38 protein-coding genes (2 of these 38 cut by a window edge) are annotated in these 57,671 nt (G+C 67.3%); 13 read left to right on the plus strand and 25 right to left on the minus strand.

Annotated features, from left to right (window positions below; translation table 11 throughout):
• The 5 genes from CFB34_RS18370 to CFB34_RS18390 all read right to left on the minus strand — a co-directional run.
• Window positions 1-264: the 5' end (the start) of an outer membrane lipoprotein-sorting protein gene (locus CFB34_RS18370; RefSeq protein ID WP_089439601.1), read on the minus strand. It extends 576 nt beyond the left edge of the window; 264 of the gene's 840 nt are visible here — the first part of the coding sequence; it begins with the start codon at window positions 262-264; the stop codon falls past the left edge of the window.
• Window positions 265-327: 63 nt separating this feature from the next.
• On the minus strand, window positions 328-831 hold the full coding sequence (locus tag CFB34_RS18375; RefSeq protein ID WP_089439600.1) for a hypothetical protein: 504 nt from the start codon (window positions 829-831) through the stop codon (window positions 328-330).
• Window positions 828-9,701: a choice-of-anchor Q domain-containing protein gene (locus tag CFB34_RS18380; protein WP_242808681.1), complete on the minus strand. Its 8,874-nt coding sequence runs from the start codon at window positions 9,699-9,701 to the stop codon at window positions 828-830. Before CFB34_RS18380 ends, CFB34_RS18375 begins: the two co-directional genes overlap by 4 nt.
• A gap of 17 nt (window positions 9,702-9,718) precedes the next feature.
• Window positions 9,719-11,368: a multicopper oxidase family protein gene (locus CFB34_RS18385; protein WP_089439599.1), complete on the minus strand. Its 1,650-nt coding sequence runs from the start codon at window positions 11,366-11,368 to the stop codon at window positions 9,719-9,721.
• Between the two features lie 68 nt (window positions 11,369-11,436).
• On the minus strand, window positions 11,437-13,020 hold the full coding sequence (locus CFB34_RS18390) for a multicopper oxidase family protein (protein WP_089439598.1): 1,584 nt from the start codon (window positions 13,018-13,020) through the stop codon (window positions 11,437-11,439).
• A 765-nt stretch (window positions 13,021-13,785) separates the two neighbouring features.
• Here CFB34_RS18390 and CFB34_RS18395 point away from each other — a divergent pair.
• The 5 genes from CFB34_RS18395 (at window position 13,786) to CFB34_RS18415 (ending at window position 23,154) form a co-directional block, all read left to right on the plus strand.
• Window positions 13,786-14,610: an IclR family transcriptional regulator gene (locus CFB34_RS18395; protein WP_089439597.1), complete on the plus strand. Its 825-nt coding sequence runs from the start codon at window positions 13,786-13,788 to the stop codon at window positions 14,608-14,610.
• A 254-nt stretch (window positions 14,611-14,864) separates the two neighbouring features.
• Window positions 14,865-16,226 carry an MdtA/MuxA family multidrug efflux RND transporter periplasmic adaptor subunit gene (locus CFB34_RS18400; RefSeq protein ID WP_089439596.1) on the plus strand — a complete coding sequence of 454 codons (1,362 nt, stop codon included), beginning with the start codon at window positions 14,865-14,867 and terminating at the stop codon, window positions 16,224-16,226.
• 15 nt (window positions 16,227-16,241) lie between these two features.
• Entirely contained in the window at window positions 16,242-19,355 is a 3,114-nt protein-coding gene (locus CFB34_RS18405; RefSeq protein ID WP_089439595.1) for an MdtB/MuxB family multidrug efflux RND transporter permease subunit, read from the plus strand.
• A gap of 3 nt (window positions 19,356-19,358) precedes the next feature.
• Window positions 19,359-22,667, plus strand: a complete 3,309-nt coding sequence (locus tag CFB34_RS18410; protein WP_089439594.1) for an efflux RND transporter permease subunit — start codon at window positions 19,359-19,361, stop codon at window positions 22,665-22,667.
• Between the two features lie 103 nt (window positions 22,668-22,770).
• Window positions 22,771-23,154, plus strand: coding sequence for a VOC family protein (locus CFB34_RS18415; RefSeq protein WP_089439593.1), 384 nt, complete (start codon window positions 22,771-22,773; stop codon window positions 23,152-23,154).
• A gap of 79 nt (window positions 23,155-23,233) precedes the next feature.
• Here CFB34_RS18415 and CFB34_RS18420 read toward each other — a convergent pair whose 3' ends face one another.
• Window positions 23,234-24,754: an NYN domain-containing protein gene (locus CFB34_RS18420; protein WP_089439592.1), complete on the minus strand. Its 1,521-nt coding sequence runs from the start codon at window positions 24,752-24,754 to the stop codon at window positions 23,234-23,236.
• A 267-nt stretch (window positions 24,755-25,021) separates the two neighbouring features.
• Between CFB34_RS18420 and CFB34_RS18425 the strand changes: the two genes are divergently transcribed.
• Window positions 25,022-25,651 (plus strand): NAD(P)H-binding protein, encoded by a 630-nt coding sequence (locus CFB34_RS18425; RefSeq protein ID WP_089439591.1) that lies wholly within the window; start codon window positions 25,022-25,024, stop codon window positions 25,649-25,651.
• Window positions 25,652-25,731: 80 nt separating this feature from the next.
• Here the strand turns inward: CFB34_RS18425 and CFB34_RS18430 are convergent, their stop codons facing one another.
• Window positions 25,732-26,283, minus strand: coding sequence for a peroxiredoxin (locus tag CFB34_RS18430; protein ID WP_089439590.1), 552 nt, complete (start codon window positions 26,281-26,283; stop codon window positions 25,732-25,734).
• A gap of 278 nt (window positions 26,284-26,561) precedes the next feature.
• Between CFB34_RS18430 and cdpA the strand changes: the two genes are divergently transcribed.
• Window positions 26,562-28,304 (plus strand): sensor domain-containing phosphodiesterase, encoded by a 1,743-nt coding sequence (gene cdpA, locus CFB34_RS18435; RefSeq protein ID WP_218828635.1) that lies wholly within the window; start codon window positions 26,562-26,564, stop codon window positions 28,302-28,304.
• Window positions 28,305-28,331: 27 nt separating this feature from the next.
• Window positions 28,332-29,831: an HDOD domain-containing protein gene (locus CFB34_RS18440; protein WP_089439588.1), complete on the plus strand. Its 1,500-nt coding sequence runs from the start codon at window positions 28,332-28,334 to the stop codon at window positions 29,829-29,831.
• A gap of 123 nt (window positions 29,832-29,954) precedes the next feature.
• On the opposite strand, the gene CFB34_RS18445 is transcribed toward CFB34_RS18440, so the two are convergent.
• The 16 genes from CFB34_RS18445 to hpnI form a co-directional block, all read right to left on the minus strand.
• Window positions 29,955-30,749: an ABC transporter substrate-binding protein gene (locus CFB34_RS18445; protein WP_043182082.1), complete on the minus strand. Its 795-nt coding sequence runs from the start codon at window positions 30,747-30,749 to the stop codon at window positions 29,955-29,957.
• A 355-nt stretch (window positions 30,750-31,104) separates the two neighbouring features.
• On the minus strand, window positions 31,105-32,160 hold the full coding sequence (gene astE, locus CFB34_RS18450; RefSeq protein WP_089439587.1) for a succinylglutamate desuccinylase: 1,056 nt from the start codon (window positions 32,158-32,160) through the stop codon (window positions 31,105-31,107).
• A complete protein-coding gene (astB, locus tag CFB34_RS18455; RefSeq protein WP_089439586.1) occupies window positions 32,144-33,484 on the minus strand; it encodes an N-succinylarginine dihydrolase in 1,341 nt (446 codons plus the stop codon). The genes astE and astB overlap by 17 nt, the downstream gene beginning before the upstream one ends.
• A 14-nt stretch (window positions 33,485-33,498) precedes the next feature.
• Window positions 33,499-34,962: a succinylglutamate-semialdehyde dehydrogenase gene (gene astD / locus CFB34_RS18460; RefSeq protein ID WP_089439585.1), complete on the minus strand. Its 1,464-nt coding sequence runs from the start codon at window positions 34,960-34,962 to the stop codon at window positions 33,499-33,501.
• A 7-nt stretch (window positions 34,963-34,969) separates the two neighbouring features.
• The gene (gene astA, locus CFB34_RS18465) at window positions 34,970-36,001 is read right to left on the minus strand and encodes an arginine N-succinyltransferase (protein WP_089439584.1); all 1,032 of its coding nucleotides are present in this window, start codon (window positions 35,999-36,001) and stop codon (window positions 34,970-34,972) included.
• Complete coding sequence (gene aruF / locus CFB34_RS18470; protein ID WP_089439583.1) at window positions 35,998-37,050, minus strand: arginine/ornithine succinyltransferase subunit alpha; 1,053 nt, start codon at window positions 37,048-37,050, stop codon at window positions 35,998-36,000. The genes astA and aruF overlap by 4 nt, the downstream gene beginning before the upstream one ends.
• A 30-nt stretch (window positions 37,051-37,080) precedes the next feature.
• Window positions 37,081-38,313: an aspartate aminotransferase family protein gene (locus CFB34_RS18475; RefSeq protein WP_089439582.1), complete on the minus strand. Its 1,233-nt coding sequence runs from the start codon at window positions 38,311-38,313 to the stop codon at window positions 37,081-37,083.
• Between the two features lie 1,035 nt (window positions 38,314-39,348).
• The gene (locus CFB34_RS18480; protein WP_089439581.1) at window positions 39,349-40,392 is read right to left on the minus strand and encodes a GlxA family transcriptional regulator; all 1,044 of its coding nucleotides are present in this window, start codon (window positions 40,390-40,392) and stop codon (window positions 39,349-39,351) included.
• A 22-nt stretch (window positions 40,393-40,414) separates the two neighbouring features.
• Window positions 40,415-41,215 carry an ABC transporter ATP-binding protein gene (locus CFB34_RS18485; protein ID WP_039348269.1) on the minus strand — a complete coding sequence of 267 codons (801 nt, stop codon included), beginning with the start codon at window positions 41,213-41,215 and terminating at the stop codon, window positions 40,415-40,417.
• A gap of 20 nt (window positions 41,216-41,235) precedes the next feature.
• On the minus strand, window positions 41,236-41,949 hold the full coding sequence (locus tag CFB34_RS18490) for an ABC transporter permease (protein ID WP_011351456.1): 714 nt from the start codon (window positions 41,947-41,949) through the stop codon (window positions 41,236-41,238).
• Complete coding sequence (hisQ, locus tag CFB34_RS18495) at window positions 41,946-42,635, minus strand: histidine ABC transporter permease HisQ (protein WP_089439580.1); 690 nt, start codon at window positions 42,633-42,635, stop codon at window positions 41,946-41,948. Before hisQ ends, CFB34_RS18490 begins: the two co-directional genes overlap by 4 nt.
• A 276-nt stretch (window positions 42,636-42,911) precedes the next feature.
• Window positions 42,912-43,469, minus strand: a complete 558-nt coding sequence (locus CFB34_RS18500) for a hypothetical protein (RefSeq protein ID WP_011351454.1) — start codon at window positions 43,467-43,469, stop codon at window positions 42,912-42,914.
• 87 nt (window positions 43,470-43,556) lie between these two features.
• On the minus strand, window positions 43,557-44,606 hold the full coding sequence (locus tag CFB34_RS18505; protein ID WP_089439579.1) for a lysylphosphatidylglycerol synthase domain-containing protein: 1,050 nt from the start codon (window positions 44,604-44,606) through the stop codon (window positions 43,557-43,559).
• On the minus strand, window positions 44,603-45,487 hold the full coding sequence (gene hpnK, locus CFB34_RS18510; protein WP_089439578.1) for a hopanoid biosynthesis-associated protein HpnK: 885 nt from the start codon (window positions 45,485-45,487) through the stop codon (window positions 44,603-44,605). The genes CFB34_RS18505 and hpnK overlap by 4 nt, the downstream gene beginning before the upstream one ends.
• Before the next feature lie 3 nt (window positions 45,488-45,490).
• Window positions 45,491-46,933, minus strand: coding sequence for a hopanoid biosynthesis associated radical SAM protein HpnJ (gene hpnJ / locus CFB34_RS18515; RefSeq protein WP_306426902.1), 1,443 nt, complete (start codon window positions 46,931-46,933; stop codon window positions 45,491-45,493).
• Window positions 46,934-47,069: 136 nt separating this feature from the next.
• Window positions 47,070-48,245, minus strand: coding sequence for a bacteriohopanetetrol glucosamine biosynthesis glycosyltransferase HpnI (gene hpnI, locus CFB34_RS18520; RefSeq protein ID WP_089439576.1), 1,176 nt, complete (start codon window positions 48,243-48,245; stop codon window positions 47,070-47,072).
• Between the two features lie 641 nt (window positions 48,246-48,886).
• On the opposite strand from hpnI, the gene CFB34_RS18525 reads away from it, so the two are divergent.
• On the plus strand, window positions 48,887-49,885 hold the full coding sequence (locus CFB34_RS18525; protein WP_089425872.1) for an LLM class flavin-dependent oxidoreductase: 999 nt from the start codon (window positions 48,887-48,889) through the stop codon (window positions 49,883-49,885).
• 36 nt (window positions 49,886-49,921) lie between these two features.
• Here CFB34_RS18525 and CFB34_RS18530 read toward each other — a convergent pair whose 3' ends face one another.
• On the minus strand, window positions 49,922-50,983 hold the full coding sequence (locus tag CFB34_RS18530; protein ID WP_089439575.1) for an alpha/beta hydrolase: 1,062 nt from the start codon (window positions 50,981-50,983) through the stop codon (window positions 49,922-49,924).
• 173 nt (window positions 50,984-51,156) lie between these two features.
• On the opposite strand from CFB34_RS18530, the gene pdxY reads away from it, so the two are divergent.
• The 3 genes from pdxY (at window position 51,157) to CFB34_RS18545 (ending at window position 55,967) form a co-directional block, all read left to right on the plus strand.
• Entirely contained in the window at window positions 51,157-52,017 is an 861-nt protein-coding gene (pdxY, locus tag CFB34_RS18535; protein ID WP_039348286.1) for a pyridoxal kinase PdxY, read from the plus strand.
• 280 nt (window positions 52,018-52,297) lie between these two features.
• Entirely contained in the window at window positions 52,298-54,454 is a 2,157-nt protein-coding gene (locus CFB34_RS18540; protein WP_089439574.1) for a phospholipase C, phosphocholine-specific, read from the plus strand.
• A 364-nt stretch (window positions 54,455-54,818) separates the two neighbouring features.
• Entirely contained in the window at window positions 54,819-55,967 is a 1,149-nt protein-coding gene (locus CFB34_RS18545; protein ID WP_089439573.1) for a branched-chain amino acid ABC transporter substrate-binding protein, read from the plus strand.
• Between the two features lie 137 nt (window positions 55,968-56,104).
• Here CFB34_RS18545 and CFB34_RS18550 read toward each other — a convergent pair whose 3' ends face one another.
• Window positions 56,105-56,854: a FadR/GntR family transcriptional regulator gene (locus CFB34_RS18550; RefSeq protein WP_069247513.1), complete on the minus strand. Its 750-nt coding sequence runs from the start codon at window positions 56,852-56,854 to the stop codon at window positions 56,105-56,107.
• 358 nt (window positions 56,855-57,212) lie between these two features.
• On the opposite strand from CFB34_RS18550, the gene gudD reads away from it, so the two are divergent.
• Window positions 57,213-57,671: the start of a glucarate dehydratase gene (gudD, locus tag CFB34_RS18555; RefSeq protein WP_089440371.1), read on the plus strand. Its footprint extends 894 nt past the window's final position; only the first 459 of its 1,353 coding nucleotides appear in the window; it begins with the start codon at window positions 57,213-57,215; its stop codon lies off the right edge, out of view.

A 57,671-nucleotide genomic window follows, 5' to 3' on the forward strand; every position in this document is an offset into this window, starting at 1 on the left:
CAACGTCAGCGTGAACGGCAGCCTGACGTTCTTCGTGCCGCCCGCATCGAGCTGCCCCGTCATCCTGATCGACGACACCGCCCGCCACGCCTGCAGCCCGCCACGGGCCGCCGCATTGCGCTCGGCGATCTGCGCCGCATCCATGTGCGACGCCGACGCCTCCTGCGCATTCCCCGCCGCCGAGGCCGCGGATGCGACCTGGCCGCAAGTCAACAAGCCGGCGGCACACGCCGCCGAAATCGACTTGAAAAGAAACCGGTTCATGACTGCTCTCCCCGCATGCAGGCCGCCCGTTGCCGATGCGCGGCGGCATGCGCATGTATGTGATTACTCGACCACCAGCCCGTCGATGTGCAGCGAATCGATCAGGATGCTGACCCGTTCGCCGCGCTTGATCGGCCCTCCCTTGTTGGAAAACACCATCCAGTATTCGCGTCCGGTCTCGAGCTGACCGGTCTGCCGCAGCGCGCCGATCTGGTCCATCACCGGAATCACGAGCATTGCGTGGCTCGTTTCGCCGTACAGATAGACGGTCGCTTTCGTGTCGCCGAGCAGCCGCGCCTTGTCGGGATCGGTCACGCGGTAGCTGAAACGGATCAGGTTGCCGGACGCGGTGCTGCGCACGTGCAAGTTGTCGATGCCCTTCGCCATCTGGTAGTAGGCCTTCGCCTGCCGCGGCAGGCTCACCGGCAGGTACGGCGAGTGCCGGATGGCCCCGGGTCCGGCCGGCGCATCCTGCCCGGCCGCGGCCGGCTGAGGCCGGACCGCGGCGAGGCAGGCAGCGCCCGCGAGCAGCAGCATCGATGCCGCACGGACGGCCGCCCGTTTCATTGCATCGCTCCCGTGAGCGGCGCGGGTAGCGCCTGCGCCGGGGTCGGCGCCGGTAGCCGCACGGGCGGCTGCGCGCGTGTCTGCGCCGGCAACTGCCCGGGCGTCTGCGTGCGGGCGCGCGGCGGCGTCCGGGCCGGGGCCTGCAGCAGCGCAGCCGATTGCGGCCGCGCCAGCGCCGGAGACTGAGCCAACGCGCCGGCCGGCAGCGGCCGGGTCGCCGGCGGAGCCAGCCGCGCCCCTGCCAGCGGCCGCCTCAGCGCCGGCGCCTTGATCGGCGGCAGCGGCACGTTACGGCTGAAGATGGCCGGGATTCCGCCGATCCCCGGGATGCCGCCGATGCCCGGGATGCCTCCACCGCCCGGGATGCCACCGACACCCGGAATTCCACCGCCGCCCGGGATGCCACCACCGCCCGGGATGCCGCCGCCGCCCGGGATGCCACCGACACCCGGAATTCCACCGCCGCCCGGGATGCCACCGCCGCCCGGAATACCGCCGACACCCGGGATGCCACCGCCGCCCGGAATTCCGCCGCCTCCGGGGATCAGCGCGGCCAGGCCGGTCGGCTGGCTCCCCAATGCGAGCGGGTCGATCGGCGTACCGCCGCCGAGCAGCCCGCCGAGCAGGCCAGGCGCGACGTACTCGACCGCGCCGATGTCGTAGCCGTTGGCTTGCGGCCGCGGCGTGCCGAAGATGTCGTGATTCGGCGCGCCGTTCGCGGTGGCCGCCCCGATCGCCGGCGACGTGCCCTTGATCGAGTAGTTGCCCATCATCACGTTGTAGCCGGCACTGCCCGGCTGGAGCGCCTCGTTGGACAGCGACAGCGGCCCGTACGACATGTTGATCCACTGGTTGCCTTCATCGGGCGTGGCCGACGGCATCAGCCCGAACAACGGGTTCGGCAACACCGCGTCGGCGATCCCGGGCGGTACGGCAAAGCCGTTCCCGCCGGCTTCCGGCGGCACCCGCGAGCCGTTGCAGTACTGGCTGGTCGTCTGCGGGTCCGCTGCCTTGTTGGTCGCGTCGTAGCCGGCCGTGCTGGTCATGATCGAGTACTGCGGGTTCATGGTCAGCCCGGACTGGTGATTGGCCGGCCCGGTGTCGCCGTACGCGCCGATGTCCCAGTAGAACGGCGGGGTCGCGCCGCCCGTTACGCAGAAGCCTGTCGATTGCCCCTTCTGGTTCAGCACCGGGTTCAGCGTGACCGCGTTCTGCAAGCCGGGTATGTTCGGGTTCGGCTGCGCACTCACCGAGATGTAGAACGAGCGGTTTTGCCAGAACAGGTTGTTGCTCAGCACCGGATTCGAGAACTTCGTGCAGTTCGGCGCGTTCGCGGGACAGGTGACTTGCCCCGTGAAACCCGCGGGCGGAACGAACGCCGCCATCAGGTTCTGCGTATGCGTCGTCGTCTCCAGCCCGGCCGGCTGCTGCGTCGATGTCTCGATGAAACTCGTGCAGGTCGAGTCCGCGCTGGTCGTGCTGCTCGTGCATCCCGGCGGCGCCACGTTCGACTGCGACGCGGCCGGCGTATTGAAGAGCACGCCCGCCGACGCCGTCGCATCGTTCGCGATCACCGTGTTGTTGATGAAGCTGACGCGCACCGCATCCTGCAGCGACACGCCGCCGCCCGACCAGCCGGCCACGTTGTTCGCGATGATGTTGTTGATCACGCGCACCTGGTACCAGTTGTTCGGATTGCCGAGATTGCGTTGCACGTCCGTGCCGTTGACGTTCTGCAGCCGCAGGCCGCCGCCCTTCCCGCTTTCCGCCGTGTTGCCCATGATCAGGTTGCCGTCGATCACGAGATTCGGGCCGATGCCGTCGGACAGCTGCGGCGCGCAATCGACGTCGACGGTCGAGTTCTCGCAGAACGTGCCGTCGGGCGGCACCCCCTGCGCGATGATCCCGCCGCCATACGTCGGCAACGTCGGGTTGTTGCTCTGGTTGAACAACACCACGTTGTGCGACAGGTCGCCGTTGTAGCTGAACCCGAAGTGCGAGACGCCGCCGCCGTCGCCGCTGCTCATGTTGCCGCAGACCCAGTTGTAGTTGAAGCGGTAGTAGTCGGCGCCCGAGCACAGCGTCACGCCGCCGGCCGAGGATGGCGTGGTCGAGTTGATCTCGTCGCCATACGACGCGTTTGCCGTGACGGCGTTGTGGTGAACGTTGACGAACGTGTTGTACATGAACGGCAACTGCGTCACGCCGTCCGCGGCGATGTTGCCGTCCGGCACTTCCACCTGGCCGACCGTGATGCCGCCCGACAGCGTGCCGGCATTCCCGGTCACGCGGTTGTTCGATACCTCCGTGTAATGGTTCCAGCCGTGCAGGAAGATCCCGCCGCCGCCCTGCGAGCTGTTGGTGACCGTGACCCCGTCGATGCGCGACGGGTTGCACAGGAAGTTGCCGTAGTTCGGGTTGTTCGGGTCCGTCGTGCAGTCGTGCGCCGTGAGCATCGTGCAGATGCCGTTCGCGGTGCAGTTCGTGCTCGGCTGCACCCCCTTGGCCAGCACCGTGATGCCCGCGCCTTCATACGCGCCCAGCAGCGACGGCTCGATCAGCAGCTCGCCCAGGTTGCCGTTCTGATTGCTGTCCCAGCCGACGGTCGGCTCGAACGGAATCGGATCCACGTGCCCCTGCATCTGCACCGGGCACTGGTAGGTGCCTGACGGATCGTACGGGTTGTTGGTCGACGAGATCGGCTTCGTCGGGTCGTACGTGGCCGAAATCACCCCGCCGTTCAGCGACGTGCCGAACAGGCACGCGATCAGCCTGCGCCACGGATCGAGCTTGCCGGACGGATGCGTATTCGCATTGATCGTCACCGACGCGGCACCCACGCCTTGCAGCCGCACCGGCTTCCACATCACCAGCATCTCGTTGTACGTGCCCGGACCGACGACGATCATGTCGCCCGCGCTCGCATTGTTGATCGCCGTCTGGAGCGCATTGCTCGCGCCGTTCTCGCCGCTCACGTAGGTCGGCGCCTTGCCGCCGATCGTCACCGTGACCGCATCGATCGACCGCTTGCCGTTGCCGGCCGTGATTACGAGCTCGCCGCACTGCGTCGCGGGTGCGCCCATCTGCTGGATCGTGCAGGTCGACGGCACCTTCAGCGACGGGAGCGACGGAAGGCTCAGGTCGGGCGCAAGCACCACGATCTTCGAGTCGCTCCACGACACGACCGTCGCATTGACGCCCGCGATCGTGACCGAGCCGGTGCCCTGCGTCGCGCCGAAGCCGTAGTGGCGCGTGATGAACTTCTGGTTGAACGGCGCCGTGGTCTGGCTCGGTCCGGTATACGCGTGGTTCACCACCTGCTGGTCGCCCAGCGCGTTGATCGTCAGTTGCTTGCCGGGCGCGCTGACCCACGGGCCCGCGCCGGCGCCGATCGCATCGCCGGTCACGCTCGAGATCGCCGGCGTCGCATCCGGATACGCGCAGTCGGGCTGGTTATAGCCGTCCGCGAAGGACTGCACCGGCACCACCGGCGTATCCATGTACTGCGTCTGTCCGGGCATGAACGGAATCTCGTAACAGAACTGGCTGTATGCCGGGTTGTACAGCGGATCGGCAATCGTCTTGCCGGGGTGCTGCGGATCGGGGATCGGGCCCGGATCGTTCATGCACGCGACCATCATCGTCGGCGCATACCCGGTCGGGTTCGGGGGGTTCACTTCCCAGGTCGAGAACGTCAGCCCGTTGTAGATGCCCCATTGGTCCGTATAGGTGCGCGAGGTTTCGTTGCCGGAGAAATCCTTGAACGAGATCGGCACGTTCGGCACGGCGAACTTCTCGCCGAACTGCGGCGAATACGGGTCGAACTCCGACGAGAAGTCGTCGAGCATGAAGCCCGTGTAGTGCGCCGCGACGTGCGTCGAGCTGAAAATCCAGAACTTCGCGAGCACCGATTCCTCGTCGGTCAGCATCACCTCCTTGCGATCGCACAGATGCCGCGATGCACCCGCGAACGGCGCGACTTCCTTCGATCCCGGGAACAGGCTCATGTAGTCCGGCACGATGCGCAGCTCGCCGACGCACGGCCAGAACCGCTCGACGCTGCCGGTGTCGCCTTCGGCATGGGGCGTCGAACCGAGGTTCGTGGTCGGGTTCTGCGGGTTGTTCTTGTTGTACGTCGAGTTCACGGCGGCCTGGTCGGGCAGGATGAAGACCGCGCCGATGCCGGCGAACTGCTGCGTCACGGGCGCGATGTAGTTGTCGCCGATCAGGATGTTCTTGTCTTCCTCCTTCACCAGTTCGTAGCCCGGCGGCACGATGATCTCGACCACGTACTTGCCGGCCGGCAGCATCGGCGTGCCGTCGACGGGGTTCTTCCCGACGCAGATCGTGCAGTTCGACGCGACCGGCTTGCCGTTCGCATCCGTCGCGGTCACGCTCGGGAACTTGTACATCCCGTCATACGGCGCCGGCTGGATCTGGTTGAACGCGTGCATGCCGTCGTAGCACTTGTACTGTGCGTTCGCGGGCAGCTGGCGATGTTGCGGATCGAGCCAGTTGGTGCTGTTCTTCAGCGTGAAGTAGAACGGGTCGTTCGGATCCTGGCCCGGGCAGTTCATGTTCGGCGTCACGCCGTCCGCGCGGAAGCCCTGCGCCCAGTCGTCCCAGCTCGCCGTCTTGGTCGTGTCCACCAGCGTCAGGTTGGTCGTGCCGTCCGTGGCCGTGCCCTCCTGGTACAGGTTGACCGTGACGTTCGGCACGTTCGGTGTCCACTTCGTGTGGATCAGCAGCGTCGGATCGTCGAACGGCCGCGTCGACGCGTAGATCACCTCGCCGCGTATCCCGCCGTTCTCGCCCTTCGCGAACGGCGTCTTGCCGTACTCGATGAACGAGTTCTGGCCGGAGAAGCCCTGCCATGCCTCCGTGCCCGTCCAGGGCGGATCGACCCGCCCGGTCGAGCCGCTGCCGGTCGACGCGCAGTCCGCGTCCGCGCAATACCGGGCGCCCGGCACATGCAGGTTCGACGGCAGCGGCACGGTTTCGGCCGTGTTCGCGAAGTACGCGGCCACCGTCGAGTGCCCGCTGCCGGCAGCGCCGGTGCCGTCCACCGGACCGCCCGCGTCGTACACCACGTGCGTGCCGGTCGACTTGAAGCGCGTCAGGTCGTCGTCGACCACATACCAGTTGAACAGCGGAAACACTTCGTTGAACGGCGCGTAACCATTGCCGTCGGTCGCGTTGAAGTTCGAGAAGCTGCCGTCGCGGAACCGCATGTTGACCGATGCCAGCGCGATGCCGGGGTCGTCAGGATGCGAGACGCCGTCGCCGTGCAGGTCGATGAAGGTCCGCGTATAGAGGTTCGTATGCCACTGCAGCACGGACAGGTCGCCGACGTCGACCGTCGTGCTCCCGTTGGCCGCGGGCAACTGGACCGCCTTGGCCAGCCCGTCGACGATCTGGTCGTTCCATTGATCGAACACGGTGATGCGGGTCGTGCCGCTCGGCAAGCCGCTGATCGTGAACCGGCCCTGGCTGTCGCATTTCGTGAAGCCGTAGTCCTCGCTGTCCGGATCGCCGACGCTCACATAGCATTGCGAGAACGCCAGCGAATCGCGCGAACCGCTGCTGTACAGGTTCTCGTTCGGCGGGCGGCTGTAGTGCAGGTTCGTCACGCGGCCCGTGAGCGTGTTCGGGCACGGACCGGTGTCGCATATCCCGGTCTTGGCCGCGTTGGTCCTGCGCGCGTTGATGATCTTCGGATTCGCGAAGCCGATCGACACGTGATAGCCGGCCGGCCCGAACTCCTGGAAGTACGCGGGGCCGCCGACCTTGATGAACGCGTCGTGCGCCTTCTGTCCGTCGAGCGTGTTGGTCTGCAGCCACTCCTCGCCGCGGCCGATCCGGTCGGCCGCCGGTGTCGCGATCACGCCGTAGCGGCCCGGCATCAGGTTGGCGATGATGGCCTGGCCGACGAGCGGCGACAGCGTCTTGCCGTCCGATTCGTATTTCGGGCAGGTCGGAATCATGCCGACCAGGCCGTCGGTCGCCGTCGAGATCGGACACGCATTGAGCCCGGTGAGCGGATCGACGGTGCCTTGCAGCGAATTCGACAGCGGCATGTTGAACATGTCGTAGGTCATCTGTCCGGTCGGGTCGCCGGTGCCGCCCGCATCGTCCCAGAGCTTGATCTCGAATCCGCCGAGCCCCGGCTCGCGTGCGGTGCCGAATCCGTCGGACCCGCCGCTGACGTCCACTTCGCCGTTCAGCGGCGCATCGTCCTCGAACACGAACACCGACAGCTTCGCGGTCTGGTACGGCGTTTCCGTCAACAGCACGTTGAGCTGCCCGGCCTGTCCCGCACCGGTCTGTCCGGCCTTTGCCGCCGCGACCTGCGCGGGCGCAATCGGCGCGCCGCCCATGCTGTGGCCGCACTTGCCGGTGCCCGGCGCGAAATCGGCGCCGCTCGGGCCCGACGGGCAGTCGAGCGCGATGCTGAATGGCCGCTTGCCGTCCGGCGACACGCCGCCGCCGTTCGTGAACGTGTTACCGGCATCGCCCGGCAGGATCGAGATGTAGTAATGCTTGGTCGGATCGAGCGCCACGTACTTCGGATCGACCGGCGCCTGTTGCGAGACGTTCGGGCCGGTGCGGCACACGCCGTTGCCGACGTCGCATACGGTCGCCACGTGCGTGTTGGACACCGGGTCGTACACGGTCTGGCCGGATTCGCATGCGACGGTGCCGACGCAGCCCGACGCCACCACCGGCATGTAGCTCGTGTGGAAGTTCGTGCCGAGGCTCGGGACCGGCAGCGGCGGGCAGTTCGCCGGCCGCCCCGTCGCGGAATTCACCTGGCAGGCCGGATCGATCTGCATCGTGCGGTCTTCCTCGATGATCCAGCGATAGTCGGTGAGCTTGACCGCCTTGTTCGGCGCGGTCGCATCCGGCGCCATGCTCGGCGCGTCCATCACGTTCACGACCAGCCCGCTGCCGGGATTGAAGGTCACGGTCACCGTCCCTGCATTCGCGCTCGTCTGCATCTGCGTATTGGTGACCTTGTACTGGAACGTCATCGTCTGCGCGGCCGCGCCGTTGCCGACCCGCGGCGTCGACGGCACCGCGGTAAACGAGCCGTCCGGATTCAGCGTCACGGTGCCGTTCGTCGCGCTCGACGCGACGATTTGCGCGGTGAGCGGCAACCCGGCCGGATCGTTCGCGCTGGCGAGCACGCCCGGTGCGCCGACCTGGATCTGCGACGCGATGTTGCTCGCGAAACTCGCATTGCCGGCCGTCGGGACCGACAGGCACTTGTTGCTCGTGGTGCAGGCGGTCAACGTCACCTTCGCCGTCACCGGCGGCGTGCCGTTGGTCGACTGATAGACGAAACTGTCGTTCGCACTGCTACTCGATAGATACGTGAACGTACCGTCGGTGTTCAACGTGAGCGTGCCGCTCGCGGGCGGCGTCTGGACCTTCACGCCGTACACGCCGGAGTCGCTCGCGATCACGCCCTTGGCCGGATCCGACACGGTCAGCGTCGTGCCCGGCACGAAGTAATAGTTCGCACCCGCGGCGGTCGGCGTTTCGCCGATGCCGGCAGTCGCCGACGGTTGGGCGTTGTTGACCGCGATGTAGCCTTGCATCCCGCCATCGCGCATGTTGTTGGTCGACAGGCTCAACTCGCGGTCGTATACCGGCATCGCACCGGCGGCCGGCGCGTTCAGCATCACGTCGTAGCTCTTGCCGGCCGCCATGAACACGGCGTTCTGGATGCGCGCGGCGCCGGGAATCACGTTGCCGTCCTCGGCGATCAGCGTGAAGCCCGGAACGGACGGATTGCCCGTTTGCGCGCCGACCACGGCCGGAACGTGCATGCGCAGCCCGGCGTTCACCAGGCGCACGAGCACCTGCCCGGTCGACGGCGGCACCATCGCGCTCGGCGGGAAAGCCGACGCGTTCGGGTTGGTGCGATCGAAGGCCACGCCGTTGATCAGGTAGTAGCGCGGATCGTAGTTCACCACCGGCGGATAGCAGGTGCCAAACGTGACCGACTTCGAGTCGCCGCATCCGCCGGGCTGCCCCGACCACGCGGCGGTTTCGCTGAAGCCCTTGGTCGCGACGGCCGCGGCAACAGCAGCGTTCTGCACCGGATCGATCTCGCTCATCACGAGCGGCACGTCGGCGTCATAGCAGGACACCGAATTCGGATAGGCCTGTTTCGTCGATGCGCACGTCGAGCTGGGGACGCTCGGGCTCTTCACCACCAGCACCCCGTAGAGGCCCATCGGCCCCTGGATCGACGGGTGCGTGCCCGACTCGAGCAGGTAGGTGCCGGGCTTGAGATTGGTCCAGGTGAGCGTCGTGTGCGATTTCGGATCGGTCGACGCCGCCACCTCGGTCCCGAACGACTGGACGCGCGGCCCTTGCGCGGGCGGCACGAACGATGCCATCGGCGCGGTCGAGGTCGCCGTGACGATCGGCCAGGTCGTGGCGGTCTGCGTCGGATGGACCGGGCTCGGCGTGGTCGTCGGCTTGTCGCCCAGACCGCCGCCCAGCTGGCCGACGATGACGAGCGAGGTCGGCACGGGCGCGGGCAGGTTGTTCGTCAGGTTGATCTGCAGCTGCCCGGCCGGCACGGTGACGACCACCGGCGACCAGTTCGCGCCGGCGGCCGGATTCGCCGCCGCGCAGGTCGCATTCGCGGCCGGCACCGTCGCCACGGCAGCCGGCGTGCAGCTGTAGCCCCACATCGGCACGGCCTGCCCGTCCGGCATCAACGCCGTGGACGCTTTCGCCGTCAGATTGACGACCGCTTGCGCGAAACAGGCTTCGCCTGCCGTCAGCAAGATGGATGCCGCGACCCCCGCCTTGAACAGATCAAGGAGCGTCGCCGTGAGCTTGGTGGATCTCATCGTCTTTCTCCCCACCCCTAATTGGATTCGTCGATCGGAAATACCGGAGGATCAACGAGCATCATCATCATCATTCCGCCCGGGAAGATGTTGTTCGTCGTGATCTCGCGCTCGTTATGCGAGTGCCACATGAACGCGAAGCCTGCTTCCGTCGCCGGCGGGTTCAGGATCGTGTTGCTGGGTGGCGACGTGCCGGTCGGCGCCGTCGCACGCACGGTCGCGTCCGGCCCGAGATAGGGACTGCCGCCATACCAGAAGCCGTTCGTCAGGATGTTCGAGTCCGGCAACGTGACCGGCCCGCCGCTGGCGACCTTGCCGAACGGCGCCTTCTCGAGCGCCTTGCCGTGGTCCTGGCACCACTCGTAGTAGTTCGGCGCGTTGCGCGGCGCCGGCGGGTTCGACGCCGTCGTGTAGTAGCCGTTCGCGTCGGGCACGCAGACGGAGCCGTCGCCCGGGTAGTGCGCGTAGACGTCCCAGTTCAGGCCCTTGCCGGTCCAGTAGAAAATCCCGTCCATCGTCGCGCCCGGCGTCGTGGTGGTCGTGAACAGCAGCGGGCCGGCCGGCAGCCGCGGGTTCGCCGGGTGGTTCGGGTCGACCGGGCTGAGCAACAGGTTGCCGTCGCGCGCCAGCACGCGCACGTGGTTGCCGTGCTCGTGGAACGGATGCTGCCAGCGGCCGGTGCCGATGATCCGCAGCAGCACCAGTTCGCCCGGATGCATGTGCGGATTGCCGTTGTACGGCTGGTGCGGGTACTGCGGCGCGTAGTTCGGATCCATGTCGTCCGGCATCGAGCGGCCGTTGACCATGAAATAGGCCGGGTGATAAGGCTCGGTCTCGACCGTCATGCAGCCGGTCGGCCTGGTGCACGACGTATTCGCCGCGACCTGCTGCTCCGCCTGCTGATGGATGCGCGGATCCATTTCGGAGAACTGAAAAAGATACTCACGGTCATAGCACGCGGCGCTGTTGTCGAATGCCGCCGCTGCGTTGCGGAAATCGCGCTGGCCGAACGGCCGGCCCGAATCCGGCAGCGCCATGCAGCCCGCCGTGTTGACCGCCGTATTCGGCAGCACGATGATCGCGCCGTACATCCCCATCTCGATCTGCAGATCGCCCTGCGTGCCGCTGTAGTACGCATGCGTGCCCGGCGTCGCCGCGACGAACGTGTAGGTGACCGTCGCGCCGTGCTGCGCCTCCTGCGCGAGCAGCCCGGCAACGCCGGAGGTGCCGGTGCAGGTCTTGCCGTCCGGGCTCAGGGTGCCCGTGCACACGACGAAGCCGGGAAACAGCATCGACGTGTTGCCGGCTGCCGCCGGCAGGTTGTTGGTGAGTGTCACGGTGATGATGTCGCCCTGCCTGACGATCAGCGTCGGACCGGGGATCTGCATCGTCGGACAGGTCGCGCCGGTGATCGTCGACGGCGAGAAGACGAGCGGCGTCGCGCTGGTCGCCGCGCAGCCGTAGCCCCACGAATAGACGCTCGTGCCGTCCGGCTGGGTGATGCGCGCTTCCTGGGCCGTGAGGTTGAAGACCTTGCCGGTGATGCCCGGCGCGGCGGCGTGCGCGTGCACCGACAGCAACGCGGCGAGCGTCGCGACACCGACGCGTGCGAGCCGTCCGAGACGGGCGAGCGTCGCGGTCCACGCATGATGAGTGATGTGTCCCACGGCTTTTCTCCTCAGGGCAGGACTTCCCGGCCGGGGGCCCGCCCGATGATGCGGGCGGCCCCTGGTCATCAAAGAGTGCAATGCTTCGTGACCGGATCCACGGCGCTGCAGATGTGGACCTCGGTCATCAGGCCGCCGAAGTTCTCCTGATCGTTCGACAGGTGATCGAGGTTCGGCGTGTACAGGTAGAAAATCTGGCCCGAGTGGTACTTCGTCTTGTCGCTGGCGTCGAGAATCAGGTCGAGCGACTCGCCGCCTCCGAGCGTGATCGAGTTCGTGTCGTAGGCCATGTTGTTGCCGGCCATGTCGCGCAACATGCGGGCATTCAGCGCGATCACGTGCATCGGGATGCCGAGCGACGCCAGCGTCTGGTATTCGGTCACGTCGAGATCCGAGATCCGCAACAGCGCGCGGCCGCCGGCCGGAATGTTGACCAGCGTCGGCAGCGGTTGCGACGGATGCATCGCACTGTCGGACGCGGGCGTCGACATCGCGCCTTGGGTCACCGTGTCCGGATAGCTGCGGCCGTTCAGCAGGAAGAACTTGTCCTTCATGTCGGTGAACGGTTCGGGATTGAACGTCATGCCGACGAAGTGGAAGTTCGGATCGAAGCCATGGATCTGGATCGGATACTCGACGTCGTACGCGGTCGAGCCGTCGCCGTCGTTGTATGCGTAGAGCGACAGCGTCTCCGGCGTGGTCGGCGGAATGTTGACGTTGGCCGCCCGCACGAGGCCGTTGTTCTGCGGCGGCACCGGCGTCGAGCACAGAATGTCGTTGCCGCAGCGCGTGCGCAGGTCCGACTGCTGCGTCATCAGCGCGTCGTACAGCGACACGCCCTTCGGCACCCGGTCCTGGCGCGGCCGCACGTAGATCTGGCCGACCATGCCCATCTGCAGGTGCTCCGGCGGCGTGATGTGACAGTGCCAGAAATAGGTACCCGCATCCGGCGCGAGATAGTAGTACGTGAAGCTCGCGCCGATATTGATCGCGACCGACGCGTCCGGCACGCCATCATAGAACGACGACGCGTTCGGATAGCCGTGGAAGTGCACCGTATGCTTCTCGAACAGGTCGGGGCGCATGATCATCCCGACGTTCGTGAGCGTGAGGAAGAACTCGTCGTCCTCGTCGATCGCCATCATCGGCGCGGGCTGGTTGCCGTTCATCACGCCGATGTCCATGATCGGGCGCGGATCGACGTGGCCGGTCAGCGCGCCGCCGGCATCCGGATCGGGCGCGAGACCGACCGCGCCGTTGTAGGTCGGGTCCGTCCTGGGGTCGCCGACGGTGTTGAACACCGACGCGAGCTGCGTGCCCGGCAGCCCGGCCTTGATGTCCGCGAGCCCGGACAGCGGGCCGAACGCGAACAGGTAGGTCTGCACGCCGTTGGCCATCGTGGCGTAGCCGTCGCCGCCCGAGATCTGCTGGCACTTGATCGCGCCGTTCACCGCGCCGGTCGACGTGGAATTCTGGCCGGTATAGGTCGGCTTCGTGTAAGCGGGTTCGCCGACACCGGGCGCCAGCGCGGTCGGGTGCGACGGCGTGGTGAACGGGCACTGGACCCGGAACGACTGGGCGAACGAGGGAACGGCGCACATCAGGAGCAACAGTGCCGCCACACTGCTGCAACACGCGCGGGTACGGAACATATGACCTCCATCCAAGGGGTCAACCAGCGATACGGGCTGGACGTCATGCTGTGCTGCGGACGCGGGCCGACGAAGTCTTCGCATCGGCCCGTATCTGGATTCTGCAGAGGTGCGCGGCTGGCCGGGATGGGTCACCCCCCTACTTTTGCATAGGGGGGCTCCGGCACGCGAAGGGGCGACATGCTCCGCACGGAGGGGACGTGCGACGTTCGGGCAGACGCGTCGTGGCCCAGGGTTTGTCCGATGCAACACGCACGACGACCGTCGACGTATTGCCGGAATTTTCCCGATAGCAGAAATTAATTAAAATCGCGGGGGTGGCGGTGGATCGTGCAGGACGCGGCAAGCGGTGCCGGCCGCGCTGCAACGAAGCGGATCTTCGATCGCGGCAAACCGGGCGGTTGCCGGAAAACGGGCAAAAAAAAGCGCCACGGAGACCGTGGCGCTAAAAAAGTTCTAGCCATTCCGAGGGCCGTGCTAGAACCTGAGAGACTGCGCGAAACATCGTTGCCGGTTAAACTCTTGAAACGATGTTTCGAAAACGTGAGACATTCTTTCCGTTTCCGCCCGACAAGTCAAGCGGTATTTGCACCGGTTCATGCACTTTCTGGCAACGCTCATTTGAGCGTTTTCCTAATAAACCAAGGGTGAACCCGTAAAATCTCATCCGATGACCGGTTCGCCCGCAGAACATGCATCCTTTGACAATAGTCCTACAATACCAACAAAATTGAAATCGAGTTTCGGAATTAGAGAGAATCCCTCGTGTCGACAACTGTAACCCCTCCCGCGTCGCGGGACCGTGAATCGTCGCCCGACGAGATCACCGCCCTTGCCCGCGGCCTCGCCGTGCTACGCCGCATCGCGGCGGCCGACGCGCCCGTCAGCAACCGCGAGCTGACCGAACTGACCGGCATCCCGAAGCCGACCGTCTCGCGCATCACCGCGACGCTCGTCAGCGCCGGCTTCCTGTTCCAGTTGCCCGACAGCGAGCGCTTCGTGCTCACCGCGTCGGTGCTCGAACTGAGCCACGGCTTCCTGCGCAACTTCGACATCCGCGCGCGTTCGCGGCCGTTCATGATCGAGCTGGCCGAACGCACGTCGCTGTCCGTGCACCTCGCGGTACGCGACCGGCTCGACATGGTCGCGATCGACGTGATCCGCCCGCGTTCGGCCGTCCTCGTCACGCGCCTCGAAATCGGCTCGCGGATGGACATCGCGCGCACCGCGGTCGGCCGTGCGTATCTTGCCGCACTCGAGGACGACGAACGCCGCCAGTTGCTCGAGTCGCTGCGCACCACGGCGGGCGACGACTGGCCGCATGTGTCCGCCCGCCTGACCCCCGGTCTGGACGAGGCGATGCGCGACGGCCACGCGATCGCGATCGGCGAATGGCGCGAAGGCCTGAATGCCGTCGCGGCCGGTTTCGTCGGCCCGTCGGGCCAGCGCTATTCGGTGAATTGCGGTGGCGCGTCGCACCAGTGCCCGCCCGAATGGCTGCACGAACACGTGGTGCCCGCGCTGCACGAATGTATCGCGAAAATCACCCGCGAGATCGGCGGCGCACCGGCCCGTCGCATCAGCGTGTAAGCGTTTCGTCATCGCACTGTCGCGTTCTGTAACGACCGTAACCCGTTGAAAGATAGACCACTGGACTGTAACGGGGACGGGACGTAGGATCATGCCCATCGTCGCGCCGCACTCGCGGTGCGCACCGCTCTTTTCCCGCGCACACCGGCGGGGGCCCGGACCGAGCCGTGCGCCCCCTCCCCGGCACCGCTCGCCCACGCGCAGCCCAGCAGTCCGATTTCCGGCCCGCCGCGCCGTCTTCCTGACAGATCACGATGGATAACGAACAAAAGCCCACGCCTCCTTCGAAAGACCCCGCGTCCCCCGCCGCGCGGCGCCCGCGCCGCACGCTGATGGCCGGCGCACTCGCGGTCGTCGTCATCGGCGGCCTGCTCTGGTGGCATCCGTGGAACCGCACGCCGGCGGCCGGCAGCACGGCGCAAGGCACGGCGGCCAGCGCCGGCGGCGCAAAGCGCGGCCGTGGCGGCCCCGCCGCGATGGCGAACGTTCCGCAGCCCGTGCAGGTCGCGACCGCGACCCAGGGCGAAATGCCGATCGTGCTGTCCGCGCTCGGCACCGTCACGCCGCTCGCGAACGTGACGGTCAAGACCCAGCTGTCCGGCTACCTGCAGTCGGTCGCGTTCCAGGAAGGCCAGATCGTCAAGAAGGGCGACCTGCTCGCGCAGATCGACCCGCGCCCGTACCAGGTCGCGCTCGAGAACGCCGAAGGCACGCACGCGCGCGACTCGGCGCTGCTCGCAACCGCCCGCCTCGACCTGAAGCGCTACCAGACGCTGCTGTCGCAGGACTCGATCGCGTCGCAGACCGTCGATACGCAGGCCTCCCTCGTCAAGCAATACGAAGGCGCGGTGAAGACCGACCAGGCCGCGATCGATTCCGCGAAGCTGAACCTCACGTATGCGCGCATCACCGCGCCGGTGTCGGGCCGCGTCGGCCTGCGCCAGGTCGACCCCGGCAACTACGTGACGCCGGGCGATACCAACGGCCTCGTCGTGATCACGCAGCTGCAGCCGATGAGCGTGATCTTCACGACGTCGGAAGACAACCTGCCGCAGATCCTCAAGCAGGTGAACGCGGGCCAGAAGCTGTCGGTCACCGCGTACAACCGCAACAACACGGTGCCGCTCGAGACGGGCTCGCTCGCGACGCTCGACAACCAGATCGACACGAGCACGGGCACGGTCAAGCTGCGCGCGAACTTCGATAACAAGGAAGGCATGCTGTTCCCGAATCAGTTCGTGAACACGCGCCTGCTCGTCGACGTGCTGCGCAACGCGACGATCGTGCCGACCTCGGCCGTGCTGACCGGCTCGATCGGCCAGTTCGTCTACGTCGTGAAACCCGACAACACGGTGACCGTGCGCAAGGTCACGATCGGCCCGGTCGACGGCGAACGCACGAGCATCGTCAGCGGCGTGTCGGTCGGCGAGCGCGTGGTGACCGACGGCTCCGACCGCCTGCGCGAAGGCGCGAAGATCTCGATCCCGGCCGACAAGCCGAAAGGCGCGTCGGGCGCGCGCGGCGCCGTTGCGGCGTCGGGCGCATCGGATGCCGGCGGCCATCGCGGCGGACACAAGCACGGCGCGTCGCAGGCAGCGGCCCCCGCGGCCCAGTAACGCGCGGGCCGCTCGATGAATCCATCCCGCCTCTTCATTCTCCGGCCGGTCGGCACCGCCCTCCTGATGGCGGCGATCATGCTGGCCGGTCTCGTCGCGCTGCGCTTCCTGCCGCTCGCCGCGCTGCCCGAAGTCGACTATCCGACGATCCAGGTCCAGACCTTCTACCCGGGCGCGAGCCCGGAGGTGATGACCTCGTCGGTCACCGCGCCGCTCGAACGTCAGTTCGGGCAGATGCCGTCGCTGAACCAGATGTCGTCGCAGAGTTCGGCCGGCTCGTCCGTGATCACGCTGCAGTTCTCGCTCGACCTGCCGCTCGACATCGCCGAGCAGGAAGTGCAGGCCGCGATCAACGCGGCCGGCAACCTGCTGCCGTCCGACCTCCCTGCCCCGCCGATCTACGCGAAGGTCAACCCGGCCGATGCGCCGGTGCTGACGCTCGCCGTCAAGTCGAAGACGCTGCCGCTCACGCAGGTGCAGGATCTCGCCGACACGCGCCTCGCGATGAAGATCTCGCAGGTCGCGGGTGTCGGTCTCGTCAGCCTGTCGGGCGGCAACCGCCCGGCCGTGCGGATCCAGGCGAACCCGACCGCGCTCGCGAAGTACGGGATGAACCTCGACGACCTGCGCACGACGATCTCGAACCTGAACGTGAACACGCCGAAGGGCAACTTCGACGGCCCGACGCGCGCATACACGATCAACGCGAACGACCAGCTGACGAGCGCCGACCAGTACAACAGCGCGGTCGTCGCCTACAAGAACGGCCGCCCGGTGATGCTCACCGACGTCGCGACGGTCGTCGCCGGCTCGGAGAACACCAAGCTCGGCGCGTGGGTGAATTCGGACCCGGCCATCATCCTGAACGTGCAGCGCCAGCCGGGCGCGAACGTGATCGCGACCGTCGACGCGATCAAGGCGCAATTGCCGAAGCTGCAGGAAACGCTGCCGGCCGCGCTCGACGTGGAGATCGTCACCGACCGCACGACGATGATCCGCGCCGCCGTGCGCGACGTGCAGTTCGAACTGATGCTCGCGGTCGCGCTGGTCGTGCTCGTGATGTACCTGTTCCTCGCGAACGTGTACGCGACGATCATCCCGAGCCTGTCGGTGCCGCTGTCGCTGATCGGCACGCTCGCGGTGATGTACATGGCCGGCTTCTCGCTGAACAACCTGTCGCTGATGGCGCTCACCATCGCGACCGGCTTCGTCGTCGACGACGCGATCGTGATGATCGAGAACATCGCGCGCTACGTGGAGGAAGGCGAAACGGGGCTCGAGGCCGCGCTGAAGGGCTCGCGGCAGATCGGCTTCACGATCATCTCGCTGACGGTGTCGCTGATCGCGGTGCTGATCCCGCTGCTGTTCATGGGCGACGTGGTCGGGCGCCTGTTCCATGAATTCGCGATCACGCTCGCGGTGACGATCGTGATCTCGGCGATCGTGTCGCTCACGCTCGTGCCGATGATGTGCGCGAAGCTGCTGCGCCATTCGCCGCCGCCCGAGAGCCATCGCTTCGAGGCACGCGTGCACCGCGCGATCGACTGGGTGATCGCGCGCTACGCGGTCGCGCTCGAATGGGTGCTGAACCGCCAGCGCTCGACGCTCGTCGTCGCGCTGCTGACGCTCGCGCTGACCGGCCTGCTGTACGTCTACGTGCCGAAGGGCTTCTTCCCCGCGCAGGATACCGGCGTGATCCAGGCGATCACGCAGGCGCCGCAGTCGATCTCGTACGGCGCGATGGCGGAGCGCCAGCAGGCGCTCGCGGCCGAGATCCTGAAGGATCCGAACGTCGAGAGCCTCACGTCGTTCATCGGCGTCGACGGCAGCAACATCACGCTGAACAGCGGCCGGATGCTGATCAACCTGAAGGCGCGCGACGAACGCTCCGAGTCGGCCGCGCAGATCATCCGCGACCTGCAGCACCGCGTCGCGAACATCACCGGCATCTCGCTGTTCATGCAGTCGGTGCAGGACCTGACGATCGACTCGACCGTCAGCCCGACGCAGTACCAGTTCATGCTGACGAGCCCGAACTCGGAGGAATTCGCGACCTGGGTGCCGAAGCTCGTGGCCCGGTTGCAGCAGGAACCGTCGCTCGCCGACGTCGCGACCGACCTTCAAAGCAACGGCCAGTCCGTCTACATCGAGATCGACCGCCCGAGCGCCGCGCGCTTCGGCATCACGCCGGCGACCGTCGACAACGCGCTGTACGACGCGTTCGGCCAGCGCATCGTGTCGACGATCTTCACGCAGTCGAACCAGTACCGCGTGATTCTCGAGTCCGAGCCGAAGGACCAGCACTACGCGCAATCGCTGAACGACATCTACCTGCCGTCGGCGGGCGGCGGCCAGGTGCCGCTGGCGTCGATCGCGTCGTTCCACGAGCGGCCGTCGCCGCTCTTGGTCGCGCACCTGTCGCAGTTCCCGTCGACCACCATCTCGTTCAACCTCGCGCCGGGCGCGTCGCTCGGCGAGGCGGTCAAGGCGATCGACGCCGCCGAGAAGGACATCGGGCTGCCCGCGTCGTTCCAGACGCGCTTCCAGGGCGCGGCGCTCGCGTTCCAGGCATCGCTGTCGAACCAGCTGTTCCTGATCCTCGCCGCGGTCGTCACGATGTACATCGTGCTCGGCGTGCTGTACGAGAGCTACATCCACCCGATCACGATCCTGTCGACGCTGCCGTCGGCCGGCGTCGGCGCGCTGCTCGCGCTGATGATCACCGGGCACGACCTCGACATCATCGGGATCATCGGCATCGTGCTGCTGATCGGCATCGTGAAGAAGAACGCGATCATGATGATCGACTTCGCGCTCGAGGCCGAGCGCGTCGAAGGCAAGCCGCCGCGCGAGGCGATCTACCAGGCGTGCCTGCTGCGCTTCCGGCCGATCCTGATGACGACGCTCGCCGCGCTGCTCGGCGCGGTGCCGCTGATCGTCGGCTCCGGCGCGGGCTCCGAGCTGCGCCAGCCGCTCGGGATCGCGATCGCCGGCGGCCTGATCGTGTCGCAGGTGCTGACGCTGTTCACGACGCCCGTGATCTACCTCGGCTTCGACTCGCTCGCACGCCGCGTGCGCGGCTGGTTCGAACGCCACGGCCCGCAAGCCGGCCCGCGCACGGATGCGTAATCGATGAACCTGTCGCGCCCCTTCATCACCCGCCCCGTCGCGACGACGCTGCTCGCGATCGGCGTCGCGCTCGCGGGCCTGTTCGCGTTCGTCAAGCTGCCGGTGTCGCCGCTGCCGCAGGTCGACTTCCCGACCATCTCGGTGCAGGCGTCGCTGCCGGGCGCGAGCCCGGAAACGGTCGCGACCAGCGTGACGAGCCCGCTCGAGCGGCACCTCGGCTCGATCGCCGACGTGTCCGAAATGACGTCGACGAGCACGGTCGGCAACGCGCGGATCATCCTGCAGTTCGGGCTGAACCGCGACATCGACGGCGCCGCGCGCGACGTGCAGGCCGCGATCAACGCGGCGCGCGCCGACCTGCCCGCCGCGCTGAAGAGCAACCCGACCTACCGCAAGGTCAACCCGGCCGATTCGCCGATCATGATCGTATCGCTGACGTCGGAGACCTCGTCGCCCGCGAAGCTGTACGACGCCGCGTCGACGGTGCTGCAGCAGTCGCTGTCGCAGATCGACGGGATCGGCCAGGTGTCGGTCAGCGGCTCCGCGAACCCGGCCGTGCGCGTCGAGCTCGAGCCGCAGGCGCTGTTCCACTACGGGATCGGCCTCGAGGACGTGCGCGCGGCGCTGGCCTCCGCGAACGCCAACGCGCCGAAGGGCGCGATCGAATTCGGCCCGCAGCGCTACCAGCTCTATACGAACGACCAGGCATCCCAGGCGTCGCAATATCGCGACCTCGTCGTGGCTTACCGCAACGGCTCGGCCGTGCGGCTGTCCGACCTGTCGGACGTCGTCGATTCGGTCGAGGATCTCCGCAACCTCGGCCTGTCGAACGGCAAGCGCGCGGTGCTCGTGATCCTCTACCGCTCGCCCGGCGCGAACATCATCGACACGATCGACCGCGTGCGCGCGGCGCTGCCGCAGCTCACCGCGTCGCTGCCGGCCGACATCACCGTCACGCCCGTGCTCGACCGCTCGACCACGATTCGCGCGTCGCTGAAGGACACCGAGCACACGCTGCTGATCGCGGTCAGCCTCGTCGTGATGGTCGTGTTCCTGTTCCTGCGCAACTGGCGCGCGACGCTGATCCCGAGCGTCGCGGTGCCGATCTCGATCATCGGCACGTTCGGCGCGATGTACCTGCTCGGCTTCTCGATCGACAACCTGTCGCTGATGGCGCTGATCGTCGCGACCGGCTTCGTCGTCGACGATGCGATCGTCGTGCTCGAGAACATCTCGCGGCATATCGAGAACGGCAAGTCGCGCATGCAGGCCGCGTTCGACGGCGCGCGCGAGGTCGGCTTCACGGTGTTGTCGATGAGCATTTCGCTCGTCGCGGTGTTCCTGCCGATCCTGCTGATGGGCGGCATCGTCGGGCGGCTGTTCCGCGAGTTCGCACTGACACTGTCGCTCGCGATCGCCGTCTCGCTCGCGGTGTCGCTCACGGTCACGCCGATGATGTGCGCGCGCCTGCTGCCCGAGTCGCACGACCCGCAAAACGAAGGCCGCTTCGGGCGCTTCCTGGAACGCTGTTTCAGCCGCATGCAGCGCGGCTACGAGCGCTCGCTGTCGTGGGCGCTGCGCCGGCCGCTCCTGATCCTGCTGACCCTGTTCGCGACGATCGGGCTGAACGTCTACCTGTACATCGTCGTGCCGAAGGGTTTCTTCCCGCAGCAGGACACCGGGCTGATGATCGGCGGCATCCGGGCCGACCAGTCGACGTCGTTCCAGGCGATGAAGCTGAAGTTCTCCGAGATGATGCGGATCGTGCAGGGCAACCCGAACGTGAAGAGCGTCGCGGGCTTCACCGGCGGCACGCAGACCAACTCGGGCTTCATGTTCGTCACGCTGAAGGATCGCACCGAGCGCAAGCTGTCGGCCGACCAGGTGATCCAGCAACTGCGCGTCCCGCTGTCGGATGTCGCCGGCGCGAGCACGTTCCTGCAGGCCGCGCAGGACATTCGCGTCGGCGGCCGGCAGAGCAACGCGCAGTACCAGTTCACGCTGCTCGGCGATTCGAGCGCCGACCTGTACAAGTGGGGGCCGATCCTGACCGAGGCGCTGCAGAAGCGCCCCGAGCTGACCGACGTGAACTCCGACCAGCAGCAAGGCGGCATGGAAGCCATGGTGACGATCGACCGGGCGACGGCCGCGCGGTTCGGCATCAAGCCCGCGCAGATCGACAATACGCTGTACGACGCATTCGGCCAGCGCCAGGTCTCGACGATCTACAACCCGCTGAACCAGTACCACGTGGTGATGGAAGTCGCGCCGAAGTACTGGCAGAGCCCCGAGATGCTGAACCAGGTGTGGGTCAGCACGTCGGGCGGCAGCGCGAACGGCTCGCAGACCACCAACGCAGCGGCCGGCACCTACGTCGCGACGGCCGCCGGCACGTCGAGCGCCGGCACGGCCACGCAGAGCGCCGCGGCGATCGCGTCCGACTCCGCGCGCAACCAGGCGCTCAACTCGATCGCGGCGAGCGGCAAGTCGAGCGCGTCGTCGGGTGCGTCGGTGTCGACGTCGAAGTCGACGATGATCCCGCTGTCGGCAATCGCGACGTTCGGGCCGAGCACGACGCCGCTGTCGGTCAACCACCAGGGGCTGTTCGTCGCGACGACGATCTCGTTCAACCTGCCGCCCGGCGTGTCGCTGTCGCAGGCGACGCAGGTGATCTACCAGACGATGGCGCAGGTCGGCGTCCCGCCGACCATCGTCGGCAGCTTCCAGGGCACCGCGCAGGCGTTCCAGCAGTCGATGAACGACCAGCCGATCCTGATCCTCGCGGCGTTGCTGGCCGTCTATATCGTGCTCGGGATCCTGTACGAAAGCTACATCCACCCGATCACGATCCTGTCGACGCTGCCGTCGGCCGGCGTCGGCGCGCTGCTCGCGCTGCTGCTGTGCAAGACCGAGTTCAGCATCATCGCGCTGATCGGCGTGATCCTGCTGATCGGGATCGTGAAGAAGAACGCGATCATGATGGTCGACTTCGCGATCGACCAGACGCGCAACAACGGAAAGTCGTCGTTCGACGCGATCCACGAGGCGTGCCTGCTGCGCTTCCGCCCGATCATGATGACGACGATGGCCGCGCTGCTCGGCGCGCTGCCGCTCGCGTTCGGCCACGGCGACGGCGCCGAGCTGCGCGCGCCGCTCGGGATCGCGATCGCCGGCGGCCTGATCGTGTCTCAGGTGCTGACGCTCTATACGACGCCGGTCGTCTACCTGTATATGGACCGCTTCCGCGTGTGGGCCGAGAAACGGCGCAACCGCCGCGGGAATAACGGCGGGCCGGCCATTGCCGGGGAGTGATGAAGCGGCCGCCTTGTGCGGCCGTTTTTTTGCGCTTGAACCGCGGCGACGATCGGCTATCGTGAGTCCATGCCCACCGCTGCGCCCTTCACGGGGACCCACCATGAACGTCCAGCTCAACCATACGATCGTCTGGTGCCGCGACAAGCACGCGTCGAGCCGCTTCCTCACCGAGCTGCTGGAATTGCCGCCGCCGACGCCGTTCGGCGCGATGCTGGTCGTCCCGCTCGGCAACGGCGTGTCGCTCGATTTCCATGAACGGTCGGGAGCGATCGCGTCGCAGCACTACGCGTTCCTGCTCGACGAAGCAGGCTTCGATCGCGTGCTCGCGCGCATTCGCGAGCGCGGGCTGCCGCACTGGGCCGATCCGGCGAAGCGGCAACCCGATGACATCTACCGCCACAACGGCGGCCGAGGCGTGTACTTCGACGATCCGGACGGCCACTTCCTCGAAGTGATGACGCAGCCTTACGTGCTGAACGGCTAGTTCGACCGGCCGGCGTTGCACCGGCCCGTACCGTGACGCGGATGCCGCCCCGCTCGGGACGGCATCCGGCCGACCGGTGTTACTCGGCAGCGTCCGCCGCCGTCTTGCGCGGACGACGCGCGCGCGGGGCGGCCTTGCGGGCCGGCTTCTTCGGCTTGGCAGCGGCCGGCGCTTGCGCAACCGCGTCGGCATGGGCTTCTGCCGGCGCCGCGTCGTGCGATGGCTGGGCGGCGGCTCGCTCGCTGCCGGCATCGCCTGCCGCCGGCCCGGCGTGCGTCATCGTGAGATGCTGCTCGTCGCCCTGCTCCGCGTCGCGATGCGCGTCGTCGGCATGCTTGCCGTGCGCGTGCTTGTCGTCGCCGTGCTTCGGCGCGCCGTGCCCGGCGTCGTCCGGCGTCCCGGTTGCCTGACGGCCTGCGCGCTTCGCGGCGGCGCCCTTCTTCGCGCCGGCCTTCTTCGCCGCGGTCTTGCGCGCGCGCTTGCGGCCATCCTTCGCATCGCCATGCGCGTCGGCCACTTCGGCCACGTCGACCGTTTCCGCCGGCGACCCCATCGGTACCGCCTCGGCCACCTCGGCGACGTCGGCCACTTCCGTCTCGTCCGCTTCGACCTGCACGCTTTCGTGCGTGACCGCTTCCGCCCGCTGCCCGCGACGTTGCGCATTGCGCCCGGCCCGCGCCGGCTCGGCCGCGCGCGCACCGTGGTGCGCGCCGCCGTGTCCGCCGCCGTGCCCGCCGCCTTCGCCGCCCGCCGTGACGTGCTCCGCGGCCGCCTGCTGGCGTGCCCGCGACACGAACGCGCCCGACTTGTCGTCACGCCCCACTTCGAGCAGGCCGCGCGCCTGCGCCTCGTCGAGCAGGTTGCCGAACGCGCGGAATCCGTAATACGACTCGTTGAAATCCGGCTTGCGGCGCTTGATCGCGCTCTTGAGCACCGACGCCCAGATCTTGCCGACGTCGTCCCGCTCCGACGCGAGCGCGTCGAACGTCTCGACGGCCAGCGCGATTGCCTCGGCCTTGCGCGCGTCCATGTCGTGCTTGCGCGACGACGGCTCGTCCGGCCGCTTCGCGCCGCCGTTGCCCACGCGCTGCTGCTGTTCCCGCTTCGCGAGCGCGCGCTGCTGCTCGCGCACCAGGTCGTCGTAGAAGATGAATTCGTCGCAGTTCGCGACCAGCAGGTCCGACGTCGATTTCTTCACGCCGACGCCGATCACCTTCTTCGCGTTCTCGCGCAGCTTCGACACCAGCGGCGAAAAGTCCGAGTCGCCGCTGATGATCACGAACGTATCGACGTGCGACTTCGTGTAGCAGAGGTCGAGCGCGTCGACGACGAGCCGGATGTCGGCCGAGTTCTTGCCCGACTGGCGCACGTGCGGAATCTCGATCAGCTCGAAGCTCGCCTCGTGCATCGACGCCTTGAAGCCCTTGTAGCGATCCCAGTCGCAATAGGCCTTCTTCACGACGATGCTGCCCTTCAGCAGCAGGCGCTCCAGCACGGGCTTGATGTCGAACTTCTCGTACTTCGCGTCGCGCACGCCGAGCGCGACGTTCTCGAAGTCGCAGAACACGGCCATGCTGACGTTGTCCAGGGGTAATGCCATGTGTACTCCAACCAGTGGGCCGATGCGTTGTAGGACGTAACGGCGAAAAAAGCATCGCGCACATGATAGCCGGTCGGCGCGTCATTCCCGCATCCGTGTGAACGATTGGCGGCCGGAATGTCGGTGTCGGTCGCGCGCTGCCGGTATGCCCGTTGCCGGTATGCCCCTTAATACACCCCCGCCGCCGCGGCAAATCGACATTACACTTGAGTTATCGGTCGTCCGTCCCTATCTGGAAGGATGACGCATCGAGCAAGGAGCGGTTTCATGACGACGAAGGTACTGCTGATTGGCGCGACCGGCCGAACGGGCCAGGCCTGCGCGGATCTGCTGCTCAAGCAGCCGGAGTTCGAGGTCACGGCGCTCGTGCGCCGCCACGGCTATGCGCTCGCAGGCGCACGGGTGGTCGAGGCCGACCTGACGAACGATTTCTCGCACGCATTCCAGGGCATCTCGCACGTGATCTACGCGGCCGGCTCGGCCGAATCGGAAGGCGCGGCCGAAGAGGAACAGGTCGACCGCGACGCGGTCGCCCGCGCGGCCGAATACGCGCTGGCTTACAACGCGCAGAAGCTGGTGGTGATCAGCTCGCTGTCCGCGTACCGGCCGGAGCTCGGCCCGGACGCGCTGCGCCACTATTCGCAGATGAAGCGCGAAGGCGACGATCGCGTGATCGCGTCGGGCGTCGACTACGCGATCCTGCGCCCCGGCCCGCTCACGGACGATCCGGGCGTCGGCAAGATCGCGCTCACCGACGCATGGTTCGATGGCGCCCCGCCCGTATCGCGCCAGGATGTCGCCTGGGCCGCGATCGAGGCGATCAAGCTCGGCATCTCGCGCAAGATCGTCGGCTTCGTCGGCGGCAGCGTGCCGATCGAGCAGGCATTGCGCGCATAACAGCCTCTCACGCGCGGCGGCTGCGTCGCTCCGTACCGGCGGCCCGCACGACGGGCCGCTTTGCCGTGCGGGCCGCCCGCTTACTGCTTCGGATGCGCGTCCGCCCACGCCTTCACGGCGGCGAGCGTATTCTCGACGTGCTTGTCCGGCGACAGGCTCGTGTATTCGTAGAGCACCTTCCCTTCCGGCGAAATCACGTAGGACACGCGGTTCGCCTTGTCGATCGCCGGCAGCTTCGCGTCATATTCCCGGATGATCTTCGCGTCCGGATCGGCCGCGACCGGGAACTTGCTCCGGCACTCGCTCACCGAGAACTTCGTCAGCGTGTCGATCTTGTCGGCCGAGACGCCGATCACCGTCGCGCCGTAAGCCTTGTAACGGTCGACCGCGTCCGCGAACGCATGCGCCTCGATCGTGCAGCCCTTCGTGAACGCGGCCGGATAGAAATACAGCACGACCGGCCCCTGCTTCAGCGCGTCCGCGAGCGAGTACGTGTAAGTCTTGCCGCCCAGCGACGCCTGCGTCGTGAAATCGGGCGCCGCGGCACCCGGCTTCAATTCCGCCTGCGCCATCAGCGCATGGCCGGCCACCAGCGCCGTCACGGCGGCGCCCAGCAACAGTTTTCGCTTCATCTGCGTCCTCATTTCTTATAAAGTCAGCCTCGATGCAGGCCCCGCCGGCGTTCGCCTGTCGAACACCCGCGAGACCGATCCGGCCCAGCGGCAACGCCACCGCGGCCGGTCCGTTAAAGATTCCGCACAGTCTGCCGTTATTCCTTCCGGACAACCGGTTCCAGCCCTTCACGTCAGCGAGAAACATGGAAGCCAACAGGAAACAGACGTCACGCAAGGGCTCCTGGCGCAGCGCCTTGCATACGCTGCGCCGCTTCGCCTGGTCGGGCGGCGCGCTGATGCCCGCGCGCGCCGGTGCGCCGCGACGCGACGACTCCGTGCGCAACTGGCTGGAACAGACGGTCGGCACGGTGGATTTCCTCGCCCATGTCGACCGCGAGCTGCGCTTTCTGTACGTGTCCGACGCGAGCCTGCGCTTCATCGGCTACCACCGCGACTACCTGCACACGCTGACGCTGCGCGACCTGATCGCCGAACAGGATACCGCGGCGCTCGAAGGCCTGCTTGCACGCGCCGCGCGTTCGGGCCAGGTCGAGAAGGCGACGATGTGCATCGTCAAGTCGCTCACCTACCCGCTGGACGTCGAGATCCGCGCGTTCAAGAGCCGCCATCACGGGGTCGACGGGTTCGCGATCGCGGCGTTCGACGTGTCGTCGTGGCGCGCGCTCGAGGCGCGCCTGACTTACGAGATGCACCACGACCCGATGACGGGGCTCGGCAACCTGTCCGCGCTCGTGCCCGCGCTGATGCGCGCGCAGCAGGCCGCCGACGGGGACGGCTCGTGCGCGGCGCTGCTGCTGCTCGACCTCGACGACTACCAGCGGATCAACCGCGCGCTCGGCTACGACGCGGGCGACACGCTGCTGCGCGAGACCGCGCAGCGGCTGAAGGCGCTCGTCACGCCGAACGAGCAGCTCGCGCGCGTCGCGAGCGACAAGTTCGCGGTCGTGCTCGGCGCACCGGACCGCACGCAGGCGAGCAACGCGGCGGACGCACTCGCCCGCCGGCTGCAGGCCGCGGTGCGCGAGCCCTACGTGTACCAGGGGCAGACCGTGCACCTGTCCGCGAGCATCGGCATCGCGCTTTACCCCGACGAGCGCTCGGCGCCGCACCGCGCGCAGCACCACAGCCCGCTGCTGCGCCGCGCCGACCACGCGCTCGCGCAGGCGAAGGCGTCGGGCGGCAATGCGCTTGCGTTCCACGCCCCCGTCGACGATCCGGCCGACGCCGAACGGCTGAAGCTCGAGGCCGACCTGTACGACGGCGTGCGCAACGGCGAGTTTTCGCTCCATTTCCAGCCGATCACGCGCAGCCAGTCGGGCGCGGTGGTCGGGGTCGAGGCGCTGATCCGCTGGCGCCATCCGGTGCACGGCCTCGTGCCGCCGGCGACCTTCATTCCGCTCGCCGAATCGATCGGCCTGATCAACTATCTCGGCAACTGGGTGCTCAAGGCCGCGTGCATGCAGCTCGTCGCCTGGGACCGCCAGGGGCTTGCGCTGCAGTACGTGGCGGTCAACGTGTCGCCGCAGCAGTTCCGCGACCCGCGCTTCACGCAGAGCGTGCGCGAGGCGATCGCACTGACGGGCATCGATCCGCGCCGCATCGTGCTCGAAATCACCGAAAGCCTGCTGATGCACGATCCCGCGCAGGCGAAGGGGCTGCTCGAGGAGCTGACCGATCTCGGCATCCGCTTCGCGATCGACGATTTCGGCACCGGCTATTCGAGCCTCGCGTACCTGCAGCGCTTCCCGCTCGCGAAGCTGAAGATCGACCGCAGTTTCGTCGAGAACCTGCTGACCTCGCGCAACGACCGCGCGATCGTGTCGGCGGTGGTCGGCCTCGCGCAGACGCTCGATCTCGAACTCGTCGCCGAAGGCGTCGAGACCGAGGCGCAGCGCGAATTGCTGACGGAGATGGGCTGCAACCATATCCAGGGCTGGCTCGTCTGCCAGGCGCTGCCGTCCGAGGAGCTCGCGCGGCGCTTCGAGGCGCAGCAGTTGCACCTGCACGCCGCCGCCTGACGCGCGCGGCGAACCGGACAGATCCGTATGTCAATCACCGAACACCTGCCCCGCACCGCATTGCTCGACAAGCTGTGGGCGCGGATGAACGAACGGGGCGATTTCCCGCTGCTGTCGGAATCGCTGCGCGCGACGATGGCCGCGATGAAGAACGACGACCTCGACTTCACCGCGCTCGTGCGCGTCGTGCTGTCGGACTTCGCGCTCACGCAGAAAGTGCTGCGGCTCGCGAACTCCGCGATGTACATGGCGTTCGGCGGCAACATCACGACCGTGACCCGCGCCCTGATGGTGCTCGGCATGGACGCCGTCGGCCATCTGGTCGTCGGGCTCAAGCTCGTCGACCATTTCCACCACAGCACACCGCGGCGCATCGACGCGAAGCTCGAGCTGAACCGCGCGCTGCTGTCCGGCTGCGTCGCGCGCAAGCTCACCGAGCGCGCCGAGCTGCGCTCGGGCGAGGAAGCTGTCGTCTGCACGCTGATGCGCCAGGTCGGCAAGCTGCTCGTGGTTTGCTACCTCGACAGCGAATGGGACCGGATCCGCCGCCGCGCGGCCGAGCTGAACGGCGACGAAGCGGCCGCCTGCATCGACGTGCTCGGCGTCGGCTTCGACGAGATCGGGCTCGAGGCCGCCGCGCGCTGGCGCTTGCCCGACGTGATCCGCGCGGGGATGGCCGATCACGACCACGTGGTTCACGCCGATGCGTTCGGCAACGACGATGACGACCACGATGCGGGCCGTGCGACCGATGACGGCCCGGCCGACCGCGTCCGCTGGCTGCGCGCGATCAGCCGCTGCTCGACCGACGTCGCGGGCGCGCTGGTGATGCCTGCGAGCCCGCAGCGCGACGCACGCATCGCGGCGCTCGCGCAGCACTACGGCGCGGAGCTCGACATGGAATCCGACGCGCTCGTCGAGATCGCCGAGCGGCTCGCACGCGAGGAAGCGAGCGACACCGTGATGCGCGAGATCGTCGAGCTGCGCGCGAACGCCGATGCGATCGCGCGCGCCCAGGCCGCGCCCGAGGCGTGCCTCGAAGCCGGCCTCGCGGACCTGCGTGCGCTGCCGTCCGAGCACGTGCTGACGCCGGTGCTCGCGCTCGCGTCGGAAAGCCTGCTGGCCGGCCTCGCGTTCACGCGCACCGTGATGTTCGTGCGTCACGACGACGGCACGTTCGCCGCGCGCCTCGGCTTCGGCCCGGGCGTCGACACGACGCTCGACCGGCTGCGCTTCGACGAGCGCTTCGAGCCGGACGTGTTCCATCTCGCGATCTCGAACTCGGTCGGCATCTTCATCGAGCAGGCGCAGGAGCCGAAGATGCTCAAGCGCCTGCCCGCGTGGTATCTCGACGCCTTCGACGACACGCGCGCGTTCGTGCTGCTGCCGGTGCGCGTCGGCACGACGACCGTCGCGCTGCTGTACGGCGACTGGGCCGGCGCGCAGCCCGCGCGCAAGATCACGCAGCAGGAGATGGCCGTGCTCAACGAGCTGGCGCGCGAACTGGGCCGGTTCTTTCCGGCCTGACGCCGCCGCCGGCCGCGGACGCGCGGTTTCCCGTCCGCGGTTTCCCGCCAATTTCCGCCCCCCAAAAACAAACCGGCCGCATCAGCGGCCGGTTTGTTTGCATCGTGCGATCGAACGCCGCGCTTACTTGAGCGTCACGGGCACGCTGAAGTACTTCTTCGCGAGGTTGTCGATCGTGCCGTCGGCCTTCAGTTCCTTCAGCGCCTGATCGAGCGCGGTCTTCAACGCCGCGTCGTTCTTGCGCAGGCCGAAGCCGACGCCCGAGCCGAGGATCTCGGCGTCGCTTACGGTACCGCCCGCGAACGCGAAGCCCTGGCCTTGCGGCTTCGTCAGGAAGCCCTTCGAACCGGCTTCCGCGTCCTGGAACGTCGCGTCGAGACGGCCCGACTTCAGGTCGGCGTAGGCCAGGTCCTGCGTCTGGTACGGCACGACTTCGACGCCGGCCGGCGCCCACTTCTTCTTCGCGTACGCTTCCTGGATCGTGCCTTGCAGCACGCCCACGCGCTTGCCCTTCAGCGATTGCGGGGTCGGCAGCAGGCCGCTGCCCTGCTTCGCGATCAGCTGGTTCGGAATCGTGTAGATCGCATCGGTGAACGCGATCGCGTGCTTGCGCTGGTCGGTGATCGTCATGTCCGAGTTGATCGCGTCGAACTTGCGCGCCTGCAGCGCCGGGATCAGGCCGTCGAAATCGTTTTCGACCCACACGCACTTCGTCTTCAGCTTCGCGCACACCGCGTTGCCGATATCGATGTCGAAGCCGGTCAGCTTGCCGTCGGGCGTCTTGTATTCGAACGGCGCGTACGAGGCTTCGACGCCGAAACGGATCTCTTTCAGATCCGCTGCCATCGCGCTGCCTGCCGCCACGGCCGATGCCGCCACCACCGCATGCGCGGCCACTTTACGCCAATCCAACTTCATCAGGTGTTCTCCTCGATACTCGAATGTTCCGGAACTACGGGCGCATGCATCATTGCAGGGTCGGATGACCACCGCAATGCTGCCGCCGCGCCGTGATGCGGCGCAACAGCCGCAAGGCCGCGATTGTACCAATCCGCGCGGCCCGATATGGCAAAGCAGCCGCCGGCGCGTGATGCTGCGCTGCGGGCGCCGACGTCAGCCGGGCGACCCGTCGAACTTGCAAGACGATGTCGCAAATACGCAAGCGCGACCCGCGGGCCTTCCGCGCGGCGGGTGGATGCTATCTCTAAACAGGAATGGTGGCCGGGCGAGGCGCGGGCCGCGGGTTGCCGCGGCCACGCGCAACCGGCCACCGTCAGACGAGCGCGGCGACCGTCTCGCGGGTCGTATCGACGACGAGCAGGCCCGCGCGCAAACCCGGCTTCACCGACGGATTCGGGAACACGATGCGCTCCTCGTCGTGCGTCACCGTGTAGCGGTAATCGCCGTCCTGCGCGAGCACCGTGCCGCGTGCGAACGCAGTGAAGTTCGCGACGTCGGCCGCGACGAACAGCTCGAGCGCATCGCTCTGCTTCGTGATCTGGTCGATCACCGTAAACACGCGCGGCAACGGAACGTCGGCCTCACGAGACGCGCCCGACACGAGCTTGCGCACCGCGCGGTCGGCCGGCGCAAAGCGCGCCAGGTCGTTCTGGCCGAACGGGCGCACCTTGCCGAGTTCCAGCGTGCACGCGAGCGCACCGCAATGCTCGGCCGTGAAGTGCGAGTACGTGTTGCCCTTCGCGGTATGCAGCAGCACGGCCGCGATGCGCGCGTCGCCGAGCCATTCGAACATCGTGCGCGTCGGCGGCATGCCCGTGTGCGGCAGCAGCGCGAACTGCTCGAACACCGATGCGCGGATCGCCGTATGCATGTCGATGTGCCAGCGCGCGGCGCCGGCCGGCGCGGCCGAGAAGAACGCGGCGGCGGCGGCTTCGAGCTGCACGGCGCGCGGTGCTTCGCGGCTGTCGGGCACCTGCGCGTGACGGCCGCTGAACAGGCGGTTCAGGTCGTCGTCGAGATAGCGTTCGCCGGCACGCATCGCCGGCACGTTGCCGAGCACGACGAGCAGCCGGCACGCGAGCGGCAGCGCGCCCGAGGCGAGATCGCGCACGAGCATCGACAGCAGCTCGATCGGCGCCGTCTCGTCGCCGTGCACGCCGGCCGACACGAGCACGCTCGCGCGCGCCGCGCCGGCGGCCTCGGCCGCCACCGGTTCGAGCGCGAGCAGCCCGTCGCCGCGCCATTGCCAGCGCACGGCGCCGGCGGCGCAGGTACCGTCCGTCGCGGACGGTGCGCTGCCGGCCAGCGTGAACGCGAGGAAGTCGTCGAGCAACGCGTCGGCCATGCGGGAATCAGCGCTGGAAGTCATACAGCGAACCGACGCGCAGGATCTGCGTGAGCTCGTCGAGCGCGGTGCGCGATTCGTCGAGCAGTGCCGGATCAGCGAGGTCTTCCGGTGCGAGGCGGTCGCGATAGTGCCGGTCGATCCACGTGTCGAGCGACGCGAACAGCGTGTCGTTGATCCACACGTTCGACGTGACGGCCGCGCGCTCCGCTTCGTTCAGCACGACGCGCAGGCGCAGGCACGCAGGGCCGCCGCCGTTCTTCATGCTTTCGCGCAGGTCGAACACGAGCACGTCGTGGATCGGGCCGTTGCCGGCCGCGAGTTCGTCGAGATAGGCTGCGACGTTGCCGTTCTCGCGGCACTCCTGCGGCACGACGAGCACCTGCGAGCCGTCCGCGCGCGACAGCAGCTGGCTGTTGAACAGGTACGACGTCACCGCGTCGTTCACGCTCACGGCGGCCTCGGGCACCTCGATCACGTTCAGGCGCGCACCGCGTGCGTCGAGCGCGGCGGTCAGCGTGTCGTAGATCGCCAGCTTGTTGACGAACGCGCGCTCGTGCGTGAACAGCGTGTCGCGGTTGCCGACCGAGATCACGTCGTTGTGGAACACGCCCGCGTCGATCACGTCCGGATCCTGCTGCGCATAGACCGTCGCTTCTTCCGCGAGCCCGTGGCGATGCGCGACCGCGCGGCTCGCCTCGAAGGTCTGGCGCGCCGGGAAGCGCTTCGGCTCCGGCCCGCGGCGGTATTCCGCGCGGCCGTACACGAAGAACTCGATGCCCGGCTTGCCGTATTCGGCGCAAAAGCGCGTGTGGTTCGCCGCGCCTTCGTCGCCGAGTGCCGGCGTGCCGGTCAGCGCTTCGTGCACCGCGAAATGTGCGGGATCGGCGAACAGCGTCGACAGCGTGCGGCGCGTCGCTTCGTGCTCGATCGCGCGATGCAGCTTGCTGCACAGGTTCGCCGGCGTGAAGTGCACACGGCCGTCGCTCGTGTCGGCCGACGGGCTGACGGTGGCCGCGTTCGCGGTCCACATCGCCGATGCCGAGCTCGCCGCGGCGAGCAGCTCGGGCGCCTGCTTCGCGGCCTTCGCGATCACGTCCGCGTCCTTGCCGGAGAAGCCGAGCTCGCGCAGCAGGCGCAGCGACGGCCGCTCCTGCGGCGGCAGCACGCCTTGCGCGAAGCCGAGATCCGCGAGCTGCTTCATCTTGCGCAGCCCCTGCTTCGCGGCGGCCTTCGGGTTCGCGGCCGACTTTTCGTTGTTGAGCGACGCCACGTTGCCGAACGACAGCCCGGCGTAGTTGTGGGTCGGGCCGACGAGCCCGTCGAAATTGGCTTCTTGTGCGTTCATCGTCGTTCCCTCGATCAGAAATGCAGGCCCGGCGACAGGCTCGCGGGCAAGGTCAGTTGCGTGCTTTCCACCGACGCCATCGGATACGCGCAATAGTCGGCCGCGTAGTACGCGCTCGGGCGATGGTTGCCCGAGCGGCCGGTGCCGCCGAACGGCGCGGCGGACGACGCGCCGTTGGTCGGCCGGTTCCAGTTGACGATCCCGGCGCGAATCGTGCGGCGGAAGTGTTCCCATGCATTCGCGTCGTCGGCCAGCAGGCCGGCGGACAGGCCGAACGCCGTGTCGTTCGCGCGCTCGATCGCTTCGTCGAACGTCGCGTAGCGGACGACCTGCGCGAGCGGGCCGAAGTGTTCTTCGTCCGGCAGGTTCGCGACGCCCGTCACGTCGACGATCGCCGCGTTCACGAAGCCGAGGCGCGGATCGCGCTGCGTCATCGCGATGATCGGCTTCGCGCCCTGCTCGATCAGGCGCGACTGCGCGTCGACGAGTTTCGCCGCGGCACGCGCCGAGATCACCGCGCCCATGAACGGCTGCGGATCGGCGTCGAACACGTCGGCCGTGATCTTCGACGTGACGTCGGCGAAGCGCGCGAGGAAGCGGTCGCCGAACGCGCCCTGCGGCACGAAGATGCGGCGCGCGCACGTGCAGCGCTGGCCGGCCGACAGGAACGCCGACTGGATGGTGTGATGGACCGCCGCGTCGATATCCTCGACTTCGCCGATCACGAGCGGGTTGTTGCCGCCCATCTCGAGCGCGAGCACGATTTCAGGACGGCCGCCGAACTGCTTGTGCAGCAGCGTGCCGGTATCCGAGCTGCCGGTGAAGAACAGCCCGTCGATCTGCCGATGATTCGCGAGCGCGATGCCCGTGTCCTTCTCGCCCTGCACGAGGTTCAGCACGCCGTCCGGCAAGCCGGCGTCCTTCCACACCTCGACCGTCGCGCGCGCGACGCCCGGTGCGAGCTCCGACGGCTTGAACACGACCGCATTGCCGGCGATCAGCGCGGGCACGATATGGCCGTTCGGCAAGTGGCCGGGGAAGTTGTACGGGCCGAACACCGCGACGACGCCATGCGGGCGGTGACGCAGCACCGCGACGCCGTCGGCCATGTCCTGGCGCTTCTCACCGGTGCGTTCCTGGTAAGCCTGGATCGAGATGCCGACCTTCGCGGCCATCGACGCGACTTCCGTGCGCGCTTCCCACAGCGGCTTGCCCGTCTCGCGGCCGATCGCGGTCGCGATCGCTTCCTTGCGTTCGGTGAGCAACGCGGCGAAACGCTTGACGATCGTGCAGCGCGATTCGAACTCGAGCGCCGACCAGCCGGCGAATGCGCGGCGCGCGCTGGCGACCGCGCGATCGACGTCGGCCGCCGACGCGCTTTCACCCTGCCATGCGATCTCGTCGGTGCCGGGGTTGCGCGAAGCGAACACGGGGCCCGAGCCTGCGACCCAGGCGCCGTCGATGAAGAGTTCCGTCATGATTCGTTTATCCCTGTTTGACTTTGAGCGGCAGCACGCGGACCGGATCGCCGGCCTTCACGTCGAGCGCGACGGCGTCGTCGGCCGACAGCACGAACGCGCCGTTCGCGACCACGCCCGGCGCGACGCCGACGCGGAAGTCGGTGAGCGACGTGTTCGACACGAGCGATTTCGGTGCGATATCCGTTGCGTCGGGCGTGCCGATCGCAACCGGCACGATGACACTCTCGCGCACCGTGCGCAGGTCGTTGACGTGGCATTCGAGCACGGGGCCCGCGTCGAAGATGTCGACGTGATTCTGGTAACGCAACCCTTCCGCCTCGAGCATCTTGCGGGCCGGCAGCGTGTCGCGGTGCGTGAGGCCGACCGCGTCCTGCGCGTCCTGCGGCAGCAGGTCGACGTACACCGGATAGCGCGGCATCAGCTCCGCGAGGAACGACTTGCGGCCGTGCGAGCTCAGATAGTCGGCCGCGTTGAAATCGATCTGGTAGAAGTGCGAACCGACTGCGCGCCAGAACGGCGACGTGCCGTCCTCGTCGAAGTGGCCGCGCAGTTCCGCGCAGATGCGTTCCGGAAAGCGCTCGCGGAACTGCGCGATGAACATGAAGCGCGAGCGCGACAGCAGGCCGCCCACGCCGCCCGTGCGATAGCGCGGGCTCAGGAACAGCGAGCACACTTCCGCGTAACCGGTCAGGTCGTGCGAGATGTTCAGCGCGGACATTCGCGTCCACACGCCGAGCTCCTGGCTCGCGTGCACGACCGTGCTCACGCGATAGTTGTAGAACGGCTGTTCGAGACCGACCTGCGTCTCGATCCCGCACACGCCCGCGATGTCGCCCGTCTTCGATTCTTCCATCACGAAGAAGTAGCCGGCCTCGCCGGCCGCCGCCTCGCCCGCGAGCGTGCGGCGCGTGCGCTCGATGCGCGCGGCGAGCGCGTCGCGGTCGGGCTTGAACGTGGTCAGGCCCGGCCCGGTTTCCTTCGCGAGCGACACGAGCGCGTCGACGTCGCCCGTTTGTACGACCCGAACGACGATCATGCTGCGTCTCCCTTCAAATCTTCATCGTCGCGGCGATGCAGCGGCACGCAGCGCACGACATCGCCATCCTTCACATCGAGCGCCGCGCGCACGTCGCCGGCCAGCGGCGCGTCACCCGCCTCGCCCGGCAGGTCGGCCAGCACGCAGCGGAACGATTCGCCGCTGCCCGTCGACACCATGTAGGCGACATCGCCCTGCTGGTGCGCGGCCTCGCGCACGGTGCGCTCGGCGCCGTGCTTCACGCACGCGGTGCGGTCGACCTGTGCGGTCAGCACCGGGCCCGCGTCGAAGATGTCGACGAAGCGGTCGGGCTCGAAGCCTTCCTCGAGATGGATGTCATAGGCGAGCAGCGCCGATTCGTTCGGCTCGCCGAGCACGCGCTGCGCGGCTTCCGGCAGCAGCGGCACGTAGAGCGGATACGCCGGCATCACTTCCGCGATGAAGGTCCGGCTGCGGCCGCCCGACGCGATGTCGACGTCGGTGAAGTCGCGGCCGAAGAACTTGCGGCCCACCGCTTCCCAGAACGGCGATGCGCCGTTGCCGTCGCTCACGCCGAGCAGCAGCGTGAACACTTCCGGCGTGAAGCGGCGGCGGTTCGCGGCGATGTACATCATCCGCGCACGCGAGATCAGGTGCGCGGCCGCGTCGCCGCGCAGCGACGGATCGACGTAGAAGCCCGCCAGCCGGCTCTTGCCGGTCAGCTCGTGCGACATCGTGAGCGCGTGGATCTTGCGGTTCACGTGCAGCTCGCGCGACGCGTGGATCAATGCGTCGTTGCGGAACGCATAGAACGGCTCCGAGTAACCGGCCGCGGCCACGATGCTCGCCGTGCCGAGCAGCTTGCCGGTCGACGAATCCTCGAGCACGAAGAGGTAGAACTCCTCGCCGGCGAAGTCGACGTCCGCGCGAAACGAATCCTCGGAGAGCGCCACACGCGCTTCGAGCGCCGCGCGGTCGTGCGGCAGCGAGTGCAGGACCGGCTGCGCGGTGCGCGCCATGTGCGCGAGCGCATCGAGATCCGTGAGTTTGCCGGGGCGAACAAATAGCATCGTCGTTCCTGTCTGCGATGGGTGCGCCGATCAGCGCGCGGTGGCTTCCTGGGCGGCGAGCACCTGCTCGACTGCCTTCTCGAAGCGCTTCATGCCTTCGTCGAGCAGGTCGAACGGGATCACCAGCGACGGCACGAAACGCAGCACGTTCGGGCCGGCGATCAGCATGATCAGGCCGTTTTCCGCGGCGGCGGTGACGAAGTCCTTCGCACGGCCGTCGAATGCGGCGGTCAGTTCCGCGCCGACGAGCAGGCCCTTGCCGCGCACGTCCTTGAAGATGCCGAAGCGTGCGTTGATGCGCTCGAGCGCGCCTTTCAGGCGCACGCTGCGTTCACGCACGCCTTCGAGCAGTGCCGGATCGCTGATCAGTTCGACGACCTTGTCGCCGATCGCCGATGCGAGCGGGTTGCCGCCGTACGTCGTGCCGTGCACGCCGACCTTGAAGTGCGCGGCGAGTTCGTTCGTCGTCAGCATCGCGCCGATCGGGAAGCCGTTGCCGAGCGCCTTGGCGGTCGTCAGGATGTCCGGCGTGACGCCGGTATCCATGTACGCGTAGAACTGGCCCGTGCGGCCGACGCCCGTTTGCACTTCGTCGAAAATCAGCAGCGCGCCGTGCGCATCGCACGCTTCGCGCAGTGCCTTCAGGAAGGCCGGATCGGCCGGGATCACGCCGCCTTCGCCTTGCACCGGCTCGACGATCACCGCGCAGGTTTTCGGGCCGATCGCGGCCTTCGCGGCTTCGATGTCGTTGAACGGCAGGTGCTTGATGCCTTCCGGCACGGGGCCGAAGCCTTCCGAGTATTTCGGCTGGCCGCCGACGCTGACCGTGAAGAACGTGCGGCCGTGGAACGACTGGACGAACGACACGATTTCATATTTGTCGGCGCCGTGGCGGTCGAATGCGACGCGGCGTGCGAGTTTCAGGGCGGCTTCGTTCGCTTCCGCGCCGGAGTTCGCGAAGAACGCGCGGTCGGCGAAGGTCAGCGATTCGAGGCGTTTCGCGAGGCGCAGCACCGGCTCGTTCGTGTAGCCGTTGCCGATGTGCCAGAGCTTGCGGCCCTGCTCGTCCAGGACTTTCAGCAGTTCCGGGTGGCCGTGGCCCAGCGACGTGACCGCGATGCCGCACGCGAAGTCGATGTACTCGCGGCCGGCCGTGTCCCACACGCGGGAGCCCTCTGCGCGATCCGGCACGAACGGCGCGGGGGAAAATACCGGCACCATCACTTCGTCGAATGTCTGGCGGGTCACGGTCGAGGTCGTCATGGTCGTTCCTTTCGGTTTCGTAAGAGGGTTCAACAGGATCAAGTTTAGGTAAGGGTGACGCAAGCGTCTTGCGGAATTGCGACGGGTTCTATCGGAAGCGGATAGTGCGGTTTGGTTTTGCCCTTCCGGGCGGGCGGGGGTCCGGTTTCGGTGGGCGTATTTTGAGGCTTTTTTGGCGGTTCGCTTGCGTTGGGCGTGAAGCACCTGTTGTCTTAGCGGTCTATTTGCGTCGCCCCTGCGCGGGGCGGCGGTTACTTTTCTTTGTCTTGCCAAAGAAAAGTAACCAAAAGAAAGGCGCTGTGAGAACGCAAGACCTCCCGGTGCCATGGCACTCGGAGTGGACCGCGCCTAAGTGTCCGCGCCAGTCCAGAGCGCGGAGTGGTGCGAGCAATGGTTCTGACATCCTCCACTGCCCAACAGAGCGGTATACCGCCCGCTAGCTCCGTCCTCGCTTCGCTCGGCCGACAGGGACACCCCCGCCAGTAACGCTCCAGGTCAATCAGTTCCAGCAATCGCTGCGAGCACCCCGAATTCAGCGAATCAAGGCATGCCCTCATTCGCCACGAAAAAGGGACGCAGCACGCACTTACGTGCTCACGCCGTTATCCAACATTCACCGATGGCAAGCAGTCCGATCGGGTACGAATGGTGTGAGAAAAGAGGGTTGCGTGCTTTGCTGATGCAGCGCTGGCAGAAGCAAGTGAGCGCATGCAACGCGACGTGAAGTACCTTGCAGCCGAGCGTAGCGAGGATGGAGCTGGCGGGCGGTATACCGCTCTGTTGGGTAGTGGGGGGTGTCAGAACCATTGCTCGAACCACTCCGTGTTCGTGACTGGCGCGGACACTTAGGCGCGGTCCACTCCGAGTGCCATGGCACCGGGAGGTCTTGCGTTCTCACAGCGCCTTTCTTTTGGTTACTTTTCTTTGGCAAGACAAAGAAAAGTAACCGCCGCCCCGCGCAGGGGCAACGCTAATAGACCGCTAAGACAACAGGTGCTTCACGCCCAACGCAAGCGAACCGCAAAAAAAACAAAATCAATCCTTCCCCGCACGCTCGACAAGCGCGCCCCCGCGAGGCTCTCCGCCGCCCCCGGTCTGCTTCTCGAGCCACGCTCTCCGATCCTCCCGAGGCGTGACCCCAAACCTTTCGCGGTAAGCATTAGAAAAGTGCGCAGCAGAAGAAAACCCACAGGCGAGACTGACTTGAACAACCGACTTGCTGGTCCGCTGCAACTGAGTCCGAGCCTTGAGCAACCGAAGATTGAGGTAATACTTGGAGGGCATCGCCCCGAGATACTGCCGAAAGAGCCGTTCCAGTTGCCGGCGTGAAACGCCAACGAGCTCGGCGATCTCATCGGTGGTCAACGGATCCTCGACATTGGCTTCCATGAGCAGCAAAGCATCATTCAACCGAGGATGCCGCTCGCCCGGCGCAGTAACAAAAGGAATCCGCTGCCGCTCCTCGCCGCTGCGCAAAGTCCCGGCGCCGAGCGCATCGGCGATCCTCTCCGCGAGATCCGGCCCATGTTCCCGGCCAATCATGGCCAGCATGAAATCAACGGTAGCCTGCCCTCCGGCACAGGTCGCCCGATCGCGATCGATCTCGAAGATCTGCTGCGTGACGATCGACCGCTCGAACTGTTCGGCGAACTGCTGATACGTCTCCCAGTTCACGCTCACGCGATACCCGGAAAGCTGCCCGGCCATCGCAAGCCACCACACGCCATGATGAATCCCGGTGACAACAGGCGTCCGCTGCCCCACCCTCGCGAGACTCGCGAGAAACAACCGATAGTCGGCAAACTGCTGAAACCGCTCCGACACGACGATGACCCAGTCACACGCGATCGCATCGTTGAAAGCCGCATCGGCATGCCACTGCGCGCCGCCGGCGAGCGGCACCGGCCGCCCGTCCCACGAACACACCTGCCAGCGATACAGCAGCCGCCCGTCGATCTCGTTCGCGAGGTTCAGCGCATCGACGATCGGACCCACGCCCGACATCGACACGGGCGGCAATGGAACGATCGCCACCTGCGTCGTGCGGGTGGCGCCTGCGGGACGAGACACCGGTACCACGGTTGAAACCTGCCCTGTCGCGTTACTTGAGACTGCCCGACAGGAACTGCTTCAGCCGCTCGCTCTGCGGGCGGACCAGCACTTCCTTCGGATCGCCCTCTTCCTCGGTCCGCCCCTGATGCAGGAACATCACGTGGTTCGACACGTTGCGCGCGAACCCCATCTCGTGCGTGACGACGATCATCGTGCGGCCTTCCTCGGCCAGCTTCTGCATCACCTTCAGCACTTCGCCCACCAGCTCCGGGTCGAGCGCCGACGTCGGCTCGTCGAACAGCATCACGTCCGGATGCATCGCGAGCGCCCGCGCAATCGCCACGCGCTGCTGCTGGCCACCCGACAGATGCGACGGATACTGCTTCTCGACGCGCGGCGGCAAGCCGACCTTCTCCAGGTACTCGCGAGCCCGCTCCTCGGCTTCCTTCTTCGAAATGCCGAGCACGTGCACCGGCGCTTCCATCACGTTCTCGAGCACGTTCATGTGCGCCCAGAGGTTGAAGTGCTGGAACACCATCGCGAGCTTGGTGCGGATGCGCTGCAGCTGCTTGTGATCGGCGACTTCGAGCGCGCCGGCGCGGTCGGTCTTCGTGCGCACGGCCTCGCCGTCGACGACGATCTGCCCCGCATTCGGCCGCTCGAGAAAATTGATGCAGCGCAGGAACGTGCTCTTGCCCGAGCCGCTCGCGCCGATGATGCTGATGACGTCGCCGGCCTTCGCGTTCAGCGACACGCCCTTGAGCACTTCGTTGTCACCGTAGCGCTTGTGAATGTCGACCGCGGCAAGCTTGGTGGAAGCGGCAGCGCTCGTTTGAGTGATCTCGGCCAACTGGCTCTCCTCGAAGTAATTCAATGACGGGCGGCCGCGAGATACGCAAGCCAGTGGCGCTCCGCGCGGCGAAACGCCGCGACGAGTGCGAACGATACCGCAAGATAGATCAGCGCGGCGATCCCGAACGACTGGAACGCCATGTAGGTCGCCGAATTCGCATCGCGCGCGACCTTGAGGATGTCCGGCACAGTCGCGGTGAACGCGACGGTCGTCGCGTGCAGCATCAGGATCACCTCGTTGCTGTACAGCGGCAGCGCGCGGCGCAGCGCCGACGGCAGGATCACGCGGCGGTACATCGTGAACGGCGACATCCCGTACGCCCGCGCCGCCTCCACCTCACCGTGCGGAATCGCACGGATCGCACCCGCGAAGATCTCCGTGGTGTACGCGCAGGTGTTCAGCGCGAACGCGAGAATCGCACAGTTGAAGCCGCTGCGGAAGAACGCGTCGAGCAGCGAGTGCGAACGCACGAACTCGAGGCTGTACATCCCCGTGTACAGCAGCAGCAACTGCACGTAGAGCGGCGTGCCGCGGAACACGTACGTGTAGAACCGCACCGGCGTCGACACCCACTTGTTCTTCGACACGCGTGCGACCGCGAGCGGCACCGCGCACACGAAGCCGAGCGAAATCGACGCAACGAGCAGCCACAGCGTCACCGCGAGGCCGGAGAGGCGCTGGCCGTCCCAGTAAAGGAACGCCTGGCCGAATTCCTGGAGAATTTCGATCATAGATCTGCGTGCCGCACGCCCATGGAATAACGCTTCTCGAGCTGGATCAGCACGAGGTTGGAAACGGTCGTGATCGCGAGATAGATCAGCGCCGCGACGAGGATGAAGAAGAACATGTTGAACGTGCTCTTGCCGGCGTCCTGCGCGGCCTTCACGACGTCCGCGAGGCCGATGATCGACACCAGCGCGGTGGCCTTCACGAGCACCTGCCAGTTGTTGCCGATGCCCGGCAGCGCAAAGCGCATCATCTGCGGAAACATGATCCGCGCGAACACGCGCGCGCCGCTCATCCCGTACGCCGCGCCGGCTTCGAGCTGGCCGCGCGGCACCGACAGGAACGCGCCGCGGAACGTCTCGGTGAAGTACGCGCCGTAGATGAAGCCGAGCGTCAGCACGCCGGCCACGAACGGGTCGATGTCGATCTGGTTCCAGCCGACGAAGTCGGTGAACTGGTTCAGCCAGATCTGGATGCTGTAGAACAACAGCAGCATCAGGACGAGATCGGGCACCGAGCGGATCAGCGTCGTATAGCCGGTCGCGATCGCTCGCAGCACCCGGTTGTGCGACAGCTTCGCCACCGCGCCGATCAGCCCCAGCGCCACCGCAGTGGCGAGCGACAGCACCGACAGCTCGATGGTCTGCACGGTGCCGGCCCAGAGGACGGGACCAAAGCCGTAAAGGAACACGCGCGTCTCCAGAGTTGGAATGGATGCCGACGCGTCTGCCTGTCCCGCGCCGGGCTGACGCGGATAGTCGCAAGCGAAATTGATTGCCTCAAACCACCTTGCACGTGATTGCTGCGTCGCAACAATCCGTCCCATCATTTGCAACCGCGGCCTACACCGCTGTTTCAAAAGGAAAAAAGCCGCTCCCTGACAACCGGATAACCGGCAGGGAAGCGGACTTTTTGCAATTTTCCGGTCGCTTTTTCGATATAGCGCCGAAGGGGGCTGCGGCTGCGCCTACCGCCCCTTCAGGATGTCGGAGCGCGAAGTCGTATAGACAAGCCCGTCCGGGCCGAAATGGACGTTGAAGAATGCGTCGGTGTTGACGCCGTCCTCGAGCCAGCGCCAGCTCCAGACGATCTCGGGCTTGAGCGGATATTGCGCGATGTCGCCGGGCTTGCCGAGCAGGCGCCGCACTTCGTCCTCGTTCATCCCGGGGCGCACCTTCGCGAAATTCTCGGCGGTCAGCACCTGCGTCGCGCCCGTATAGCGGCCGTTCGCATCGAGATCGACGAACCACGTCTGGTTGCCCATCGGGCCGCGCGGGTATTCGAGCCGCTTCGAGCCGTCGGTGAAGTCGCGTTCGGTCTCGGGCTTGCCCATCGTGCCGCGCACGTCGGCCTCGGTCGATTCGCCGACCTTCAGCCCCTTCAGCAGCAGCGGCGCGGGCTTGATCGCGTTGAAGAAATCCCTGATACGTTGCACGTCGAGATTGCCTTGCTTGTCGTCGCAGCCGGTCAGCGCCAGCGCGGCGGCCAGCATCGTCACGGGAAGCAGCCGGAAACGGAAATTCATCGGAAGAAATGCGCGTCGAGAAAACACGCGGCAAGGATACCCGCGCAACGCCAAAAGCGCGAGACGGGCGCGCGGCCCGTCTCGTATTCAGTGCATCGTTTCGGTTTCGGTCTCGGCCCGGGTCGTGCGGCTCGTCGCTTGCGGCGCGCGCGGCACGGCCGGCGGCACGCCGATACGGCGCCGCGTGCGCACGAGTTCGGCCAGTTGCCACGAACCGAGCGCCAAGCAGCCGAACAGCACCTCGCGGCCGCGCTTGACCAGCGCGAGCGATAGCGCCGTCTCGCGATCGACGCCAAACATCTGCGCGAGCAGCACGACGGTCGCCTCCTGCACGCCAAGGCCGCCCGGCACCATGAATGCCGCATGGCGCACGGCCTGCGCCATCGCCTCGATCGCGATCGCGCCGCCGATCGACACCGGATGGCCGAGCAGCGCGAGCGCCCAGTAGATCTCGAGCGCGCCGAGCACGTAGCCGGCCAGCTGCCAGAAGAATGCGCTGAACAGCAGCCCCGTGCGCGACATCAGCCCGTCGATATCGGCGTCGAGCCGCTTGCCGTCGACGCCCTGCAGCAGCCGGTGCGAATCGCCGAGCAGGCGGCCCGCGAAACGCTCGATCGCATGGAAGACGCCGCCACGGCGCATCAGCACGACGCCGAGCACCGGCAGCGGCAGCGTGAGCAGCAACGCGAGACCGATCGTGCCGCCGCCCATGCTGTCCGTCGTCGCGAGCAGCAGCACGAGGCCGAGCGCGGCGAACGCATACTGGACGACGATCGTCACGAGCAACTCGACGATCACCGATGCCGTCACGCGGCTCGCGTCGGGCACCTGCCAGCGCGCGAGGCGGATGCCGACGATCTCGCCGCCGATCCCGACCACCGGCAGCAGCCGGTTCACGGCCTCGCGCACGGTCGCAATCCACCAGAGGAAGGGCAGCGACGAGCGCTTGTCGAGCAGCAGGTGCCACGCGTAGGCGTCGAGCAGCAGCGGCAGCGCATGGAACGGCACGAGCCACAGCAACGCATAACCGGCGCGCGCGAGCATCTGCGATACGTCGCCGATGCCTTCGTGCAGCCCCAGCGCGAGCAGGATGCCGATGCCGAGCGGCCAGCCGAGCCATTTGATCCACTTGGTCATGACGGCTGCGCTCCCGGTGCGCGCGACGCCGGCGCGGCGCGCCGTGCGGCGGGCTGGCCGAACACGTCGGCAAAGCCGCCGGTCGCGACACCCGCCGCCTTCAGCGCGGCCGCGACGCGCGGCGACAGCAGCGCATCGAGTTCGTCCACCGGGCGGTAGCCGGCCATCGTCGGCGTGATCGGGCCGTCGCCGGCTTCGGCCGGATGGCAGTAGATCTCGCCGACACCCGGCGGCAGCGTGGCGAGCGCATCGAGCAGCACGGCCTCGTCCATCGCGCCCGTATGCTCGATGCCGACCACGTAGTCGTTGTGCGCAAGCCCGGCACGGTCGAGCCGCGCGCGCACGAGCGCGATCCACGGCTTGAGCAGCGCGGGCGCGCTCGTCTCGTACGGCAGCCGCACCGCGCGCAACCCGTAGTCGCGGCCGATCTCGATGATCAACGACAGGACGGTCGGATGCAGGTGGAAATGCTTGTGCGCGTTCACGTGGTCGAGCGGCAGGCCGCTCGCCGCGAACGCGTCGAACTGCGCGCGAATCTCGCGGCGCAGCTGCGCCCGCACATGCGGGAGGAAGAAGAAGCGGCAGCCGTCCTTCGCCATCGCATCGCCGAACCGCCCGTCGGGGCCGACGAGCGCGGGAATCTCATGCGCGGGCAGCGTGGCCGGCCCGTCCGCGAGGACGAGATGCAGACCGACCGCGAGCGACGGCAGCCGCCGCGCGCGTTCGATCGCATCCTGCGCGGCGGGCGCGCCGACCATCAGGCTGGCGGCATTCAGTACGCCGTCGCGGTGCGCGCGCTCGACCGCCGCGTTGACACGCGGGTGCAGCCCGAAGTCGTCCGCGGTGAAGATCAGCGCCCGCGCCGCCGGCTGCGTCGCCATGCATCAGGCCTCGTGTGCGCGCAGGAAGCGGAAGAACTCGACACCTTCGCGCAGGCGGCGCTTCATCATGTCCCAGCTCGTCAGCATCTCGCGGACGATCTCCCAGATCTTCGACGGACGGAAGTAGAACTGGCGATAGAACTGCTCGAGGTGGTGATAGATCTCGTCGCGCGACAGGTGCGCATAGCCGATCGCCGCGAGCTGCACGCCTTCCTTGCTCACCAGGTTGATGGTCTTGTTCTCTTCCATCCAGCCGTTTTCCACGGCCTGCTTGTAGAGCGTCGTGCCCGGATACGGCGCGGCGAGCGAGACCTGGATCGTGTGCGGATTGATTTCCTTCGCGTACTCGATCGTCTTCTTGATGGTCTCCTGCGTCTCGCCCGGCAGGCCGAGGATGAAGGTGCCGTGGATCTTGATGCCGAGCTTCTTGCAGTCCGCGCTGAAGCGGCGCGCGAAATCGGTGCGCACGCCCTTCTTGATGTTCACGAGGATCTGGTCGTCGCCGGATTCGAAGCCGACCAGCAGCAGGCGCAGGCCGTTTTCCTTCATGACCTTCAGCGTCTTGTACGGCACGTTCGCCTTCGCGTTGCACGACCACGTGATGCCGAGCTTGCCCAGGCCGATGGCGATGGCTTCCGCGCGCGGCAGGTCGTCGGTGAAGGTGTCGTCGTCGAACATCAGTTCCTTCACTTCCGGCATGTTGTCGCGGATCCACTTCGCTTCCGCGAGCACGTTCTCGACCGAGCGCGTGCGGTAGCGATGGCCGCTGACCGTCTGCGGCCACAGGCAGAAGGTGCAGCGCGACTTGCAGCCGCGGCCCGTGTAGATCGATACGTACGGATAGTTGAGGTAGCCGATGAAGTAGTTGTCGATCTTCAGGTCGCGCTTGTAGACGGGCGCGACGAACGGCAGTTCGTCCATGTTCTCGAGGATCGGACGCGCTTCGTTGTGCTCGATCGAGCCGTCCTTCGCGCGCCAGCTCAAGCCCTTGATCTCCGGGAACGGCTTGCCTTCGGCGATTTCCTTGCAGGTGTAGTCGAATTCCTCGCGGCACACGAAGTCGATGGCCTCGCTCGCCGTGAGCGAGTTGTGCGGATCGACCATCACCTTCGCGCCGACCATGCCGACCAGCATCGACGGCTTCATCTTCTTCAGGTCCTGCGCGAACATCGCGTCGGTCGGGAACGACGGCGTGCTCGTGTGGATGATCACGAGGTCGTAGTCGTTGGCGATCTTCAGCGTTTCCTCGACCGACAGGCCGTCGGCCGGTGCGTCGACGACGCGGCTGCCCGGCACGAGCGCGGCCGGCTGCGCGAGCCACGTCGGATACCAGAAGGAACGGATTTCGCGCTTCGCCTGGTAGCGCGAACCGGCTCCGCCGTCGAAGCCGTCATACGAAGGGGCCTGCAAGAACAGCGTTTTCATGAATGCTCCGGTAGCCTGCATAGTTCGATTCGTCACAACGATTCAGTCAAAAAACCGCGGGCCGCCCTGCCGGCGCCCGCCTCTCTGTCATGTCGCGCCGCGCGGCCTCGCCGCGCAGCGCGTCTCGGCCCTCGGGCCGGGTTCGGTCGGAACGGCCCTAGCGGCCGTCCACTGCTTCCACTGCCGCCGTCGCGCGTTCGCCGCCGACGACCGTCATCCTCGCGCCGCGCCACACCACGTGCGTGCCGAAAGCGGCCGCGAGCCATTCGAGCGCGAGCAGCGTGTCGCGCACCGCGACGAGCGGCAGGTCGCGCCAGAACGCGCGCCAGCCGTCCTCGCCGCGCGCGTGCAGCACCAGCCGCCCGAACGCGCCCACCACGGCCGCCCAGCCCGCCAGCGCGCCGGCGAAGGTGCCGTCGAGGCGCAGCGCGAGCGCCGCGCCGATCGCGAGCCACGGCACGGTAAACGTAATGAACAGGAACGCGAAGCCGGCCGGGTTCAGCGAACGGATCGTGCGCAGCCAGCGGGTCTCGCGGTGCCACAGCGGCCCGAACGACGGCTCGATCACGTCGGTCGCGACCTCGACCTCCGACAGCACGGTGCGTCGCCCGAGGCGGCGCGGCAGCTCGGCCAGCCAGAAATCGTCGGCCAGTTCGTCCTTCAGCGCGGGAAAGCCGCCGATCCGGTCGAGCGTGTCGCGCGTCAGCGCGAGCGTCGCGCCGAAGCCGAAGCGGCTCGAGCGGCCGAGGTGCGTGATCCGCACCGACGGGGCGAACCATGCGTCGACGAATTGCGCGCCGATCCGCGTCCAGAACCCGCCGACGCTGCGCGCATGATACAGGCACGTGACGACACCGACCGACACGTCGGCGAGCGGCGCCGTCACGCGCTCCAGGTAGTCGGGCTTCACCGCGATGTCGCTGTCCGCGATCACGATGCGGCCGTACTTCGCGCGCTCGGCGAGGTTGATCAGGTTGCTGACCTTCAGGTTCTTGCCATGCACGCGCGCGTCGATCACGAGCGTGATGTCGCACTCGGGATAATCGGCGCGCAGCCGTTCGACCACGGCAATCGCCGGATCGACCGCCGACGCGACGCCGAACAGCACTTCATACCGCGGATGGCGCTGCTCGCAGAACGTCGCGAGGTTTTCGTACAGGTGCGGCTCCGCGCCGCACAGCGGCTTGAGCACGCTGACCGGCTCGAAGCCGTCGCGCACGGCCGTGCGCGGCGTGCGCGGCCGCGGCGCGAACGCGGCGACGAGCGCATAGCCGGCCGCGGCCAGCGTGAAGACGATCAGGAACCAGTCGAGCATCGTGGCGGTGGCCGTCATGCGCGACGCCTCCCGGCGAACTGAACGCCATGGAGAACGCTTGAGCACGATTGAGCGTGATTCGGTATTCCGACAACGACGAACGCGGGCACGACCCGACTCCTTGTTCCAGCAGCGCCTGTATATAGGGGGAGGCTCGACCCATCCTTCGGATACGGCCATGCCCGGCTTCGCGTGGTGCATCTCCGCGCGACGCCCGGACGGGATGCGGGAAGATTCGTATGGCTACCTTCGGCACAACATGGGTAGGCGCCGGATTTTAGCAGCCTGCGGCACCCCGCGCTTGGCACTACGAGAAACGGACTGGTGCAATTCCGGCAAAGCTGTGCTGTCGGCGAACCATTTGGGCGCACCCGCGTTCACATTAGCGTAAGCGGTTTGCAGGCGTATTGCAGTCTTGAAAATCGTACGTTTCGTGCAAATTTGTACGTCGATGCGGATTCACGTCCAATCGACGTAAAGATCGGTAATTAATCGGCGATTAGACTGATTTTTGCAACGACCACCGAATTCGACCCTGCACCCCTGAAACGCGCATGGGTATCGGGCCGCCGCCAGCACGTTCCGGAACCCTTTGGCAAAATCCTTGGCATTTGTTGCGTCAGCGCATCACCGCGCGCGCCCCTTTCGAAGGCCATCCGATGACTCCGTTTTCCGTACTCGATCTCGCCCCCATTCCGGCCGGCGCCGACGCTTCCCAGGCATTCCGCAATACCGTCGATCTCGCGCAGCATGCGGAACGCTGGGGTTACCAGCGCTACTGGCTCGCCGAGCATCACAACATGCCCGGCATCGCGAGCGCGGCCACGGCCGTCGTGATCGGCCATGTCGCGGGCGCCACGCGGACGATCCGGGTCGGGTCGGGCGGCATCATGCTCCCGAACCACGCGCCGCTGGTGATCGCCGAGCAGTTCGGCACGCTCGCGTCGCTGTATCCGGGGCGCATCGACCTCGGCCTTGGCCGCGCGCCCGGCACCGACCAGACCACGTCGCGCGCGCTGCGCCGCGACCTGATCGGCAGCGCCGACTCGTTTCCGGATGATGTCGCCGAGCTGCAGCGCTACTTCGCGGAGCCGGTGCCCGGCCAGCGCGTGCGCGCGGTGCCCGGCGCAGGGCTCGACGTGCCCGTGTGGCTGCTCGGCTCGAGCCTGTTCAGCGCCCAGCTCGCCGCGATGCTCGGGCTGCCGTTCGCGTTCGCGTCGCACTTCGCGCCGGATTACCTGATGCGCGCGCTCGAGATCTATCGTGCGCAGTACCGGCCGTCGGCCGCATGGCCGAAACCGCATGCGATGGTCGGCGTCAACGTGTTCGTCGCCGATACCGACGACGAGGCGCGGCGCCTGTTCACGTCGCTGCAGCAGCAGTTCATCAATCTGCGGCGCGGCACGCCGGGCAAGCTGCCGCCGCCGGTCGACGTGCTCGAGGCGAACGAGCTCGAACTCGCGACCGTTGCGCATTCGCTGTCGTTCGCGGCCGTCGGCTCGCGCGACACGGTGCGCGACAAGCTGCGCGACCGCATCGCGCAGACGGGAGCCGACGAGCTGATCGTCACCGCGCAGATCTACGATCACGCGGCACGGCTGCGCTCGTTCGAATTGACCGCGCAGATCCGCGACGAGCTCGCGAGCGAAGCGCGCTGACGGCGCAAGCCCGGGCCGCCCGCGGCCGGCCCCGCATCACTGCGGGTGCACGGCCTCCAGCCCGTCGAGCAGCGCCTTGTGGAACGCGTCCGGATCCTGGATCTGCGGCGCATGGCCGAGCGCCGGGAACTCGACGAGCTGCGCGCCGGGGATCGCCGCCTGCGTGCGCTTCGCGAGTTCCGGGTAGCGGCCGAGCTTCGCATGCACGTCGGGCGGCGAGACGTCCTTGCCGATCGCGGTCGTATCCTTGTCGCCGATCATCAGCAGCGTCGGCACGCGGATCGCGCCGAGTTCATAGACCACCGGTTGCGTGAGGATCATGTCGTAGATCAGCGCGGAGTTCCACGCGACCGCGTCGCGACCGGCGCCCCGGTACATCCCGGCCAGCATCTGCACCCAGCGCTCGTACGACGGCGACCACTTGCCCGCGTAGTACGTGCCCTGCTCGTAGCGGCGAATGCCGTCGGCCGTGGTCTTCAGCTCGCGCGCATACCAGTAGTCGACCGGCAGCGGCGGCACGCCGAGCGCCTTCCAGTCCTCGAGGCCGATCGGGTTCACGAGCACGAGCTGGTCGGTCGCCTTCGGATACATCAGCGCGTAGCGCATCGCGAGCATCCCGCCCGTCGAGTGGCCGACGATCGTCGCCGACCTCACCCCCATCGATTCGAGCAGCGCATGCGTATTGCGTGCGAGCTGCTGGAAGCTGTACTGGTAGCGATCGGGCTTCGACGACTTGCAGAAGCCGATCTGGTCCGGCGCGATCACGCGATAGCCGGCGCGGCTCAGCACGCCGATCGTGTCCTCCCAGGTCGCCGCGCAGAAATTCTTCCCGTGCAGCAGCACGACGGTGCGGCCGTTCGGGTGGGCCGGCTGCACGTCGAGGTAGGCCATCTCGAGGGTTTCGCGCTGCGACACGAACGTGTAGAGATGCACGGGCGCCGGATAGGTGAACCCTTCCAGGCGCGGGCCATACACGGGCCCGTCGTTGCCGGCGGGCGATGCGGCGGCCGCGACGGCAGGCGCGGCGCACGCGACGGCGACACCCGCGCCGAGCACGGCGGCGCGCACGGCAAACAACATCTTGCGAATCGAAAGCATGGCGATCACGGTGATTGGAGACGCACGCGGGCGGCCGGGCCGCCTCGCGCCCCGCGATTCTACGCGGTCGCGCTGACGACGGCGCGCAACACTCCGGGGCCGCGCGACTTCCGCGCGCGCGACGAACTCGGGTATCGTGTGACGTGACCCTGAAACGCGTGCAGGCGCTTCCCATGAAAAACGTCCTCAGCATTCAGTCGCACGTCATCTACGGCCATGCCGGCAACAGTGCGGCCGTGTTCCCGATGCAGCGCCTCGGCGTCAACGTCTGGCCGCTCAATACCGTCCAGTTGTCGAATCACATGCAGTACGGTCACTGGGCCGGCAGCGCGATCGATGCCGCGAAGATGGAGCAGCTCGTCGACGGCATCGCCGCGATCGGCGCACTCAAGCGCTGCGACGCCGTGCTGTCCGGCTTCCTCGGTTCACCGCCGCAGGCCCGTGCGGCCGTCGAGATCGTCCGCTCGGTGAAGGCGATGAATCCGAACGCGTGGTACTTCTGCGATCCGGCGATGGGCCAGACGGGCGGCATCCGGCCCGAGCCCGGCGTCGAGGAATTCATCGTCCAGGAGATGCCGGCGCTCGCGGACGGCATGTCGCCGAACCACACGGAACTGCAGAAGCTCGCGGGGCGGCGCATCGAAACCGTCGCCGAAGCCGTCGAAGCCTGCCGCTCGCTGATCCGTCGCGGCCCGCAGATCATCCTCGTCAAGCACCTGCACGACCGCAACAGCCCCGCCGATCGTTTCAACATGCTCGCGGTCACCGAAACCGAAGCGTGGATCGGCCAGCGCCCGCTGTACGCGTTTCCGCGCCATCCGGTCGGCGTCGGCGACCTGACCAGCGCGATCTTCGTCGCCTGCCGGCTGCGCGGCGACTCCGTGCGCGCGGCGTTCGAGCACACGCTCGCGGCCGTGCATGCGGTCGTGAAGGCGACCTACGATGCGCGCCGCTACGAGCTCGAACTCGTCGCCGCGCAGGACGAAATCGCGCGCCCGAGCGAATGGTTCGGCGCGTGGGTCACGGACGCCTGACACACCCGCATCGCCCTCCGCTTCACTGGTGCGCATCCCCCGCCGCATTGCTTTCCCGCGTCATCCCTGCCGCACCGCGACCGCCCGCGACCTGCACCCCGACGCCGCCTCGATATCGCTTTGATGCGGATGCAAACGTTTCCGGACTTCACATGAATGACACCGATTCCCCGCTATGCTCGCGGCGGCACCACCCGGCGCAGCCGCATCCTGCGACCCGGGCGCGCCCTTCCAGCAGGTCCCGCCAATCGGCTCCCCCCTTTACCGCACGATAACGACCATGACCCGATCGAACCGTCGTGACTTCCTGCGCGTCGCTGCCGGCACCGCCGGCGCCGCCGCGCTGAACCTGTTCCCCCCCGTGATTCGCGATGCGCTTGCGATTCCCGCGAACCGCCGCACCGGCACCATCCGCGATATCGAACACATCGTGATCCTGATGCAGGAGAACCGCTCGTTCGACCACTACTTCGGCACGATGCGCGGTGTCCGCGGCTTTGGTGACCCGCGTCCGCTGCGCCTCGCGAACGGCAAGTCGGTGTTCCACCAGCCGGTCGGCCCGGCCGAGCTGCTGCCGTTCCACCCGGGCGCGGACAAGCTCGGCCTGCAGTTCCTGCAGGACCTGCCGCACGGCTGGCAGGACATGCACGCCGCGTGGAACAAGGGCCGCTACGACCAGTGGGTGCCGAACAAGGGCACCACGACGATGGCGTACCTGAAGCGCGAGGACATCCCGTTCCACTACCAGCTCGCCGACGCGTTCACGATCTGCGACGCGTACCACTGCGCGATCCCGAGCTCGACCGACCCGAACCGCTACTACATGTGGACGGGTTACGTCGGCAACGACGGCACGGGCGGCGGCCCGGTGCTCGGCAACGAGGAAGCGGGCTACGGCTGGACGACCTATCCGGAAGTGCTGGAAAACGCCGGCGTGTCGTGGAAGATCTACCAGGACGTCGGCACCGGCCTGAACGCCGCCGGGTCGTGGGGCTGGACGCAGAACCCGTACATCGGCAACTACGGCGACAACTCGCTGCTCTACTTCAACCAGTACCGCAACGCGCTGCCCGGCACGCCGCTGTACGACAAGGCACGCACCGGCACCAACATCAGCGCGGGCGGCACGCTGTTCGACATCCTGCAGCAGGACGTGAAGAACGGCACGCTGCCGCAGGTGTCGTGGATCTGCGCGCCGGAAGCGTATTCCGAGCATCCGAACTGGCCGGCGAACTACGGCGCGTGGTACATCGAGCAGGTGCTGCAGGCACTCGTGTCGAATCCGGAGGTATGGAGCAAGACCGCGCTCTTCATCACGTACGACGAAAACGACGGCTTCTTCGACCACGTGCCGCCGCCGTTCGCGCCGCAGTCGCGCGACAACGGGCTGTCGACGGTCGCGACCACCAACGAGGTGTTCCCCGGCAACGCATCGCACATGGCCGGCCCGTACGGGCTCGGGCCGCGCGTGCCGATGCTCGTCGTGTCGCCGTGGACGAAGGGCGGCTGGGTCTGCTCGCAGACTTACGATCACACGTCGCTGCTGCAATTCATCGAGGCACGTTTCGGCGCGCAATACCCAGTCAAGGCCGGCAACATCTCGCCGTGGCGCCGCGCGGTGTGCGGCGACCTGACCGCCGCGTTCGATTTCGCGACGGCCGACGCCGGCTGGCCGACGCTGCCGGACACGAGCAGCTATGCGCCGCCCGACCGCCTGCGCCATCCCGACTACATCCCCGTGCCGCCGGTGCTGCAGAAGCTGCCGAAGCAGGAGGCCGGGCTGCGGCCGGCGCGCGCGCTGCCGTACGAGCTGTTCGTGCACGGCCGCGTCGAATCGGTGAACGGCCTGTTCCGGCTGACCTTCGCGAACACGGGCCGGGCAGGCGCCGCGTTCCAGGTGCAGTCGCGCAATCGCCTCGACGGCCCGTGGGCGTACACGGTCGAAGCCGGCAAGCGGATCGCCGACACGTGGAGCGCCGCGGCGTCGCTCGGCCTGTACGACCTCGACGTGTACGGCCCGAACGGCTTCTACTGCCATTTCCGCGGCCCGTTCGCGACCGGCGTCGGCAGCGCGAACGTGAACCCCGAGGTGATCTACGGCTACGACGTCGCGAACGGCAACATCACGCTGCGCCTGATGAACCGCGGCCACAAGGCCGTGCGGCTCAAGGTCACGAACGCGTACGGCCACGGCCGCGCGCGCACGTTCGACCTCGCGCCGGGCCAGCAGGTCGACGACTACTGGGATCTGCGCGGCAGCCACGGCTGGTACGACCTGACCGTCAGCGACGGCCGCCTGCTCGGCTTCCTGCGCCGCTTCGCGGGTCACGTCGAAACCGGCCGCCCGAGCACCAGCGATCCGCTGATCCGCACGCACGCATCGCACGACGATGCCGAAGCCGAAGCCGAAGCCGCATCGGACGCCCTGTCCGACTGACGGCGTCGCGTGCGCGGCGCGGCCCCGGCGGGCCGCGCCGCCTCCCTGTTTCCCCCTCCTCTCCGCCCGCTCCGTTCGCGACGGGAAACTCCCGATACCGGCTGCCGCCGCACGCGCGGAAGCTATGCGCAAATCCGCACCGAATGCGCGGCGAATTGCCAAGACCCGGGCATATCGGCGACCTATATATCGAGGCGATCGGGGCTCTTCTTCGCGGAGCCTGACGGGAGATTCTTCCGAGGATAACGCTGCCGACCTCCCCGCCCGATTCCGAGAAGCGGTCGAACCGCCCGCCCGTCGCACGCACCCGGCCCGCCCGGGCGCATGCGGTACTCACTCGCAGGTGTCGAACAAGAGGAACAACATGAAATTCCGTCATTCCCTGCTGTCGGTGTCGATTGCATCCGCGCTTGCCCTCCTCTCGCAACAGGCCGCCCAGGCCGCCGATACGACCGACGTGAAGGTCGGCTTCGCCGCGCCGCTCACCGGCGTGAACGCCGGTTACGGCAAGGACCTGCAGAACGGCGTGCAGCTCGCGCTCGACGATGCCGCCGCGCAGAAGGTGCAGATCGCCGGCAAGCCTGCCCACTTCAACCTCGTCGTGCAGGACGACCAGGCCGACCCGCGCATCGGCGTGCAGGCCGCGCAGGCGCTCGTCGACCAGAACGTGTCGGTCGTGGTCGGCCACTTCAACTCGGGGACGACGATTCCGGCGTCGGTCGTCTACGACAAGGCCGGCATCCCGGTGATCGATCCGGCCGCGACCAACCCGACGCTCACCGCGCGCGGGCTCGCGAACATGTTCATGGTGATCGCGACCGACGGCCAGAACGCCGGCAACGCGGGCAAGTACGCGGTCGACGTGACGAAGGCGAAGCGCATCGCGATCATCGACGACCGCACCGCATTCGGCCAGGGCGAAGCCGACGAGTTCGAGAAGGCCGTGAAGGCCGCGGGCGGCAACCTCATCGGCCGCGAATTCACCAGCAACCAGGCGGTCGACTTCCGCGCGCAGATCACGAGCCTGAAGGCGAAGAACCCCGACCTGATCTTCTTCGGCGGCCTCGATTCGCTCGCCGCGAACTTCATCAAGCAGATGCGCCAGCTTGGGCTGAACGCGCAGTTCGTCGGCGGCGGCGGCGTGAAGGACAACGAGTTCATCAAGATCGCGGGCCCGGCCGCCGAGGGCGCGATGGCGTGGGAATACGGCCGGCCGCTCGACGAGCTGCCGCAAGGGAAGGATTTCGAGGCACGCTTCAAGAAGCGCTTCGGCGTCGACGTGCTGTCGTACGCGCAGTTCGGCTACGACGCGGCGTGGGCGGCGATCAAGGCGATGCAGGCGGCCGGCTCGACCGACCCGAAGGTCTATCGACCGGCGCTGAAGAAGATCGACTTCGAAGGCGTGACCGGCCGCATCTCGTTCGCGAGCGACGGCTCGCTGAAGAGCGGGATGTCGACGCTGTACCAGGTGAAGAGCGGCGCGTGGAAGACGATCACGACGAAGGGAGGCTGATCGGCGGTGCCGGCGGCCGGCGGCGGCCACGCCGCCCGGCCCCGGCGATCGATGAATGGAGATCGATCTTGTATGACGACTGATGTTGAGGCGATTCGACCGGGCCGGCGGCGCCGTGGGCCGCGCCGCCCGGTGCGTCAGCCGGCCTCGGCCTCGGCCGCCTCGTGCGCGCGGCGCAGCCGCTCGCGGCTGTTGGTGAGGTGCGTGCGCATCGCGGCGCGTGCCGCTTCCGGGTCGTGGCGCGCGATCGCCTCGTAGATATCCTCGTGCTCGTGGTTCAGCCGGCCGACGTAGCGCTCCAGATCGTCGCCGGCAAAGCGGGCCGAATTCACGCGCGTGCGCGGAATGATCGACGTGCCGAGCTGCGTCATGATGTCGACGAAATAGCGGTTGCCGGTGGACTGCGCGATCTGCAGGTGGAACTGGAAGTCGAGCTGCGCCGTGTCGCGGCCGCCGCCCGCCCCCGATGCGATCGCGTCGAGCGCGCGCCGCAGCGCGGCCAGGTCGGTATCGTTCGCGCGCTGCGCGGCCAGGCTCGCGCATTCGCTCTCGAGGCTGATGCGCAGTTCCAGCACCGCGAGCACGTCGCGCAGCGTCGTGATCGTCGCCGGGTCGATGCCGAGCGTCTGGCGGCGCGACGGCTCCAGCACGAAGCTGCCGATGCCGTGGCGCGTCTCGATGAGGCCGCTCGCCTGCATCCGCGAGATCGCCTCGCGCACGACCGTCCGGCTCACCCCCTGCGCCGCCATGACTTCGGTTTCGGTCGGCAGCTTGTCGCCGGGACGCAGCGTGCCGTTTTCGATCTGCGCGGTCAGCGCGTCGACGACATCTTGTGCGAGGCTGCGTGCGCGACGGCGCGGCGCTGCGGGAAGCGTAGGCACGGACATGAGGCCGGTTCCTTTTTGAATGATCGTAATGTGAGCCGAGGGTTTACGCGGGGTTTGAGCGAAAGCCGATGATTCATTATACTGCGTCACAAGTCATCCGACGACTGATGATCGAAACACGGATCTCCTGTCGACTCAAGCGAGCATGCCTGCAACGCCTTGTCCCATGCTTGACGATCAGCCAGCGTTCGCGTTCCGCGCTCCGCCGGTCAGGTTGTCGCCCCACCCCGTTTTCGGGTTGCGTCGACCTGCGGGGCTTGCGCGCCGCGCATGTCGGTTGTCGAATGATCGCACCTCCCGTCGCGCGCGGCAAAGCTTTTGCCGCACGGCATTGCCCACCCTTTCGCCATCGCCGCCCATGAACGCCGTCACTGCCTCGCCCACCCACGACACGCCGCGTATCGTCGACCTGCAAGCGATTCCGGTCGCCGGCCACGACAGCATGCTGCTCAACCTGAGCGGCGCACACGGCCCGTTCTTCACCCGCAACCTCGTGATCCTGAAGGACAGCGCGGGCCGCACCGGCGTCGGCGAAGTCCCGGGCGGCGAAAGCATCCGCCGCACGCTCGACGATGCGCGCGCGCTCGTCGTCGGCCAGCCGGTCGGCAATTACCACGCGGTGCTCAACGACGTGCGGCGCACCTTCGCCGATCGTGACGCGAGCGGCCGCGGGCTGCAGACCTTCGACCTGCGCACGACGATCCACGCGGTCACCGCGCTCGAAGCCGCGCTGCTCGACCTGCTCGGCCAGCATCTCGGCGTGCCGGTCGCCGCGCTGCTCGGCGAGGGCCAGCAGCGCGAGCGCGTCGAAATGCTC

The organism is Burkholderia sp. HI4860 (assembly GCF_002223045.2).
Classification (GTDB): Bacteria; Pseudomonadota; Gammaproteobacteria; order Burkholderiales; family Burkholderiaceae; genus Burkholderia.

Excerpts from the sequence above, each read along its gene's own strand:
- CFB34_RS18375 (WP_089439600.1), bottom strand. The coding sequence starts at position 831 with ATGAAACGGGCGGCCGTCCGTGCGGCATCGATGCTGCTGCTCGCGGGC.
- CFB34_RS18380 (WP_242808681.1), bottom strand. The coding sequence starts at position 9,701 with ATGAGATCCACCAAGCTCACGGCGACGCTCCTTGATCTGTTCAAGGCG.
- CFB34_RS18390 (WP_089439598.1), bottom strand. The coding sequence starts at position 13,020 with ATGTTCCGTACCCGCGCGTGTTGCAGCAGTGTGGCGGCACTGTTGCTC.
- CFB34_RS18400 (WP_089439596.1), top strand. The coding sequence starts at position 14,865 with ATGGATAACGAACAAAAGCCCACGCCTCCTTCGAAAGACCCCGCGTCC.
- CFB34_RS18405 (WP_089439595.1), top strand. The coding sequence starts at position 16,242 with ATGAATCCATCCCGCCTCTTCATTCTCCGGCCGGTCGGCACCGCCCTC.
- CFB34_RS18410 (WP_089439594.1), top strand. The coding sequence starts at position 19,359 with ATGAACCTGTCGCGCCCCTTCATCACCCGCCCCGTCGCGACGACGCTG.
- CFB34_RS18415 (WP_089439593.1), top strand. The coding sequence starts at position 22,771 with ATGAACGTCCAGCTCAACCATACGATCGTCTGGTGCCGCGACAAGCAC.
- CFB34_RS18420 (WP_089439592.1), bottom strand. The coding sequence starts at position 24,754 with ATGGCATTACCCCTGGACAACGTCAGCATGGCCGTGTTCTGCGACTTC.
- CFB34_RS18425 (WP_089439591.1), top strand. The coding sequence starts at position 25,022 with ATGACGACGAAGGTACTGCTGATTGGCGCGACCGGCCGAACGGGCCAG.
- CFB34_RS18430 (WP_089439590.1), bottom strand. The coding sequence starts at position 26,283 with ATGAAGCGAAAACTGTTGCTGGGCGCCGCCGTGACGGCGCTGGTGGCC.
- cdpA (WP_218828635.1), top strand. The coding sequence starts at position 26,562 with ATGCCCGCGCGCGCCGGTGCGCCGCGACGCGACGACTCCGTGCGCAAC.
- CFB34_RS18440 (WP_089439588.1), top strand. The coding sequence starts at position 28,332 with ATGTCAATCACCGAACACCTGCCCCGCACCGCATTGCTCGACAAGCTG.
- CFB34_RS18445 (WP_043182082.1), bottom strand. The coding sequence starts at position 30,749 with ATGAAGTTGGATTGGCGTAAAGTGGCCGCGCATGCGGTGGTGGCGGCA.
- astE (WP_089439587.1), bottom strand. The coding sequence starts at position 32,160 with ATGACTTCCAGCGCTGATTCCCGCATGGCCGACGCGTTGCTCGACGAC.
- astB (WP_089439586.1), bottom strand. The coding sequence starts at position 33,484 with ATGAACGCACAAGAAGCCAATTTCGACGGGCTCGTCGGCCCGACCCAC.
- astD (WP_089439585.1), bottom strand. The coding sequence starts at position 34,962 with ATGACGGAACTCTTCATCGACGGCGCCTGGGTCGCAGGCTCGGGCCCC.
- astA (WP_089439584.1), bottom strand. The coding sequence starts at position 36,001 with ATGATCGTCGTTCGGGTCGTACAAACGGGCGACGTCGACGCGCTCGTG.
- aruF (WP_089439583.1), bottom strand. The coding sequence starts at position 37,050 with ATGCTATTTGTTCGCCCCGGCAAACTCACGGATCTCGATGCGCTCGCG.
- CFB34_RS18475 (WP_089439582.1), bottom strand. The coding sequence starts at position 38,313 with ATGACGACCTCGACCGTGACCCGCCAGACATTCGACGAAGTGATGGTG.
- CFB34_RS18490 (WP_011351456.1), bottom strand. The coding sequence starts at position 41,949 with ATGATCGAAATTCTCCAGGAATTCGGCCAGGCGTTCCTTTACTGGGAC.
- CFB34_RS18500 (WP_011351454.1), bottom strand. The coding sequence starts at position 43,469 with ATGAATTTCCGTTTCCGGCTGCTTCCCGTGACGATGCTGGCCGCCGCG.
- CFB34_RS18505 (WP_089439579.1), bottom strand. The coding sequence starts at position 44,606 with ATGACCAAGTGGATCAAATGGCTCGGCTGGCCGCTCGGCATCGGCATC.
- hpnK (WP_089439578.1), bottom strand. The coding sequence starts at position 45,487 with ATGGCGACGCAGCCGGCGGCGCGGGCGCTGATCTTCACCGCGGACGAC.
- hpnJ (WP_306426902.1), bottom strand. The coding sequence starts at position 46,933 with ATGCAGGCTACCGGAGCATTCATGAAAACGCTGTTCTTGCAGGCCCCT.
- hpnI (WP_089439576.1), bottom strand. The coding sequence starts at position 48,245 with ATGACGGCCACCGCCACGATGCTCGACTGGTTCCTGATCGTCTTCACG.
- CFB34_RS18525 (WP_089425872.1), top strand. The coding sequence starts at position 48,887 with ATGACTCCGTTTTCCGTACTCGATCTCGCCCCCATTCCGGCCGGCGCC.
- CFB34_RS18530 (WP_089439575.1), bottom strand. The coding sequence starts at position 50,983 with ATGCTTTCGATTCGCAAGATGTTGTTTGCCGTGCGCGCCGCCGTGCTC.
- pdxY (WP_039348286.1), top strand. The coding sequence starts at position 51,157 with ATGAAAAACGTCCTCAGCATTCAGTCGCACGTCATCTACGGCCATGCC.
- CFB34_RS18540 (WP_089439574.1), top strand. The coding sequence starts at position 52,298 with ATGACCCGATCGAACCGTCGTGACTTCCTGCGCGTCGCTGCCGGCACC.
- CFB34_RS18545 (WP_089439573.1), top strand. The coding sequence starts at position 54,819 with ATGAAATTCCGTCATTCCCTGCTGTCGGTGTCGATTGCATCCGCGCTT.
- CFB34_RS18550 (WP_069247513.1), bottom strand. The coding sequence starts at position 56,854 with ATGTCCGTGCCTACGCTTCCCGCAGCGCCGCGCCGTCGCGCACGCAGC.